The 56788-nt window shown below is 71.8% G+C and carries 49 protein-coding genes and 1 tRNA gene (2 of these 50 cut by a window edge); 25 read left to right on the plus strand and 25 right to left on the minus strand.

Features of this window, described 5'->3' with window-relative positions:
• On the minus strand, positions 1–1974 hold the 5' portion of the coding sequence (gene uvrA / locus OHA65_RS10565) for an excinuclease ABC subunit UvrA (RefSeq protein ID WP_329313185.1). Its footprint begins 1023 nt before the window's first position; 1974 of the gene's 2997 nt are visible here — the first part of the coding sequence; its start codon is at positions 1972–1974; the stop codon falls past the left edge of the window.
• A 187-nt stretch (positions 1975–2161) separates the two neighbouring features.
• Between uvrA and OHA65_RS10570 the strand changes: the two genes are divergently transcribed.
• The 3 genes from OHA65_RS10570 to OHA65_RS10580 all read left to right on the plus strand — a co-directional run bounded on the left by OHA65_RS10570 (position 2162) and on the right by OHA65_RS10580 (position 5024).
• Positions 2162–2860: a maleylpyruvate isomerase family mycothiol-dependent enzyme gene (locus tag OHA65_RS10570; RefSeq protein WP_327282870.1), complete on the plus strand. Its 699-nt coding sequence runs from the start codon at positions 2162–2164 to the stop codon at positions 2858–2860.
• Positions 2861–2869: 9 nt separating this feature from the next.
• Entirely contained in the window at positions 2870–3526 is a 657-nt protein-coding gene (locus OHA65_RS10575; protein ID WP_327282871.1) for an MBL fold metallo-hydrolase, read from the plus strand.
• Between the two features lie 163 nt (positions 3527–3689).
• Positions 3690–5024: an MFS transporter gene (locus tag OHA65_RS10580; protein WP_405761778.1), complete on the plus strand. Its 1335-nt coding sequence runs from the start codon at positions 3690–3692 to the stop codon at positions 5022–5024.
• A 15-nt stretch (positions 5025–5039) separates the two neighbouring features.
• Here the strand turns inward: OHA65_RS10580 and OHA65_RS10585 are convergent, their stop codons facing one another.
• The 4 genes from OHA65_RS10585 to uvrB all read right to left on the minus strand — a co-directional run bounded on the left by OHA65_RS10585 (position 5040) and on the right by uvrB (position 11164).
• Complete coding sequence (locus OHA65_RS10585; RefSeq protein WP_327282872.1) at positions 5040–6023, minus strand: TerC family protein; 984 nt, start codon at positions 6021–6023, stop codon at positions 5040–5042.
• Positions 6024–6262: 239 nt separating this feature from the next.
• Entirely contained in the window at positions 6263–8266 is a 2004-nt protein-coding gene (locus OHA65_RS10590; protein ID WP_405761779.1) for a TerD family protein, read from the minus strand.
• Between the two features lie 65 nt (positions 8267–8331).
• Complete coding sequence (locus OHA65_RS10595) at positions 8332–8910, minus strand: TerD family protein (RefSeq protein ID WP_327282874.1); 579 nt, start codon at positions 8908–8910, stop codon at positions 8332–8334.
• An 85-nt stretch (positions 8911–8995) separates the two neighbouring features.
• Positions 8996–11164, minus strand: coding sequence for an excinuclease ABC subunit UvrB (gene uvrB / locus OHA65_RS10600; protein WP_371646546.1), 2169 nt, complete (start codon positions 11162–11164; stop codon positions 8996–8998).
• Positions 11165–11406: 242 nt separating this feature from the next.
• On the opposite strand from uvrB, the gene OHA65_RS10605 reads away from it, so the two are divergent.
• From OHA65_RS10605 to OHA65_RS10615, 3 genes are all read left to right on the plus strand, one after another.
• A complete protein-coding gene (locus OHA65_RS10605) occupies positions 11407–12345 on the plus strand; it encodes a glycerophosphodiester phosphodiesterase family protein (RefSeq protein WP_327282876.1) in 939 nt (312 codons plus the stop codon).
• A gap of 54 nt (positions 12346–12399) precedes the next feature.
• A complete protein-coding gene (locus OHA65_RS10610) occupies positions 12400–12963 on the plus strand; it encodes a methylated-DNA--[protein]-cysteine S-methyltransferase (RefSeq protein WP_327282877.1) in 564 nt (187 codons plus the stop codon).
• A 371-nt stretch (positions 12964–13334) separates the two neighbouring features.
• Complete coding sequence (locus OHA65_RS10615; protein ID WP_371646810.1) at positions 13335–14528, plus strand: MFS transporter; 1194 nt, start codon at positions 13335–13337, stop codon at positions 14526–14528.
• On the opposite strand, the gene OHA65_RS10620 is transcribed toward OHA65_RS10615, so the two are convergent.
• Positions 14518–14880 carry a cupin domain-containing protein gene (locus OHA65_RS10620; RefSeq protein WP_327282879.1) on the minus strand — a complete coding sequence of 121 codons (363 nt, stop codon included), beginning with the start codon at positions 14878–14880 and terminating at the stop codon, positions 14518–14520. The genes OHA65_RS10615 and OHA65_RS10620 overlap by 11 nt on opposite strands.
• A 444-nt stretch (positions 14881–15324) precedes the next feature.
• Between OHA65_RS10620 and OHA65_RS10625 the strand changes: the two genes are divergently transcribed.
• Together OHA65_RS10625 and OHA65_RS10630 are read left to right on the plus strand one after the other, a co-directional pair.
• A complete protein-coding gene (locus OHA65_RS10625) occupies positions 15325–16251 on the plus strand; it encodes a pseudouridine-5'-phosphate glycosidase (protein WP_327282880.1) in 927 nt (308 codons plus the stop codon).
• Positions 16248–17147, plus strand: a complete 900-nt coding sequence (locus OHA65_RS10630) for a PfkB family carbohydrate kinase (protein ID WP_327282881.1) — start codon at positions 16248–16250, stop codon at positions 17145–17147. Before OHA65_RS10625 ends, OHA65_RS10630 begins: the two co-directional genes overlap by 4 nt.
• Positions 17148–17185: 38 nt before the next feature.
• On the opposite strand, the gene OHA65_RS10635 is transcribed toward OHA65_RS10630, so the two are convergent.
• Together OHA65_RS10635 and OHA65_RS10640 are read right to left on the minus strand one after the other, a co-directional pair.
• Positions 17186–17851 (minus strand): hypothetical protein, encoded by a 666-nt coding sequence (locus OHA65_RS10635; RefSeq protein ID WP_327282882.1) that lies wholly within the window; start codon positions 17849–17851, stop codon positions 17186–17188.
• 164 nt (positions 17852–18015) lie between these two features.
• Positions 18016–18669 (minus strand): uridine kinase, encoded by a 654-nt coding sequence (locus tag OHA65_RS10640; protein WP_327282883.1) that lies wholly within the window; start codon positions 18667–18669, stop codon positions 18016–18018.
• Between the two features lie 91 nt (positions 18670–18760).
• On the opposite strand from OHA65_RS10640, the gene OHA65_RS10645 reads away from it, so the two are divergent.
• Positions 18761–20206: a WGR domain-containing protein gene (locus OHA65_RS10645; RefSeq protein WP_327282884.1), complete on the plus strand. Its 1446-nt coding sequence runs from the start codon at positions 18761–18763 to the stop codon at positions 20204–20206.
• A gap of 55 nt (positions 20207–20261) precedes the next feature.
• Here the strand turns inward: OHA65_RS10645 and OHA65_RS10650 are convergent, their stop codons facing one another.
• Positions 20262–20672 (minus strand): cupin domain-containing protein, encoded by a 411-nt coding sequence (locus OHA65_RS10650; protein WP_405761782.1) that lies wholly within the window; start codon positions 20670–20672, stop codon positions 20262–20264.
• Between the two features lie 151 nt (positions 20673–20823).
• Between OHA65_RS10650 and OHA65_RS10655 the strand changes: the two genes are divergently transcribed.
• Positions 20824–21582 (plus strand): DUF2293 domain-containing protein, encoded by a 759-nt coding sequence (locus OHA65_RS10655; protein WP_329313194.1) that lies wholly within the window; start codon positions 20824–20826, stop codon positions 21580–21582.
• A gap of 11 nt (positions 21583–21593) precedes the next feature.
• On the opposite strand, the gene OHA65_RS10660 is transcribed toward OHA65_RS10655, so the two are convergent.
• Positions 21594–22319: a chaplin gene (locus tag OHA65_RS10660; protein WP_371646551.1), complete on the minus strand. Its 726-nt coding sequence runs from the start codon at positions 22317–22319 to the stop codon at positions 21594–21596.
• Positions 22320–22446: 127 nt separating this feature from the next.
• On the opposite strand from OHA65_RS10660, the gene OHA65_RS10665 reads away from it, so the two are divergent.
• Positions 22447–22995 carry a hypothetical protein gene (locus OHA65_RS10665; RefSeq protein ID WP_327282887.1) on the plus strand — a complete coding sequence of 183 codons (549 nt, stop codon included), beginning with the start codon at positions 22447–22449 and terminating at the stop codon, positions 22993–22995.
• Here the strand turns inward: OHA65_RS10665 and OHA65_RS10670 are convergent.
• Entirely contained in the window at positions 22976–24184 is a 1209-nt protein-coding gene (locus OHA65_RS10670) for an SWIM zinc finger family protein (RefSeq protein ID WP_327282888.1), read from the minus strand. The genes OHA65_RS10665 and OHA65_RS10670 overlap by 20 nt on opposite strands.
• Positions 24181–27033 (minus strand): DEAD/DEAH box helicase, encoded by a 2853-nt coding sequence (locus OHA65_RS10675; protein WP_405761784.1) that lies wholly within the window; start codon positions 27031–27033, stop codon positions 24181–24183. Before OHA65_RS10675 ends, OHA65_RS10670 begins: the two co-directional genes overlap by 4 nt.
• A gap of 517 nt (positions 27034–27550) precedes the next feature.
• Here OHA65_RS10675 and OHA65_RS10680 point away from each other — a divergent pair.
• Positions 27551–27811, plus strand: a complete 261-nt coding sequence (locus OHA65_RS10680; RefSeq protein ID WP_327282890.1) for a DUF6343 family protein — start codon at positions 27551–27553, stop codon at positions 27809–27811.
• A gap of 46 nt (positions 27812–27857) precedes the next feature.
• Here the strand turns inward: OHA65_RS10680 and OHA65_RS10685 are convergent, their stop codons facing one another.
• The 4 genes from OHA65_RS10685 to rpsA form a co-directional block, all read right to left on the minus strand.
• Positions 27858–28265, minus strand: a complete 408-nt coding sequence (locus OHA65_RS10685) for a tetratricopeptide repeat protein (RefSeq protein ID WP_327282891.1) — start codon at positions 28263–28265, stop codon at positions 27858–27860.
• A 66-nt stretch (positions 28266–28331) separates the two neighbouring features.
• Entirely contained in the window at positions 28332–29006 is a 675-nt protein-coding gene (gene coaE, locus OHA65_RS10690; protein WP_328762396.1) for a dephospho-CoA kinase, read from the minus strand.
• A gap of 77 nt (positions 29007–29083) precedes the next feature.
• Positions 29084–30022 (minus strand): PAC2 family protein, encoded by a 939-nt coding sequence (locus OHA65_RS10695; RefSeq protein ID WP_327285608.1) that lies wholly within the window; start codon positions 30020–30022, stop codon positions 29084–29086.
• Between the two features lie 162 nt (positions 30023–30184).
• Complete coding sequence (gene rpsA / locus OHA65_RS10700) at positions 30185–31693, minus strand: 30S ribosomal protein S1 (protein ID WP_327282893.1); 1509 nt, start codon at positions 31691–31693, stop codon at positions 30185–30187.
• A 359-nt stretch (positions 31694–32052) separates the two neighbouring features.
• Here rpsA and OHA65_RS10705 point away from each other — a divergent pair, with 359 nt between their 5' ends.
• Complete coding sequence (locus OHA65_RS10705; protein WP_327282894.1) at positions 32053–32901, plus strand: class I SAM-dependent methyltransferase; 849 nt, start codon at positions 32053–32055, stop codon at positions 32899–32901.
• A gap of 4 nt (positions 32902–32905) precedes the next feature.
• Positions 32906–35587 carry an ATP-dependent helicase C-terminal domain-containing protein gene (locus tag OHA65_RS10710; protein WP_329313200.1) on the plus strand — a complete coding sequence of 894 codons (2682 nt, stop codon included), beginning with the start codon at positions 32906–32908 and terminating at the stop codon, positions 35585–35587.
• Here OHA65_RS10710 and OHA65_RS10715 read toward each other — a convergent pair.
• The 3 genes from OHA65_RS10715 to OHA65_RS10725 all read right to left on the minus strand — a co-directional run bounded on the left by OHA65_RS10715 (position 35577) and on the right by OHA65_RS10725 (position 38069).
• Complete coding sequence (locus OHA65_RS10715; RefSeq protein WP_327282896.1) at positions 35577–36557, minus strand: DUF3068 domain-containing protein; 981 nt, start codon at positions 36555–36557, stop codon at positions 35577–35579. The two genes, OHA65_RS10710 and OHA65_RS10715, sit on opposite strands and share 11 nt — an antisense overlap.
• A 13-nt stretch (positions 36558–36570) precedes the next feature.
• On the minus strand, positions 36571–36711 hold the full coding sequence (locus OHA65_RS10720; RefSeq protein WP_327282897.1) for an SPW_0924 family protein: 141 nt from the start codon (positions 36709–36711) through the stop codon (positions 36571–36573).
• A gap of 104 nt (positions 36712–36815) precedes the next feature.
• Positions 36816–38069, minus strand: a complete 1254-nt coding sequence (locus OHA65_RS10725; RefSeq protein WP_329313202.1) for a lytic transglycosylase domain-containing protein — start codon at positions 38067–38069, stop codon at positions 36816–36818.
• Between the two features lie 165 nt (positions 38070–38234).
• Here OHA65_RS10725 and OHA65_RS10730 point away from each other — a divergent pair, with 165 nt between their 5' ends.
• Positions 38235–39125: a DUF4184 family protein gene (locus tag OHA65_RS10730; protein WP_328762401.1), complete on the plus strand. Its 891-nt coding sequence runs from the start codon at positions 38235–38237 to the stop codon at positions 39123–39125.
• A gap of 43 nt (positions 39126–39168) precedes the next feature.
• Here OHA65_RS10730 and polA read toward each other — a convergent pair whose 3' ends face one another.
• Positions 39169–41889 carry a DNA polymerase I gene (gene polA / locus OHA65_RS10735; protein WP_327282900.1) on the minus strand — a complete coding sequence of 907 codons (2721 nt, stop codon included), beginning with the start codon at positions 41887–41889 and terminating at the stop codon, positions 39169–39171.
• 132 nt (positions 41890–42021) lie between these two features.
• Between polA and OHA65_RS10740 the strand changes: the two genes are divergently transcribed.
• From OHA65_RS10740 to OHA65_RS10775, 8 genes are all read left to right on the plus strand, one after another.
• On the plus strand, positions 42022–44292 hold the full coding sequence (locus tag OHA65_RS10740; RefSeq protein ID WP_327282901.1) for an FdhF/YdeP family oxidoreductase: 2271 nt from the start codon (positions 42022–42024) through the stop codon (positions 44290–44292).
• 54 nt (positions 44293–44346) lie between these two features.
• Positions 44347–44820 (plus strand): hotdog fold thioesterase, encoded by a 474-nt coding sequence (locus OHA65_RS10745; protein ID WP_327282902.1) that lies wholly within the window; start codon positions 44347–44349, stop codon positions 44818–44820.
• 384 nt (positions 44821–45204) lie between these two features.
• Entirely contained in the window at positions 45205–45615 is a 411-nt protein-coding gene (locus tag OHA65_RS10750; RefSeq protein WP_327282903.1) for a hypothetical protein, read from the plus strand.
• 532 nt (positions 45616–46147) lie between these two features.
• Positions 46148–47383 carry a branched-chain amino acid ABC transporter substrate-binding protein gene (locus tag OHA65_RS10755; RefSeq protein WP_327282904.1) on the plus strand — a complete coding sequence of 412 codons (1236 nt, stop codon included), beginning with the start codon at positions 46148–46150 and terminating at the stop codon, positions 47381–47383.
• A gap of 125 nt (positions 47384–47508) precedes the next feature.
• The gene (locus OHA65_RS10760) at positions 47509–48441 is read left to right on the plus strand and encodes a branched-chain amino acid ABC transporter permease (RefSeq protein ID WP_327282905.1); all 933 of its coding nucleotides are present in this window, start codon (positions 47509–47511) and stop codon (positions 48439–48441) included.
• Positions 48442–48446: 5 nt separating this feature from the next.
• On the plus strand, positions 48447–50171 hold the full coding sequence (locus OHA65_RS10765; RefSeq protein ID WP_327282906.1) for a branched-chain amino acid ABC transporter permease: 1725 nt from the start codon (positions 48447–48449) through the stop codon (positions 50169–50171).
• 5 nt (positions 50172–50176) lie between these two features.
• Positions 50177–51346, plus strand: coding sequence for an ABC transporter ATP-binding protein (locus OHA65_RS10770; protein WP_327285609.1), 1170 nt, complete (start codon positions 50177–50179; stop codon positions 51344–51346).
• Entirely contained in the window at positions 51343–52059 is a 717-nt protein-coding gene (locus OHA65_RS10775) for an ABC transporter ATP-binding protein (RefSeq protein ID WP_327282907.1), read from the plus strand. The genes OHA65_RS10770 and OHA65_RS10775 overlap by 4 nt, the downstream gene beginning before the upstream one ends.
• Before the next feature lie 65 nt (positions 52060–52124).
• Here the strand turns inward: OHA65_RS10775 and OHA65_RS10780 are convergent, their stop codons facing one another.
• Positions 52125–52775 (minus strand): response regulator, encoded by a 651-nt coding sequence (locus OHA65_RS10780; RefSeq protein WP_327282908.1) that lies wholly within the window; start codon positions 52773–52775, stop codon positions 52125–52127.
• A gap of 98 nt (positions 52776–52873) precedes the next feature.
• Here OHA65_RS10780 and OHA65_RS10785 point away from each other — a divergent pair.
• A tRNA-Leu gene (locus OHA65_RS10785) sits at positions 52874–52948 on the plus strand.
• A 433-nt stretch (positions 52949–53381) separates the two neighbouring features.
• On the opposite strand, the gene OHA65_RS10790 is transcribed toward OHA65_RS10785, so the two are convergent.
• The 4 genes from OHA65_RS10790 to OHA65_RS10805 form a co-directional block, all read right to left on the minus strand.
• Positions 53382–53774 (minus strand): RidA family protein, encoded by a 393-nt coding sequence (locus OHA65_RS10790; RefSeq protein ID WP_327282909.1) that lies wholly within the window; start codon positions 53772–53774, stop codon positions 53382–53384.
• Between the two features lie 69 nt (positions 53775–53843).
• Positions 53844–55271: a pyruvate kinase gene (gene pyk, locus OHA65_RS10795; RefSeq protein WP_327282910.1), complete on the minus strand. Its 1428-nt coding sequence runs from the start codon at positions 55269–55271 to the stop codon at positions 53844–53846.
• A 150-nt stretch (positions 55272–55421) separates the two neighbouring features.
• Positions 55422–55940: a GNAT family N-acetyltransferase gene (locus tag OHA65_RS10800; protein WP_327282911.1), complete on the minus strand. Its 519-nt coding sequence runs from the start codon at positions 55938–55940 to the stop codon at positions 55422–55424.
• Entirely contained in the window at positions 55937–56641 is a 705-nt protein-coding gene (locus tag OHA65_RS10805) for an SIMPL domain-containing protein (protein WP_327282912.1), read from the minus strand. Before OHA65_RS10805 ends, OHA65_RS10800 begins: the two co-directional genes overlap by 4 nt.
• 143 nt (positions 56642–56784) lie before the next feature.
• Between OHA65_RS10805 and OHA65_RS10810 the strand changes: the two genes are divergently transcribed.
• A protein-coding gene (locus OHA65_RS10810) for a 5'-nucleotidase C-terminal domain-containing protein (protein WP_327282913.1) crosses the window boundary here: on the plus strand, positions 56785–56788 show its 5' portion. The gene runs 1814 nt beyond the window's last position; the window shows 4 of its 1818 coding nt (coding positions 1–4); the start codon lies at positions 56785–56787; its stop codon lies off the right edge, out of view.

The raw sequence follows: 56788 nt of genomic DNA on the forward strand, positions 1-56788 counted from the left end.
GATGTCGTTGACCAGGGTCGACTTGCCCGAGCCCGACACGCCCGTCACCGCGGTGAGCACGCCCAGCGGGAAGGACACGTCGATGTCCCGCAGGTTGTTCTCCTTGGCGCCATGGACGGTCAGCTTCCGGTCCCCGTTCACGGGCCGGCGGATGTCGGGCACCGCGATGGACCGCTTGCCCGACAGGTACTGCCCGGTCATCGACTCGCCGTTCTTCAGCAGCTCCTTCAGCGAGCCGCTGTGCACGACCTTGCCGCCGTGTTCACCGGCGCCCGGGCCGATGTCCACGACCCAGTCGGCCACCTTGATGGTGTCCTCGTCGTGCTCGACGACGATCAGGGTGTTGCCCATGTCCCGCAGCCGCACCAGCGTCTCGATCAGCCGGTGGTTGTCCCGCTGGTGCAGCCCGATGGACGGCTCGTCCAGCACGTACAGCACGCCGACCAGGCCGGAGCCGATCTGCGTGGCGAGGCGGATGCGCTGGGCCTCGCCGCCCGAAAGGGTGCCCGCGGCGCGGTTCAGCGACAGGTAGTCCAGGCCGACGTCGACGAGGAAGCGGAGCCGCTCGTTGACCTCCTTCAGGACGCGCTCGGCGATCTTCTTGTCACGGGCGTCGAGCCGCATCCGCCCCAGGAAGTCCGCGCACTCGCTGATCGACATCGCGGCCACCTCGGCGATGGACTTGTCCATCACCGTGACCGCGAGCACGATCGGCTTGAGCCGGGTGCCCTCACAGGTCGGACAGGGCACCTCGCGCATGTAGCCCTCGAAGCGCTCGCGGCTGGCGTCGCTCTCGGACTCCGCGTGCCGGCGCTTGACGAACGGCACGGCGCCCTCGAAGGCCGTCGTGTACGCCCGCTCCCGGCCGTACCGGTTGCGGTAGCGGACCTCGATCTGCGTCTTGTGCCCGTACAGCAGGGCCTTCTTCGCCCGCTGCGGCAGCCCGGCCCACGGGATGTCCGTACGGAAGCCCAGCTCCCCGGCGAGCGCGCCGATCAGCCGCTGGAAGTAGTCCTTGGTGTGGCCGAGGGACCACGGGGAGACCGCGCCCTCGTCGAGGGACTTGTCCTCGTCGGGGACGATCAGCTCCGGGTCCACCTCCATGCGCGTACCGATGCCGGTGCACTCGGGGCAGGCGCCGAAGGGCGAGTTGAAGGAGAAGGAGCGCGGCTCCAGCTCTTCGAAGGACAGGTCGTCGTACGGGCAGTAGAGGTGCTCGGAGTACATCCGTTCACGCTCGGGGTCGTCCTCGGCGAGGTCGACGAAGTCCAGGATCACCATGCCGCCGGAGAGGCCGAGGGCGGTCTCCACGGAGTCGGTGAGCCGGCGCTTGGCGCTCTCCTTGACGGTGAGGCGGTCGATGACCACCTCGATGGTGTGCTTCTCCTGCTTCTTCAGCGTGGGCGGCTCGGAGAGCTGGACGGTCTCCCCGTCCACCCGCGCACGGCTGTAGCCCTTGGTCTGGAGGTCGGAGAACAGGTCGACGAACTCGCCCTTGCGCTCGCGCACCAGCGGCGAGAGCACCTGGAAGCGGCTGCCCTCGGGGAGGGCGAGGACCTTGTCGACGATCGCCTGCGGCGACTGGCGCGAGATGGGACGGCGGCACTCGGGGCAGTGGGGCTTGCCGATGCGCGCGAAGAGCAGGCGGAGGTAGTCGTAGACCTCGGTGATGGTGCCGACCGTCGAGCGCGGGTTGCGCGAGGTCGACTTCTGGTCGATCGAGACGGCCGGGGAGAGGCCCTCGATGAAGTCCACGTCGGGCTTGTCCATCTGCCCGAGGAACTGGCGGGCGTACGACGAGAGCGACTCGACGTAGCGGCGCTGCCCCTCGGCGAAGATCGTGTCGAAGGCCAGGGAGGACTTGCCCGACCCGGAGAGTCCGGTGAAGACGATGAGTGAGTCGCGGGGCAGGTCGAGCGAGACGTTCTTGAGGTTGTGCTCGCGAGCGCCACGAACGATGAGACGGTCGGTCACGCCGGTCCGCACCTTTCTTGAGAGAGCGGGGGCACGAGCCCCGGACTGTCCAGGGTATGGGGGGCGCCTCTGCGATGGAGAAGAGCTTGGACTTCGAGCGTATAGCACGCGCATTCGATTTACGGCACTCCGCAGACGGGTTCACCCGTTCGTGTGGGCAGGGCCCGGCGGCACTAGGCTCGGACCCATGACTGATCATGTGCACGACCTGCAATCAGTACGTGAAGCCACGGACCGACTGCTGACCGCGGTCGCGAAACTGGACAACGCCGCCCTCGCCGAGGAGTCACACCTCCCCGGCTGGACCCGCGGCCATGTGCTGGCCCACCTGGCGCGCAACGCCGACGCCCTCGTCAACGTCTTCGCGGGCCGCCCCATGTACGAGAGCGCCGAGGCCCGCGACTCCGACATCGAGCGCGACGCCCCGCGCGCCCTGGAGGTCCAGCTCGCCGACCTGCGCGAGACGCACGCCGGCTTCCTGGCCCAGACCTCGCAGGACCAGGACTGGTCGCGCACCGTCGAGCTGCGCAACGGGGTCACCGACCTCGCCGCCAACGTGCCGTTCCGCCGTCTCGTCGAGATCGAGCTGCACCACGTCGACCTGAACATCGGCTACGAGCTCTCCGACCTCCCGGAGGAGTTCACCGCCCGCGAGATCGCCTTCCTCGCCGACCGCTGGTCCGGGAACCCCTCGGTGCCCCCGGTCACCCTCCAGGCCGAGGGCGACGGCAACGGCACCACCTGGCACACCGGCGGCACCGGGGGCGGCCCGATCACCCTGGTCGGCACCGGAGCCGAGCTGCTCGGCTGGCTGGCCGGGCGCGCGGACAAGGGCGCGCACCTCACCGTCGTCGGCGGCCTCCTCCCGGCCCTTCCCCCGCTCTAGGATCAGCACATGACGTACAGCGGAGCAGTCAAGGTCGGCGGTCCGGCCGACGTGCACGAACTCCCGGACCTGATGATTTCCAAGGTCGCGGTGGGTCCCATGGACAACAACGCGTACCTGCTGCGCTGCCGGGCCACCGACGAGCAGCTGCTGATCGACGCGGCCGCCGAGCCGGAGACCCTGCTGCACCTGATCGGTGACGACGGCATCGCGTCCGTCGTCACCACCCACCGGCACGGCGACCACTGGGGCGCGCTCCAGGCCGTGGTCGAGGCGACCGGCGCACGCACGTACGCGGGCGCCGACGACGTCGAGGGCATCCCGGTGGCGACCGACGTGCCCGTGGCGGACGGGGACGTGATCCGGGTCGGCCGGGTCACCCTGACCGCCCGCCACCTCGTCGGACACACCCCGGGGTCGATCGCGCTGGTCTACGACGACCCGCACGGGCACCCGCACGTGTTCACCGGCGACTGCCTCTTCCCGGGCGGCGTCGGCAACACCGGGGGCGACGCGAAGGCCTTCGCCAGCCTCATCGACGACGTGCAGCATAAGATCTTCGAGCAGCTGCCGGACGAGGCCTGGGTCTACCCGGGGCACGGCAACGACACCACGCTCGGCGCGGAGCGGCCGCACCTGGCCGAATGGCGCGAGCGCGGCTGGTAACGCACGCCCGGTCCTGGTCAACACCGCGACAGGAAGCACTCCTTCCGGTCGAAGATGACCGAACGCACGTCCTGGGGGTGTGGGGCGGGGTAGTTGCTGCACCATGCAACGAGACCCCTCCCCCGCCCTCCCCCGTTCCGCGGTTCCTCCCCGCCCGCCCTCGATGCTGCGGATCGCTTGGGCCTCGCTCGCCGGAACCGCCATCGAGTTCTACGACTTCTTCGTCTACGGCACGGCCGCGGCCCTCGTGCTCGGCCCGCTCTTCTTCCCGTCGTTCTCCCCGCTCGCCGGCACCCTCGCCGCCTTCGCCACCTTCGGCGTCGGCTTCTTGGCCCGCCCGCTGGGTTCCGTGGTCTTCGGCCACATCGGCGACCGCTATGGCCGGCGCCCGGTCCTGCTCGGCTCCCTGCTGCTGACCGGCCTCGCCACGGTGGCGGTCGGCTGCGTGCCCACGTACGCGACCATCGGCATGGCGGCGCCCCTGCTGTTGCTCGTGCTGCGCTTCCTCCAGGGCCTCGGCCTCGGCGGCGAGTGGGGCGGCGCGGTCCTGCTGACCGCCGAGCACGCCCCCGAGCAGCGGCGCGGACTGTGGGCGAGCTTCCCGCAGGCCGGTCCGGCGGTGGGCTTCCTGCTGGCCAACGGCCTCACCCTCACCCTGTCCGCGACTCTGACCGACGGCCAGTTCGCCGCCTGGGGCTGGCGCGTACCGTTCTGGGCGGCGGGCGTGCTGGCCCTCGCCGGCCTGTGGCTGCGCCGCTCGGTGGAGGAGACCCCGCAGTTCCGCGCGCTCGCCGAGACCGGCCGGCGCTCCGACGCCCCGCTGTCCGAGGTGGTGCGCGGGCACTGGCGGCTGCTCCTGCTGACCGGCGGGGCGCTGTCCACCGGGTACGCGGTCTTCTACGCGGTCACCACCTGGTCCCTCGCGTACGCCACGGAGCACCTCCGGGTGGACCGGACGGTGATGCTGGCCTGCATCATGGCGGCCGTCGCGCTCAAGGGGCTGATGACCCCGGTGGTGGCGGTGCTGGGCGACCGCCACGGACGGAAGCCTCTGTGTCTGGTGGGTAGCGCGATGTGCCTGGTGTGGATGTTCCCGTTCGTCGCGCTGCTGCGGACGGCGGACCCGCTGCTGATGACGCTGGGCTGCCTCGGCGGCCTGCTGGGCATGGTGACGATGTTCGCCGTGGTGGGCGCGTACCTGCCCGAGCTGTACGCCCCGCGGATCCGCTGCACGGGCGCGGCCGTGGGCTACAACCTGGGCGGCGTGCTGGGCGGGGGGCTGACCCCGATCGTGGCGACGGCACTGGCGGACGGCTCCGGTCCGCCGTGGGGCGTGGCCGTGTACCTGACCGCGGTCGCCGTGCTCGGCCTGGTCTGCTTCGTGCTGCTGCCGGAGACGAACCCGACGCTCGTCCGGGCCCGGACAGGTCTCGGTTCGAAGTCGGGCCCGGACGCGGGTACGGGAACGGGGGCGGCCGAAGCGGCCGCCCCCGCATAGCCCGCGGCACGGGCGCTAGGCGTCGACGCTCTCCGGGCGGGCGGCGGCCTCGGCGGCCGCCTGCCTCTTCGAGGCGATCAGGCTGGTGATCGTGGTGATCACCAGGACACCGCAGATGACGCCCAGGGAGACCGGGATGGAGATCTGCGGGACGTGCACCCCGGATTCGTGCAGGGCGTGGAGCACCAGCTTGATGCCGATGAAGCCGAGGATGACGGACAGGCCGTAGCTGAGGTGGACAAGCTTCTTGAGCAGGCCGCCGATGAGGAAGTACAGCTGGCGCAGACCCATCAGGGCGAAGGCGTTGGCCGTGAAGACGATGTACGGGTCCTGGGTGAGGCCGAAGATCGCGGGGATCGAGTCCAGGGCGAACAGCACGTCGGTGGTGCCGATGGCGAGCATGACGACCATCAGCGGAGTCAGGACGCGCTTGCCGTTGTTGCGGATGAAGAGCTTGGTGCCGTGGTAGCGGTCGGCGACGCCGAACTTCTTCTCGATCGACTTGAGGAGGCGGTTCTCCTCGAACTCTTCTTCCTCCTCGTCCTTGCGGGCCTCCTGGATCAGCTTCCACGCGGTGTAGATCAGGAACGCGCCGAAGATGTAGAAGACCCACGCGAAGGAGGTGATGATCGCGGCGCCGGCGGCGATGAAGACGGCGCGCAGGACGAGGGCGATCAGTACGCCCACGAGCAGGACGCGCTGCTGGAGGTGGGAGGGCACCGAGAACTTCGCCATGATCAGGACGAAGACGAAGAGGTTGTCGACGCTCAGGGACTTCTCGGTGATGAAGCCGGCGAAGAACTCCTGGGAGGCCTGGCCGTTGCCGAAGTACAGCAGGCCGAGCCCGAAGAGCGCGGCCAGGACGATCCAGACGACCGTCCAGATGCCCGCTTCCTTGACGGAAACGTCGTGCGGTTTGCGGCCGATGAAGAAATCGGCGCCGATCAGGATGCCCAGACCGAGAATGGTCAGCACCCAGAGGGTCAACGAAACGTCCACTGTCTATTCGCCTCCGGCAGATGGCTCAGCACACATGTCAGCGTCATCGCTGCCGGAGGTCTCTTCCACCCGGGCGGCCTGGAGGCCGTGGGCCAGCGCCCCGGGGCCGACTGCGCGCTCGTGGCCGCAGTGGTCCGTATTGACGGGTACGCCGTAGCAGGAAAGCAGGAATACTCCCCTCCGCAGGCTCCAGGTTACCCGTCAGACCCCGAAAAGGTAAAGAGAACGCCAAGGGACGGTCATGGACGGGCATTGCGCCGGGTCGTGGCGATCCGCTCCAAGGTCTGCTCCAGGACCCGGCTGCCCCGCGGCGGCAGGTCCGGTTCGAAGGTCCAGGCGTGGCCGACCCACGGGTCGGCGAGGTGGTCGTCCGGCACCGGCGACAGCCGCATCAGCGAGCGCCACAGCGGGTCCAGCAGCGGCCCGTACGCCGAGGCCTCGTCGCGGTCCGCCACCATCAGCAGGTGCACGCCGACCGCCGGACCCTCGTCGGCCAGGTACCGCAGCCGGGTGACGGCCCGGTCGTCGAAGCCGTGCGGGAAGTCGTGCACGATCAGCAACTGGTCGGCGGTGTCCACGTCGGCCGGCAGGTCCTCGGGGGCCCCGGCCCGCACGGCCATCTGTACGAGGTCCACCCGCCGGGTCAACTCCTCCAGGGTCCGGGTGACCCCGGCGGCCCCGGCGGCGGGCGGCCCGGCCAGCACCCCGGCCTCGACCAACGGCGCCAGGGAGGCGGCACCCGCCCCGGCAGCGTCGATGACGTGCACGGAGAACCGGTCGCCGGGATGGACCGCCAGCAGCCGGACCGCGTGGGCGACAGCCATGTCCATGGCGGCCCGGCGCAGCCGGTCGGTGTCCATCGTCATCGCGGCCTCGGAGCCGGTGCGGCCGTTGTCGATCCACAGCCCGCGCTCCAGCGGGACCCGCACCAGCATGGGGATGCGCAGGTCGGGCCGCTCGGGCAGGTGCAGATCGCCGAGGCGCAGGGCCATCGGCGCCTCTTCGGGGACCCCGTGACCGTGCCAGACGGGGTTGGCCCAGCGGGCGTACGCGGCCGGCAGCGCCGGCTCGACCACCTCGGACTCGGCGATCAGCTGGGCGAGGTCCCGATCGAGCACGGCCTTGGCCTGGGCGACGAGCTCGTCGTGGCGGGCCCGGGCCTCGTCGCGGGCGGCGTTGCCGGAGTCCCCGAGGCGGTGGCGGGGGTCGGACAGCGCCTCGTCGAGCTCGCGGTCCATCCGCGACTCGGCGAAGTCGCATGCACTGCGGTAGGCGGCCACCGTCCGGGCCAGGTCCTCGAACATGCCCCAGACCTGGTTGTAGAGCCGCTCCTCCATGGACCAGCCACTGGCGTCGCCCGCGACCGGGACGGGGGGCCGGCCGGGCTGCTCGGGCTCGGCGGCCCGCGGCGCCGGTTCCGGCGGCTCGGTGGTACTGCGGCGCCGGCGCGGGTGCACGTAGCTGAGCGTGGGCGGGCCCTCGTCCGAGTCCCCGGAGTCGGCGGGGGCGGGGCCCGGCGGACCGGGGTACGGGACTCCGGAGACCGGCACCGCGACCGGCTCCGGCTGCTCGGGGGCCGCCGGGGTCGTACCCGCCCCGGCGGACTGCGGTTGCGGGAGGCCGAGCGGCGCCCCGGGGGCGGCGTCGGCGGGCAGCGGTGCGGCGGGCAGCGCCGCGAGTGCGGCCCCGTCCGGCGCGACCGCGACCGCGTCCACGACGGCGGCGGCCAGCGCCATGGCGGCCGGTGCGCCCAGCCCGGCGTCGGCCAGCAGCGCGCCGAGCCCGTCGGCATACCCCTGGCCCACGGCGCGGACCTTCCAGGAGCCCTGGCGCCGGTAGAGCTCAAGGGCCACGACGGCGGTCTCGGATTCCAGGCCGGTCAGCGTGTACCCGGCGAGCTCTGCGCCCTCCGGGTCGGCCACGGCCACGTACGACGCGGGGGCCGCGCCGAACCGCGCCGGCCCGCCGGGCGGCAGGACGAGGAGCACCCCGAGCCGGTGCACGGCCGGGGCGACGGCGTCGAGGTCGACGGCGAAGCGGTGTTCGCCCGCCACCGCCTGCGGCACCTGGAGCCCGGGCAGGCTCCGGGCACCGGGGTGGGCCACCGACTCGGGGCCGGCCAGCCGGCCCGCGTCATCGCAGGCCGAGGCCAGGGCGAGCACGGGCGTACCCGCCGAGACCCTGATCTCCACCCGCGTCCGGGACAGGGGGTGGTTCTGCCCCCGGACCAGCTCGGCCGTCATCGTGCAGCCCTCCCCCGTGCCCTTGCGCTCGTTCGTGTCGTGTCAGGTCCTGCGGACCGGTCCGGTTACAGGTGCGGCAGGATCGCCGGCATCAGGTCCTGGAAGGTCCGGCCGTTGGCCGGGTTGCCGAGGGCCGTCATCTGCCAGCCGGCGCCGACGCGCGACACCTTCGCCATGATCTGCGCGGTGTACTGGCCGCCGCCGTCCAGCGTGTAGCGGGCCAGCTCCTGGCCGTTGGTCTCGTCGACGATGCGGCAGAACGCGTTCTGCACCTCCTGGAACGTCTGGCCGGTGAACGAGTTCACCGTGAAGACGATCTGGTCGATGTGCACCGGCACGCGCTGGAGGTCGACGAGGATCGACTCGTCGTCCCCGCCCTGGCCGGCGCCGCCGACGAGGTTGTCGCCGGTGTGCCGGACCGAGCCGTCGTCGCTCTGCAGGTGGCGGAAGAACACCACGTCCACCGGCTGCTTGTCGGCGAAGAGCACCGCCGACGCGTCCAGGTCGATCTCCCGGGTCCGCGAGCCGAACAGTCCGCGGCGCTTGGCCGCCTGCCAGCCGAGGCCCATCCGGACCGCAGTCAGCGTGCCCCCGTCCTGCTTCTGCAGACTGATGGCCTGACCCTTGGTCATGTTGACCGTCACGCGCTGTCCCCTCTCCATGGCCCGCCCCGTGTGGGTGCGCAGCTTGTACCTGCGGCTGACGCCAACCCTACTGACCGCCCCCGGGTCAGGCGAGGCCCGCTTCCTTCATCTGTCGAAGCTCCTTCTTCAGCTCGCCCACCTCGTCACGGATCCGGGCCGCGACCTCGAACTGGAGCTCGGCGGCCGCGCCGCGCATCCGCTCGGTCATCTGCTCGATGAGCGCCGCCAGTTCCTCGGCCGGACGGTCCGTCAGCACCGCGGCGTCCTTGGCGGCCTTGGCCGCCTTGGCCCCCTTGACCTGCTTGCCACCCACGGTGACCTGGCCCGCCTTGACCACGCCGAGCGAGGGCACGGGAGCCTTGGCGCCCTTGCCGTCCTTCCCCTGGCGGTATCCGGTGCCGAGCAGTTGTTCGGTGTCCAGCTCCTCCCGGGCGATGGTGGCCACGATGTCGTTGATCTTCTTGCGCAGCGGCTGCGGGTCGATGCCGTTCGCCGTGTTGTACGCGATCTGCTTCTCCCGGCGCCGGTTGGTCTCCTCGATGGCCTTCTCCATCGCCGGGGTCATCTTGTCCGCGTACATGTGGACCTGGCCGGAGACGTTGCGCGCGGCGCGGCCGATGGTCTGGATCAGGGAGGTTCCCGAACGCAGGAAGCCCTCCTTGTCAGCGTCGAGGATCGCCACCAGCGACACCTCGGGCAGGTCCAGGCCCTCGCGCAGCAGGTTGATGCCGACCAGGACGTCGTACTCGCCGGCCCGCAGTTCGCGCAGCAGCTCGATCCGGCGCAGCGTGTCGACGTCGCTGTGCAGGTAGCGGACCTGGATGCCGAGCTCCAGGAAGTAGTCCGTGAGGTCCTCGGCCATCTTCTTGGTGAGGGTGGTGACCAGGACGCGCTCGTCCTTCTCCACCCGCTGCCGGATCTCGTGCACCAGGTCGTCGATCTGCCCCTCGGTGGGCTTGACGACGACCTCGGGGTCGATGAGGCCGGTGGGGCGGATGATCTGCTCCACGAAGCCGTCGCCGCGGGAGAGCTCGTACTTGCCCGGGGTGGCGGACAGGTAGACCGTCTGGCCGATCCGCTCCTGGAATTCCTCCCACTTCAGCGGCCGGTTGTCGAGGGCGGACGGCAGCCGGAAGCCGTGGTCGACCAGGGTGCGCTTGCGCGAGGCGTCGCCCTCGTACATCGCGCCGATCTGCGGGACGGTGACGTGCGACTCGTCGATGACGAGGAGGAAGTCCTCGGGGAAGTAGTCGATGAGGGTGTTGGGCGCGGAGCCGCGCTCGCGGTCGTCCATGTGCAGCGAGTAGTTCTCGATGCCGGAGCAGGACCCGATCTGGCGCATCATCTCCAGGTCGTACGTGGTGCGCATGCGCAGCCGCTGCGCCTCCAGCATCTTGCCCTGCTTCTCCAGCTCGGCGAGGCGCACGGCCAGCTCCGCCTCGATGCCGCGGACCGCCTTCTCCATGCGCTCGGGTCCGGCGACGTAGTGGCTGGCGGGGAAGACGTACAGCTCGCGGTCCTCGCTGATGACCTCGCCGGTCAGCGGGTGCAGGGTGGACAGGGCCTCGATCTCGTCCCCGAACATCTCGATGCGGACGGCCAGTTCCTCGTAGACCGGGAAGATCTCGATGGTGTCGCCGCGCACCCGGAAGGTGCCGCGGGTGAAGGCCACGTCGTTGCGGGTGTACTGGATGTCGACGAAGCGGCGCAGCAGCTGGTCCCGGTCCATCTCCTCGCCGACCTTGAGGGGGACCATCCGGTCGACGTACTCCTGCGGGGTGCCGAGGCCGTAGATGCAGGACACGGAGGCGACGACGATCACGTCCCGCCGGGTGAGGAGCGAGTTGGTCGCGGAGTGGCGCAGCCGCTCCACCTCCTCGTTGATCGAGGAGTCCTTCTCGATGTAGGTGTCCGACTGCGGTACGTAGGCCTCGGGCTGGTAGTAGTCGTAGTACGAGACGAAGTACTCGACGGCGTTGTTCGGCAGGAGCTCGCGGAACTCGTTCGCCAGCTGGGCGGCGAGCGTCTTGTTCGGCGCCATCACCAGGGTCGGACGCTGGAGCTTCTCGATCATCCAGGCCGTGGTCGCCGACTTGCCGGTGCCGGTGGCACCCAGCAGGACGACATCCTTCTCACCTGCACGGATGCGCTTCTCCAGCTCGGCGATGGCCGCCGGCTGGTCGCCGCTGGGCTGGTAGGGGCTGACGACCTCGAAAGGCGCCACCGTGCGTTCGATCTTGGATACAGGCCGCATGACTCCACCGTACGACCCCCCACTGACACTCACGCGGCCGCTCGGGGCCGCGGCGGCCCCGGCAGGTCCGGCGGGCGGGGTGGAAGTCCTCCTTTCTGGTCCGTTTGTCGTAGTTCGGTGGCGGCCCGGTGATCTTCAACCGCATGATCGCCGTAGAGGTCCCCGTGAAGTGCATCGCCGCAACTTCTGCCATTCCGCACGCGTCTGACGCAGGAACAGGGCTCCCGAACCGAGGAGAACGCATGTACGTCCGACCCGCCGCCGCGGCCACCGCCGCATTCCTGGGCTTCACCCTGACCCTGCTGGGCGGGACGGCCTCGTCCGCCGCCACCGGCCCCACCGGCTCCACCTCCCCCACCGGCTCCACCGGCCCCGCAGGCTCCCCGGGGGTGCTCGGCCCCGTCGTGTACGCCCACCGGGGGGCTTCGGCCTACGCCCCGGAGAACACGCTCCCCGCGATCGACCTCGCGATGCGACTGGGCTTCGCCTGGGTCGAGAACGACGTCCAGCGCACCAAGGACGGCGAGCTGGTCGTGATCCACGACGACACCCTGGCCCGCACCACGGACGTCGAGCAGGCGTTCCCGGACCGCGAGCCCTGGCGGGTCAAGGACTTCACCGCCGCGGAGATCGCCACGCTCGACGCGGGCAGCTGGTTCGGCGAGCAGTTCGCCGGCACCCGGGTGCCGACCCTGCGCGAGTACCTCGACCGGGTGCAGCGCAACCGTGAGCGGCTGCTGCTGGAGATCAAGAAGCCCGAGCTCTACCCGGGGATCGAGCAGCAGACGCTCCAGGTGCTGGACGATGCCGGTTGGCTCGACGAGGACCACGTGCAGCGCCGTCTGGTCGTGCAGAGCTTCAGCGCCGATTCCGTACGCGTCGTGCACGGGATGCGCCCGGACCTCGTGACGGCGTTCCTGGGCACCCCGACCGTCGCCGATCTGCCGAAGTACGCCGAGTTCACGGACCGGATCAACCCGTGGCACACCACCATCTCGGCCGACTGGGTGGCGGCGGTGCACGGCCTGCTGGGCGCCCACGGCAAAGCGATGGAAGTGGACACCTGGATCGTCGACGACGCGGCGACGGCGCGGAAGGTACAGGGGATGGGCGTGGACGGGATCATCACCAACGCCCCGGACGTCGTACGGGACGCGGTGCTCGGGAGCTTCGTGTCCTGAGCCGCCCCGCGGCGGGCCGCCCGGGCTGTCGTACCCGCCCCGTACGGTGGAGGGGTGGACAGCACCGAGCGGCCCCGCGGGCCGCACCTCGAATGGACCGTCGTCGCCAGCGACATCGGGCCCCTGCTCCTGGCCGCGACCCCGGAGGGTCTGGTCCGGGTCGAGTTCCATGCCGGACCGGACCGCGTCGACAAGATGATCGGCTCCCTCGTCTCCCGGCTGGGCGCCGACGCCTGGCGTCCGGCACCGGGCCGGGAGGTACTGCTGGCCGAGCCGATACGCCAGCTGTCCGCGTACTTCGCGGGCTCGCTCAAGCGCTTCGAGCTGCCGCTGGACTGGCGGCTCAGCTCCGGCTTCAACCGGCAGGTGCTCCAGGAACTCGACCGCTCGGTGCCGTACGGGGCGGTCGTCGGGTACGGGGAGCTCGCGGCCCGGGTCGGCCAGCCCGGCGCGGCCCAGGCCGTGGGCAACGCCATGGGGTCGAACCCGCTGCCGCTGGTGGTGGCCTGCCACCGGGTCGTGGAGAACGACGGGGGGATCGGCGGCTTCGGCGGCGGGGTGGAGACCAAGCGGACCCTGCTCGCACTGGAGGGCGTGCTGCCGCAGCCCCTGTTCTGACGGGCGCCCCGCGGTGCGCATGCGGATCGCGGGTGGCGCGCGGGCCGGGGGCGCGGGGCCGCGGGCCGCGGGGCGGGGTCCCCGCGGGCCGGGGTCCGGGGCTGGGGGTGCGGGGCGGGGGGTGGGGGCTGGGGGTCCGGGGCTGGGGGTGCGGTCCCCGTTCCGTCGGACGGTAAGGGGTGGGAAACTGCCGCGGTGACTACTCCTACCGCCTCCGGCCGTACCGCGCCCGGACACCGCCCCGCGCCGCCGCGACGGGGGTGTACGGCGTGACCGCCGCACCCGGCACCGACCGGCCCGCCCCGCCCGCCGCCCCCACGGACCTGCCCCGGCTCCAACGCCGCACCTCCGGAGTGCTGATCGCGAGCCAGATGCTGGGCGGCCTCGGCGTGCCCATCAGCATCGCCCTGGCCCCGGTCCTCGCGACGCAGGTCAGCGGCACCGAGGCACTGTCCGGCTTCGCCTCCACCGCCGCCGTCATCGGCACCGCGGCGGTCTCCCTGCCGCTCGCCGCCCTGATGACCGCGCGCGGCCGCCGCCCGGGACTGGTCCTCGGCTACGGGATCGGCGCCGCCGGTGCGGGGCTGGTGGTCCTCGCCGCCATGATCAAGAGCTTTCCGTTGCTGATGCTCGGCATGGCCGCCTTCGGAGCAGCCTCCTCCGCCAACCTCCAGGCGCGGTTCGCGGCCGCCGACCTCGCCGCCCCGGACCGCCGGGCCCGAGCCGTCGCCGTCGTCGTCTGGGCCTCGACCCTCGGCGCGGTGCTCGGCCCCAACCTCTCCGCCCCGGCCGGCCGCAGCTTCGCCGGGACCTCCATACCCGAGACGGCGGGCCCGTTCGTCTGGGCCGGCGCCGTCTTCGTCCTCACCGGCACGCTGATCGGCGTGTTCCTGCGGCCCGACCCGCTGCTGACGGCCCGGGCGCTGGCCGAGCCCGCGGAGCAGAGCCCGGGCGCCCGCTCGCTGCGCGCCGGGTTCGCGGCGGTCAAGTCCTCCCCGCGGGCGCGCCTCGCCCTGGTCACCGTCGCCGTCTCCCACACCGCCATGGTCTCCATCATGGTGATGACCCCGGTCGACCTGGGCCACCACGGCGCCGGCCTGGAGCTCGTCGGCCTGGTGATCAGCGGTCACATCGCCGGCATGTTCGCCTTCTCGCCGGTCATGGGCTGGCTCGCGGACCGGGTCGGCAGGCTGGCGGTCATCGGCCTGGCGGCCGGCCTGCTGTCGCTCGCCGCCCTGCTCGCCGGCACCGCCGGGCCGAGCCACGCGCAGAGCGCTCTCGGCCTGTTCCTGCTCGGCCTCGGCTGGTCCGCCGGCATGGTCTCCGGCTCGGCCCTGCTCACCGACTCGGTGCCGCAGGCCGCGCGGGCCGCCGTACAGGGCTTGAGCGACCTCACGATGAACACCTGCGCGGGTGTGGGCGGCGCGGCCGCCGGCGTGGTCATGTCCCACGCGGGCTACGGCTGGCTGAACGCGATCGGCGCGGGTCTGCTGCTGCCGATGGCGGCGCTGGCCCTGTTCACGGCGCGCCGCCACCCGGCCGCCGCTCCTGCCGCTAGCAACTGATGTGGTAGGCCTTGCGCAGCGTCTCGTGGACGGTCCAGGTGGTCTTGTCGCCCTCCCTGAGCACACAGGCGGAGCCGGGACCCACCTCCAGCGTCTCGCCGCCCTCGACCTCGATGGTGGCGCGGCCGCTGACCACGACGAACAGCTCGTTCGCCTCGGTGTCGGTGACCACGCCCGGGGTGATCTGCCAGATGCCGCGCAGCTGCTTGCCGTCGGGGGACTCCCACAACACCTTGCCCGTCACGACGGGTTCGCCGGAGAGGATCTGGGCGGGATCGAGGTCCTCGACCTCCAATGCGACGTCCGGTACGGATACGGCGAACGACGCGGGGCCGTGTTCACTGGTGCTCATGCCGAGTCACCCTAATCCGGCCGTCCGGCGCGGCGGGGTGACCAGAACGTCCAGGTTCCGCCCGCCCGAGGGGTCAACCTGTCCAGCCCGTCCCGCATCCAGGGCCCGGGCCGCCGGGGCGCGGCACCCGTAGGGTTTCGGCCAGACCCGGTGGGCCGGCGGCCCGGGCGGTCGGGCCCGGCGTCCGGGTCCCGATCCCGCAGGCGTCGTCGAGCACGTGGTGCGGGACGGCGCCCGGGAGTGCGGTGAGCAGCCCGTTCAGCGCCCGGCCCCGGCGGGCGCTGCCCGCGTCGCGGCCCGCGGGCGGGAGGTCGTACCGGTCGGCGAGCCACTCGGGGAGGGCGTGCGTGTCCCGGGGGTGCGTGGGGCGACGCTACTCGGACAGGTTGGGAAGGCGGGCCGGGAGCGCGTTTGGGGGCGCACATCCGGTGCCATGGATGGGACATGCACACATCACCCGAGGTCCCCGTCCTGTCCGAAGAGGTCCGCGAGGCGCTGGAGCGGGGCCGTCCCGTCGTGGCCCTGGAGTCGACGATCATCGCGCACGGCCTGCCCCGCCCCCGCAATCTGGCCGTGGGCGCGGAACTGGAGGCGCTGGTGCGCGCCGAAGGTGCGGTTCCGGCCACGATCGCGGTCGTCGACGGCGTGGCGTACGCGGGCCTCGACAAGGCGCAGCTGGAGCGGATCGCCGGCGGCGAGGGCGTGCGCAAGCTCGGCCACCGGGATCTTGCGCCCGCGCTCGCGACGGGCGCGACCGGGGCGACGACGGTGTCCGCGACGGCGCTCCTGGCCGCGCGGGCCGGGCTGCGGGTCTTCGCCACGGGCGGGCTGGGCGGCGTGCACCGGGAGTACGCGCAGACGCAGGACGAGTCGGCGGACCTGGCGCTGCTGGCACGGACGCGGATCACGGTGGTGTGCGCGGGGGTGAAGTCGATCCTGGACGTGCCTGCGACGCTGCAGCGGCTGGAGACGCTCGGGGTGGGGGTGCTGGGTTACGGGACGGAACGTTTCCCCGGGTTCTACCTCTCCAGTTCCGGTGAGCCGGTGGACTGGACCGTCCACCGGCCGGAGGAGGTGGCGGCGGTGATGGCCGCTCAGGACGCCGTCGGCGGACCGGATGCGGCACTGCTGGTGGCGAATCCGGTGGCGGAGGCGGAGCAGTTGGATCCGGACCTGCACGACCGGGTCCTGGCCGAGGCCCTCGAAGAGTGCCACGAGAGGGGGATCACGGGGCAGGCGGTGACGCCGTTCCTGCTGGGGTTCCTGGTACGGGCGACGGGCGGGGCCTCACTGGAGGCCAACCTGGCGGCGGTGCGGGGCAACGTGACGCTCGGGGCCAGGATCGCGGGGGCCTGGGCGGCCCGCCCGTGACGGCGTACGGGGCCCTGCTGGTCGTCGGGGACGTGGTGACGGACGTGGTGGCGGTCCATCCGGAGCCACTGGCTCCGGCCACGGACACGGCTGCCCGGATCCGCACCCTGCCGGGCGGCGCCGGGGCCAACGCGGCCTGCTGGGCGGTCCACGCGGGGGCGCCGGAGGTACGCCTCCTCGCGCGGGTCGGCACCGAATCGGCCCGGTGGCACGAGCAGTCCCTGCGGGACTCGGGGGTGCGGCCGCAGCTGGTGGTCGATCCGGCCGAGCCGACCGGAACCGTGGTGGTGCTGGTCGGCAAGGACGCGGAGCGGACCTTCTTGACCGACAGCGGCGCCGCGCTGCGGCTCTCCCCGGAGGACTGGGCCCCGGCCCTGCTGGACGGGGCGGCCCATCTGCACCTGTCCGGCTACCTCTTCTTCGCCGACACCAGCCGTGAGCTGGCCCGGATCGCGCTGCGGGCGGCGCGGGCCCGTGGGGTGCCGGTGAGCGTGGACCCGGCCTCGGCGGGATTCCTGGTCGCGCTGGGTCCGGAGCGCTTCCTCGACGCCGTGGCGGGGATCGGCGTACTGCTGCCCAACGAGGAAGAGGCGCGGCTGCTGGCCGGGCTGCCGCAGTCGGCGGGGGCGGCACGGGCGGCGGCGGAGCTGAGCCGGCGGGTTCCGCTGGTCGTGGTCACCCGGGGTGCGGCGGGGGCGCTGGTGGCGGAAGGGGGCCGGGTGATCGCCGAGGTGTCGGCGGAGTCGGCCGACGCGGTGGACTCGACGGGCGCCGGGGACGCGTTCACCGGCGGGTTCCTGGCGGCCCGCCTCGCGGGCGCAGACCCGACGGAAGCCGCCGGGGCCGGGTGCCGTGCGGCCGCGCAGGCGGTCACCCGGCTGGGCGGGCGTCCGTAGGCCCCGGGCAGCGGCGGGCGGCGGGCGGCGGGCGGCGGCTACGGGATGTACTCCTCCTGGCCGAGGGTCTCGATCATGCCCCTGTGGTTCACGTTGTAGTGGAACACCAGGCCCTCGTTCGGATGGGTCTCCAGCCACGAGGTGAGCTCGTGCGCGGTGATCGGCTTGCTCACGGAACCGGAGAGGATGGGGGCCATGGCAGTGATCTCGGCGTCGTCGGCGACCGGGATGTAGGTCTCCTCGCCGACCGTCACGAAGGGCGTCGTGCCTCCGGGCACGGGGCAGCCCCAGTTCCCGTGCTTGACGATCAGGCTGAGGGCGCCGCCCTCGGGGGTGTAGCGGTAGACGGCGATCTCATCCGGCGAGACCGGCGACTTGGGGGCGCAGGTGGGCCCGGGAGCGGGCGGCTTCGGCTTGGCCGCGGTGGTGGCGGTCGGGGCCGGCTTCTTCGAGGCGGCGGGTGTGGACGGGGTCGCCGCGGGTGTGGACGGGGTCGCCGCGGCTGTCGGGGCGGAGGAGACGGAAGTGGCCGACGGGGTCGCCGCGCTCGCGCCGGGGGTGGTACCGGCGGCTCCCGCTCCCGCGGCGCCGTCGTCGCCGTTGCAGGCCGTGAGGGCCAGGGTTCCGCACAGCACCAGAGCGGCGGCGCAGGCTTGCCGCCGCAGCCGTCTCGGACCCTGAACCGCTCTGCCGCGTCCGTCCATCGCCGTCTCCCTCTGCCAAGGCGCCACCGGATGGCCGCCGTCGAAGCGTGCCGTCAACGTAGCGCCGCGTTCCGGCCCGCGGCGATGGCCGGATCCCGTTCGTCACGGAGCCGGGATGGCGCTGTTGCGGATCCCGGACGTCCGTGACGGGGCGGGCCCTCAGGTCAGCCGGTGGGGCCGGTGAGACCGGTCCAGGCGGGGTGGCGGGGGTCGTCGGCCCGGACCACCGCGTCGGACCGGGCCGCGGGGTCGGTCTCCGCCTCGTAGCGGGCGAAGGCGGGCAGGGTCCAGCGGGCGGACTCCTCGGTGCGGCGGGCCAGCGCCCCCGGGGAGAGCCGGATGTGCACGCTGAGGTCGAAGGGGAACCAGTGGCCCAGCAGCAGCGGGCCGTGCACGACCACCACGCCGCCCGGCGGGAGTTCGGCGTACGGACTGCGGGTCGCCCGGTCGGTCACCGGGTCCCAGAGGTCGGGCAGCACCCGGCCGGTGCCGCCGGGATCGGTCGGGCCGAACACCTCGCGCCACAGCGCGGCGGTGTCGTACCAGCCACCGAGGTAGGAGTCCACGTCCTCGCGGCCGAACTCGAAACGCAGGGAGGCCGGCCGCAGGAATCCCCCGGCGGGGACCACGAGGACCGGGCGGCTGCGCAGCCGCAGCGCGTCGGCGAGGAGGCCGGCGAGGACGTCGGTGCCTGCGGCGGGCGCGCCGTCGATGCCCACGCGCTGCCAAGTCCCGGTTCCGGTGGAGGTCTTGTGTTCGTCCAGATGACCGGCGAGTCGCTCGGCCATCCGCTGCCATGTGATCGCTTCCAGCTGCACGGGCCCATTGTCAGTGGTCGGCCTTAGCGTTTTTCACGAGGGATCACCGGCGGGAAGGAGCCGTTGGCCCGACCTTGGGGAGGGGTCTGTCATGGCTCGCGAGACGACGTATCTGGAACTGTCGCAGGACGGCGGCGGGGCGCACAAGTTCTACGAGGTCACCGTGGACGGCACGGCCGTCTCGGTGCGGTACGGGCGCATCGGCGCGGACGGCCAGCTGCAGAGCTCGTCGTTCCCGACCGTCGAGAAGGCCCGGGCAGCCGCCGCCAAGAAGATCGGCGAGAAGGTCCGCAAGGGGTACGTGCCGGCCGTGGTCGGTCAGCGCGCGCCCCGTTCAGTGACGCGCCGCCAGGTCGCCTCGGCGCCGTCGACGGCGCGTGCGGTGGCCCCGGTGCTGTGGCGGTTCCGTACGGGCTCCTCGGCGTTCGGGATCCATGTGGACGAGGACCGCTGCTGGGTGGGGAACCAGGCGGGGGACGTCTACACGCTGAGCCACGCGGGCGAGGTACTGGCCCGGTACTCGCTGCCGGACGGGGTGAAGTGCCTGGTGGCGGACGACTTCTGGATATACGCGGGCTGTGATGACGGCACGGTGTACGACCTGTCCTCGAAGGTGCCGTTCGGCGCCTACGACATCGCGGCGGACGTGGACATCTTCTGGCTCGACATCCACGAGGGCGTACTGAGCGTGTCCGACTGCAACGGCGGTCTGACGGTCATCGACCACGAGGACGAGTTCCAGTGGTCGCGGCGGTCGTCGGGCGCCAACGCGTGGATGGTCCGGGCGGACGAGCGGGCGGTCTACCACGGGCACAACAAGGGCGTGACGGCGTACGCGGCCGACGGCGGGGCGCAGTTGTGGCACCGGCCGACCAACGGGAACGTGCTCTTCGGTTGGCAGGAGGACGACGCGGTCTACGCGGGCACCGGACGCCACACCGTGCAGCGGCTGTCGAAGGCGACGGGCGCCGAGGAGGCCTCGTACCGTTGCGATTCCGCCGTGTACGCGTGCGCGACCTCGCCGGACGGGCGGCACGTTTTCGCCGCCGACAACGCCGCCTCGGTGTACTGCTTCGACGCCGACGGGCGGCGGGTGTGGAAGCTGGGCACGGGAGGCGGTTCGGCCCTGTCCATGCAGTACCTGGACGAGCGGCTGTACCTGGTCACCACGGACGGGTCCCTGATCTGCATGGACGCGAGCGAGACGGCGATCCTCGCGGCCCAGCGGGGCTCGGTGCCGACCGCCGTGGATGTGAAGTCGGCAGCTGCGCTGCCCGTGTTCACGCCGGCGGCTTCCGCCTCGGCGGTGGCGACGGTCTCGGTGTCGGCGGCGCCCGCGGACGGCGTGGTCGTGGAGTGCGTGCAGCGGGGCGGCCGGGTCCGGGTGCAGGTGGTGTCGGGCGGCTTCGAGCCCTCGTGGAACGTGCAGTTCCCGCGCGGGATCCGGGAGCCGGGGGCCCGGTACGTGGTGGACGGGCTACACGCGGCCTCGGGAGGTTTCTACCGGGTGCGCGGGGAGATACGCCGCCTGGTCTGAGCGGGGTAGTTCGCAGGAGTCCGGTTCGCGGAAGGCGGTTTCACAGGGGGCGGGTTCACAGGAGCAGGCCCCGGCAGGCGCACGGGGTGGCGCCGGGCGGGGCGTCCGCGGGTATGGAGAAGGCTTCGCCCTCAGCTAGCGTGCAGGTCACGTACAGCACGACCGGCACGGTGCCGAGGTTGCGGCCGAGGTGGAGGTGCTCGATGCCGGGCGGCTCGACGAAGCTGGTCCCGGGCCGGTGCACGACGGTCGAGTTGTCGTACAGGATCCGGGTCAGCGTCCCGGACTTGACGAGCGCGATCAGCGGAACGCGGTGGAAGTGCCAGCCGGTGCAGGCGCCGGGCTCTATGACGACCTCGCGGCCGGCGAGATGCTGCGCCGCGCCTTCCGCGCCTTCTGCCGCTGCTGCGACTTCCGTGATTTCCGCGGCTCTCACGAGCCGTGCCGTCGTCTGCCGTCCAGCCATGTGTGCGCCCCTCCCCCACGGGCATCACGGCCCTCCGCAGCCCCGACGCCCCACCGTAAGGGACTTCCGGACATCCAGCGAGAGTTGGTGGAACCCGGATCCCTCTTCGTGGCGAGGTGATAAGCCGACCGGACGGCGGTATCACCTCGTCATGAGCCTCGTGGTGTTCGAGTCGCAGAAGCAGATCCACTGCGCGCAGTGCCGCCAGGGGCCGCTGCGGCATCTCGTCCGCGAGGCCAGCGTGCCCCGCTGCCTGGACTGTGCCGACCTCGGACACCTGGTCTACCTACCGCGCGGCGATGCCGCGCTCACCCGGCGGGCCCGGGAGGGCAGTTCGCTCTGCGCCGTCGTCGTCCGCTTCAACAAGCGGCGGCGGCGCTACGAGCGCCAGGGGCTTCTGGTCGAGGACCCCGCGCTGGAGCGCGCTGAGCGCGCCTGCCTCGCGGACGCCGAGGCCCGGGCCCGCCGCCGGGAGCGGGACCGGCTGCGCCGCACGGTCGAGGACACCCGGTTCACCGCGGCCTTCGCCGCGGAGATCCGGCGGCTGTTCCCCGGTTGCCCGGCCGAACGGGCTGCGGCGATCGCCGGCCATGCCTCGGTGCGCGGCAGCGGCCGGGTGGGCCGTACGGCGGCCGGCCGGGCCCTGGACGAACAGGCGGTGTCGATGGCGGTCCGGGCGGCGGTGCGGCACGCCGACACCGAGTACGACGCCCTGCTGATGGCGGGCATCCCGCGGTTCGCGGCCCGGGCCCGGCTGGCGGCGCGGATCGACGCGATCCTGCGCGGCTGGCGCACGGCTCCGCCGCCCCCGCCCACTTCCCCACCGGACTCCTCGCCGTGCCCGCCCGTTTCCGTGCCGGCGCCCGCCTTCGCGCCCGCGGGCGGGTCCGGGTCGGGGTCGGGCCCCTAGCCTGCGGCCTACTACCGCAGGCGGAAGCGGCGGTAGAGCAGCACGCCGCCGAGTAGCATCCCGCCGCCGCCGGGCAGCAGGTAGCCGACTCCGTCGGAGCCGGTGTGGGCGAGCGCCGGGCCGTGCTGCGGCGGCGCGGCCGGGGTGACGGGCGGGGTGACGGGCGGGGTGACGGGCTGCTCGACGACGGGCGTCTGCGGCTGCGGCTGCGGCGGCTTGCCGCCTCTGGGCACGTCACCGTTGACGGAGGTGTTGCCGGCGGCGCTGTTGCCGATTCCGACGACGTTGACCGAGTTGCCGCTGAGGTTGACCGGGACATCGACCGGGAGGTGGATCCCGTTGCCGGACAGCAGCCCGGGCGAATCCTTTCCGTGCCCCTCGGCGTGGGCTCCCCCGCCCGAGCGGGTCCCGTTGCCGGCCGCGCTCCCGGATCCCGGTTGCGACGGATGCGAGGACACCGTCCCCGAACGCCCGTCGCCGCTGCGGCCGGAGTCGTTGGTACAGCGGTTGCCCGCGACCGAGTTGAGCAAGCCGATCACGCTCACGGTGTTACCGCACACGTTCACCGGGGTGTGCACCGGCAGTTGCACCAGGTTCCCGGACAGCAGCCCCGGCGAACGCTCGGCCGTCCCGCCCGCGTCCGCATCGGCGTAGGCGAATCCGCTGACACCCGCGGCCGCCAGTCCACCGCCCGCAACCACCGCCGCGATCAAGCCATTACGACGACTGTGTCGCATCAGTTTCCCTGCCTTCCGGAGGAGTTCGCGGGTGTTGCACCCGCACCGGAAACAACGCGGTAAACCCATTCGGGTTATAGAGCCGGTAGGCATTTCACCCCATCGTGTACTGGGTACTGCCTACTTCATGACTGATCGCCCGCTCCTGCTCCTCGACGTGGACGGCCCCCTCAACCCCTTCCGGTCCCGACTGGCGGGCCTGCGGGGATACACGAGTCACCGGATGCGTCCGGCCGACTGGATGTCCCACCAGGACCCGGACTCGCGCACCGCCCGGCGCGGGCTGCGGGTCCGCCTGCACCCCGCGCACGGTGCCCGTCTGCTGGCCCTGCCCTTCGAACTCACGTGGGCCACCGCCTGGATGCACCAGGCCAACACGATGATCGCCCCGCACATCGGACTACCCGCCGACCTTCCCGTGATCGAGTGGCCGGAACTGTTCGCCGACGACCCCGACGGTCTGTTCTGGAAGACCCGACCGCTCCTCGACTGGGCAGCGGGCCGCCCCTTCGCCTGGGTCGACGACATGATCACCCCGCAGGACCGCGCCTGGATCGCGGCCCACCACCCGGCCCCGGCCCTCCTCCTGCGCATCCACGCCCGCCACGGTCTGCGCGAGCGCGACTTCACCACGTTGACGCGGTGGGCGGCGGAAGTCAGTGGCGCAGGGCGGTGAGCGGGTCCGGGGACGGTTTCCCGGTGGGCCACCAGTCCTCGGTGTCCGGGCGGGACTCGTAGGCGTACCAGAGGCCGTCGCGGCCCAGCCTGAGCTGGCGGGTGTGCGCGGTGAGGCGGTTGTGCTCGGGGCGGAAGGCGCCCTGCGACGCGGCGAGGAGTGCCGGGCGAGCCCGGTCGAAGGGGCCCGCCGGGGGGTCCCAGGGCTCTTCGAGCGCGGCGAGCGCGGGCCGCCCGCCCTGGCGCCAGGCCGCGGCGGCCCGGGCCAGGTCGGTGGTGGTGCGGCCGGTGGCGCGGGCCAGGTCCCGGTAGAGGGTGCGGGCCGCCCCGGTGAGGCCGGCGGTGTGGTGTGCGGAGGCCAGGCGGACGGCGTCCTGCCACAGGGTGAGGCCGGCGATCGGGTCCTCGGCGGTGGTGAGCAGCGCGAGGGCGCGGGCGGCGGCGTCCGTGGCGAGCTGGTCCAGGGCCAGCGGGTCTGGGGCCGCCGGGTCGGCCGGGTAGGCGGGCGGGAGGCCCGCGGCGGCGGGCGCGGCCAACGGGGCCGGCAGCGGCGGCAGGCCGGTGGTGCGGGCCAGCACGGCGCGGGCCGGCACGCCGGGGAAGTCCGATGCGGTGTCGGGCTGTTCGCGGGCGGCGTGGGCGGCATTGCGGCGGGTCAACTCATCGAGGAGTTCCCGCTCGCCCCGGCCGCGCAGGAGCAGCAGTACGAACGGCTCCTCGTCGATGAGGCGGGCCGCCCGGTAGCAGAGGGCCGCGGCGTGCTTGCAGGGCGGACGGGCGGTGTCCGGGCAGGAGCAGCGCGGGACGAGCTCGCCCGCACCGGGCAGGAGCCTCTGCGCCAGGGACTGCGGAACCTCTCGCTCAAGCAGGCTCGCGAGGGCCGTGGGGTCGCCGGCCAGCGCCTCCAGGAGTTCGCTCCACTCGGTGTCGGAGAGGGGGCTCAGGGCCAGCTCCGTGCGGTACGGGCGGGCCCGGCTGCCCCGCACGTACGCCACGATCCGGCCCGGGGTGACGGTGACCGCCTGGACATGGCCCTCGGAGGCGTACGCACCGCCCCGGGCCAGGCGGGCCGGGTCGCGGGACACCGCTTCGAGCGCCGACACCCAGGCCCTGCCCCACCAGCTGGCGGCCTGCGCCCCGGCGGGCACGGTCTCGAAGGTGCGGCGGCGGTCGTCGCGCGCGGTGATCATGCGGGCCTCCGCAGGGAGACGAGGTCGGCCAGCTCGCGGTCGGTCAGCTCGGTCAGCGCCGATTCGCCCGAGCCGAGCACGGCGTCGGCCAGGGCCCGCTTCGCCTCCAGCATCTCGGCGATCCGGTCCTCCACGGTGCCCTCGGCGATGATCCGGTGGACCTGCACGGGCTGGGTCTGGCCGATCCGGTAGGCGCGGTCGGTGGCCTGCTCCTCCACGGCCGGGTTCCACCAGCGGTCGAAGTGGATGACGTGCCCGGCTCGCGTGAGGTTGAGCCCGGTGCCCGCCGCCTTCAGCGAGAGCAGGAAGACGGGGACTTCGCCGGACTGGAAGCGGTCCACGAGCTCCTCGCGGCGCGCCACCGGGGTTCCGCCGTGGAGCAGCTGGTGGTCGATGCCCCGGGCCGCCAGGTGCCGTTCGATGATCCGGGCCATCGTCACGTACTGGGTGAAGACCAGCACCGAGCCGTCCTCCGCGAGGATCGTGTCCAGCAGCTCGTCCAGCAGGGCCAGTTTGCCCGAGCGGTGCGGGATCCGGGGCTGCTCCTCCTTCAGGTACTGCGCGGGGTGGTTGCAGATCTGCTTGAGCGAGGCCAGCAGCTTCATGATCATGCCGCGCCGCTCGATGCCCTCGCTCGCCTCGATCACGGCCATCGCCTCGTCCACCGCGGCCTGGTACAGCGAGGCCTGCTCGCGCGTGAGGGAGACCGGATGGTCGGTCTCCGTCTTCGGGGGCAGCTCGGGGGCGATCCCCGGGTCGGACTTCTTGCGCCGCAGCAGGAACGGCCGTACGAGCGCGGCCAGCCGGGCGACCGCCGCCTCGTTGCCGCCGTCCTCCTCCTGCTGGTGCTCCACCGGGCGGGCGTGCCGGGCCCGGAACGCCGTCAGCGGGCCCAGCAGCCCCGGCGTGGTCCAGTCGAGCAGCGCCCACAGCTCGGAGAGGTTGTTCTCCACCGGGGTGCCGGTGAGCGCCACGCGGGCCGGCGCCGGGAGCGTGCGCAGCGCCTTCGCCGTCGCCGAATGCGGGTTCTTCACGTGCTGCGCCTCGTCGGCGACGACCATGCCCCAGGGCTGCTCGGCCAGCCGGGCGGCGCTCGCGCGCATCGTCCCGTACGTGGTGAGCACGAAGCCGCCGGCCAGGCCGTCGAGGCTGCGGCTGCCGCCGTGGAAGCGGCGCACGGCGACCCCGGGCGCGAACTTCTCGATCTCCCGCTGCCAGTTGCCCAGCAGGGACGCGGGGCAGACGACGAGCGTCGGCTCGGGGCGGTCCCGGTGCAGGTGCAGCGCGATCAGCGTGACCGTCTTGCCCAGGCCCATGTCGTCGGCGAGGCAGCCGCCGAGGCCGAGCGATGTCATCAGGTCCAGCCAGGCCAGGCCGCGGGCCTGGTAGTCGCGCAGGGTGGCCTTGAGCCCGGCGGGCTGCGGCAGCAGGGCCTGCTCGCCGGTCAGCCGGTCCCGCAGGGCGGCCAGCGCCCCCACCGGGACCGCCGCGACCGGCTCACCCTCCACCTCGGCCGTCCCCGTCAGTACGGTGGCCAGCGCATCCACCGGGTCCAGCAGCCCCAGCTCCCGCTTGCGCGCCTTGCGCACCAGCTCGGGGTCGACGCGCACCCACTGGTCCCGCAGCCGCACCACGGGCCGGTGGGCCTGCGCCAGCGCGTCCATCTCGCCGGGGGTGAGCCGGTCGCCGCCCAGTGCGAGCTCCCAGGAGAACGCGAACAGGTGCTGGGCGTCGAAGAAGGCCGTGCCGTCGGTGGCGGAGCCCGGCGCGGTGGACCGTACGACCGCGGTGGCGGACAGCGTACGGGCGAGCTCGCGCGGCCAGTGGACCAGGACGCCGGCGGCCGCCAGCCGGCCCGCGGCCCTACCCAGCAGGTCTTCGAGCTCGGGGTCGGAGAGGGCCAGGGCATCGGGGACGGGCTGGTCCAGCAGGCGCAGTAGCGGCGGCCAGATCCGGGCGGCCCGGCGCAGCGCCAGGACGGCGTCGATCCGGGCGCGCGGCCCGAAGCCGGCGGCGGCCGCTCCGGCCCACAGCAGCCCGGCGTCGGTGACGAGGGTGGGATCGGCGAGGCTGTGCACCTGGACGACGGCGGCGCCCGCCCGCCGCGTGTCCTCCTCCGCCTCGTCGAACAGGCGGAAGGAGGACAGGTCGAGCCGCAGCGAGATCCCCACCCCGGCATCGGCGCCGGCCGCGACCTGCGCGGCCCAGTCCTGTATCCCGGGCACCCGCTGCGGCTCCCGCGCGGCGAACGGCCGCCCGGCGGCCACCGGCGCGGCCGGGGTGCGGGGCAGGCAGTCGGCGACGGCATCGAGGAACGCCCGGACCAGGGCCTCCGGCTCGGGCAACTGGAGCGGGCGGCGCCCGGCCAGGGGGGTGGCGTACCCCTCGTTCGGGAGTGCGGCGGCCACCGCGCGCAGGTGACCGATGTCCTCGGCGTCGAGCGGGCCGGCCCGCCAGGCGTCGATCCCCTCGGGGGTGACCCCGGGAAGCAGCCGGCCGCGGGCGACCAGCACGAGCCCGTGGCGGGCGGCGGTGCCCCAGGCGCGGGTGGCCGGATGCGTGCCGGCGCCGAGCGGGGCACGGGCGAGCAGGGGCAGGGCGTCGGCCACGGAGAGGCCGAGGGAGGGGACGGTACGGGTGCGGACGCCCTGGCCGTGCGGCCGTACGACCGTGAGCGTCCCCGGGGTGCCGGCCGGGGGCTCGGGGAGGGCGTCCCCGCCGGGTGACCAGAAGGCGATGCGGGCCTCGCGGGGGACGGCGGCGGGGAGGAACACGGCGGGGTACCGCAGGAGCACGTCCAGCGGCTGCGGCGGTGTCACGGTGTCGCCTCCCCTCCCCCTCGGTGCCATCGGGCCAGACCGGTCCGCCCGTCCCCCGAAGTCTAGGCGCGGACACTGACAACGCCGCTGAGCTGCACGGATGCCGACCCCGCGGCCCGGAATGCCGGGTCGCCGGGTGCCGGGGCGCCGTGGCGCCGAAGTGCCGGAGTGCCGAAGTGCCGGAGTGCCCTGGCGCCGAGGTGCCGGGGCGCCAGGTCGCCGGAGTGCCAGGGCGCCGGGTCGCCGGAGTGCCGGATCGCCAAGGTGCAAGGATGCCAAGGCGCAAGGGCGCCGGGTCGCCAGGTCGCCGGGACGCCGGGACGTCAGGTCTCCAGGTCGCCAGGTCGCCAGGACGCCGGGACGCCAGGGCGCCAGGACGCCAGGACGCCAGGACGCCAGGACGCCAGGACGCCAGGGCGCCGGGACGCCAGGGCGCCGGAGTGCCGGGGTGCCGCCTGCACGTGCCGCCCCGTCCCCCTGACGGCCCCGCCACCGCGCCTGCGCGCCACGGCCCCGCCGGTGGGACCATGGACCTGAGGCGATGGCCATGCGTTCCGGGAACGAGCCGGTGACTGCCCGCAGTGCGCTGCGGCTGCGGTTCTGGCTGAGCCTGTGGGGGCTCGTCTGGGCCGTCGCCGGGACGGCCGCGTTCTCCCTGGTCGGCCGTCCCGGGTGGGCGGCCGCATGCGGGGCGGTCGCCGTGCTCGCGCTCGTGGACCTGGTCGTGGTCCTGCACCACATCCACCAGGGCCCGCACTACCAGCCGGGCCGGGACGTCCCCCCGTACGAACCCCCGCACGGCCGGTGAGGCAGGGCCGGTGAGTCAGGGCCGGTGAGTCAGGGTCCGGGCCGGCCTACTCCTCGAAGCGGGCCGCCGCCAGGTAGTCGGGCCGGGGGTCGAGCGCCGCCGCGAGCCGGAAGTGCTTGCGCGCCTGCTCGGGCCGGCCGGAGCGCTCGTGGGTGCGGGCCAGCGCGAAGTGCGCGAAGGCGTTGTCCGGCTCCCGCTCCAGCACCAGCTCGAACTCCAGCTCCGCCGGACGCAGTTGGGCGGCGGCGAAGAAGGCGCGGGCCCGCAGCAGCCGGGCCGCCGTGTTCTCCGGGTGGGCGGCGATGACCGAGTCGAGCAGCTTCACGGCACCCCGCGGGTCCCGCGCGGCCAGCAGCTGCTCGGCGGCCCGGTAGTCGATGACGTGGGTTTCCGGGGACGAGCCGGACGGTGGAGGCGGCGGTGCCGGTATGGGCGGCGGCGTGGTGTCGGACACGGTCTGTTCCTTCCCTCTGCAGGCGCGTTCAACGCCCCGCGCCCCGCCCGCTATTCCATGTGCACGTCAGGCCTCGGGGCCACCGGCGGCATCCGTGGCACCGGCGGCATCCGTGGCACCGGCCGTACCGGTGGCGGCGCCGGCGGCCGCCTCCCGCTCCATGAGCTCCGCCCACACCGTGCGCACCTGCGGCTCCAGGGCCTCCAGCGGCCCGTCGTTGTCGATCACGAGGGTGGCCACCGCCAGCCGCTGTTCGCGCGTGGCCTGCGCGGCCATCCGGGCCCGCGCCTCGTCCTCGGCCATCCCGCGCAGCGCGGTCAGCCGGGCCAGCTGCGTCGCGGGCGCGGCGTCCACCACGACCACCAGGTCGTACAGCGGCGCCAGGCCGTTCTCGGCGAGCAGGGGTACGTCGTGCACGACGATCGCGTCGGGCCCCGCTGCGGCCTCCAGCTCGGCCGACCGGGCCCCGACCAGCGGGTGCACGATCGCGTTGAGGGTCTGCAGCTTCGCCGGGTCGGCGAACACGATCGACCCGAGCTTCGGCCGGTCCAGCGTCCCCCCGGCGGTCAGCACGGACTCCCCGAAGGCCGCCACGACGGCCGCGAGCCCGGGCGTACCGGGTTCCACGACCTCCCGCGCGATGCGGTCGGCGTCCACGACGACCGCCCCGTACCCCGCCAGCAGCCGCGAGACCTCGCTCTTGCCGGCACCGATTCCGCCTGTCAGGCCCACCTTCAACATGCCCAGCAGACTAGACCCCGCGCCCCGGCCCCCGTACGGCCCCCTGCCCCTCGGCCCCTCGGCCCCAGGGGTGTCCCTCAGCCCTCGCCCTCGCGCTCCGCCAGGAACCGCTCGAACTCGCGGCCGATCTCGTCCGCCGAGGGGATCTCCTGCGGCTCGGCGATCATGTTGCCCCGCGTCTCGGCGCCGGCCGCCGCGTCGTACTGGTGCTCCAGCCCCTGCACCAGGGCGACCAGTTCCTCGTCGCCCTCGCGGATCTGCCGGTCGATCTCCGTCTGGGTGCGGTGCGCCTCGGTGCGCAGCGCGTGCGCGACCGCCGGCAGGACCAGCCCGGTCGCCGCCGTGATCGCCTCCAGCACCGTCAGCGCGGCGTCCGGGTACGGGGAGCGCGCCACGTAGTGCGGGACGTGCGCGGCGACACCCAGTACGTCGTGCCCGGCCTGGCCGAGGCGGAACTCCACCAGGGACTCCGCGCTGCCCGGCACCTGGGCCTCGTCGAACGGGCTGCGGTGCCCCGGCATGAGGTCGGTCCGGTTGCCGTGCGGGGTGATCCCGACGGGCCGGGTGTGCGGGACGCCCATCGGGATGCCGTGGAAGTTGACGGAGAGCCGGACGCCGAGGCGTTCGACGATCTGCCGCACGGCAACCGCGAAGCGCTCCCACTCGACGTCCGGCTCGGGGCCGGAGAGCAGGAGGAACGGCGCGCCGGTGGCGTCCTGGACGAGGCGCACCTCAAGCCGGGGTTCCTCGAACTCGGTCCAGTGGTCGCGCTGGAACGTCAGCAGCGGGCGCCGGGCGCGGTAGTCGACCAGGCGGTCCGCGTCGAACCGGGCCACGACCTGGTGGGGCAGCGTGTCGAGCAGCCGCTCCACGATCTGCTCCCCGGCCTCACCTGCGTCGATGTACCCCTCGAAGTGGTAGAGCATGACCAGCCCGGCCGAGTCCTGGGCGAGCGCCAGGTCCGCCACTGCCAGGCCCTTGGCATCCCATTCGTACAAACCTTGTGGATCGAGCACCGTCACCACTCCTCCTCGCCGTCTTCTCTGCGCTCAACGTCCAAGACGGCTGCCCCATTCCCCAGTTGGCCCCTTTCACAGGAACGCAACAAGGCCCGCCCCCCTGGGGGGGGACGGGCCTTGTCTTCAGCTCAGCTCACACCGGGGTGTGATGCGCTGCGATCAGCTCTGGCCGCCGGCCAGCTTCTCGCGGAGCGCGGCCAGGGCCTCGTCGGAGGCCAGGGCGCCCGAGGTCTCGTCCGACTCCGAGGAGTAGGAACCACCCGAGATGCCCGCGCTGGCGTTGCCACCGGCGGCCGGGGCGGCAGCGCCCTCGGCAGCAGCGGCCTCGTCGGCCTCGCGGCTCTTGATGACCTGCGCCTGGTGCTGCTCGAAGCGGACCTGCGCCTCGGCGTACTGGCGCTCCCACGTCTCGCGCTGGGTCTCGTAGCCCTCGAGCCAGTCGTTGGTCTCGGGGTCGAAGCCCTCGGGGTAGATGTAGTTGCCCTGGTCGTCGTAGGACGCGGCCATGCCGTACAGGGTCGGGTCGAACTCGACCGACGCCGGGTCGGCACCGAAGGACTCGTTGGCCTGCTTCAGCGACAGCGAGATCCGGCGACGCTCAAGGTCGATGTCGATGACCTTGACGAAGATCTCGTCGTTGACCTGGACGACCTGCTCCGGGATCTCCACGTGGCGCTCGGCCAGCTCGGAGATGTGGACCAGGCCCTCGATGCCCTCGTCCACGCGGACGAACGCACCGAACGGAACCAGCTTGGTGACCTTACCCGGGACGACCTGACCGATCTGGTGGGTCCGGGCGAACTGCTGCCACGGGTCTTCCTGCGTCGCCTTCAGCGACAGGGAGACGCGCTCGCGGTCCATGTCGACGTCGAGGACCTCGACGGTGACTTCCTGGCCGACCTCGACAACCTCGGACGGGTGGTCGATGTGCTTCCAGGACAGCTCGGAGACGTGGACGAGACCGTCGACGCCACCCAGGTCCACGAAGGCACCGAAGTTGACGATCGAGGAAACGACGCCGGAGCGGACCTGACCCTTCTGCAGGGTGGTGAGGAACGTCTGGCGGACCTCGGACTGGGTCTGCTCCAGCCAGGCACGGCGGGACAGGACCACGTTGTTGCGGTTCTTGTCCAGCTCGATGATCTTCGCCTCAAGCTCCTTGCCCACGTAGGGCTGGAGGTCGCGGACGCGGCGCATCTCGACGAGGGAGGCCGGGAGGAAGCCACGGAGGCCGATGTCGAGGATGAGACCACCCTTGACGACCTCGATGACGGTACCGGTGACGATGCCGTCTTCTTCCTTGATCTTCTCGATCGTGCCCCAGGCACGCTCGTACTGAGCGCGCTTCTTGGACAGGATCAGACGGCCTTCCTTGTCCTCCTTCTGGAGAACCAGGGCCTCGATCTCGTCGCCGACCTTGACGACCTCGTTCGGGTCGACGTCGTGCTTGATCGAGAGCTCACGGCTCGGGATCACGCCTTCGGTCTTGTAACCGATGTCGAGCAGGACCTCGTCCCGGTCGACCTTCACGATGACGCCGTCGACGATGTCGCCGTCGTTGAAGTACTTGATCGTCTCGTCGATCGCGGCGAGGAAGGCTTCCTCGTTACCGATGTCGTTGACCGCTACCTGCGGGGTGGTAGAGGTGGTCTCGGTGCTGCTCGTCATGTGGGAAAGGGCTCCGGTTACGGACAGAAAGTCGTAGGTACTGCTACGCCGGGAGCCCTTATCGGCATCTGCCGAAGAAGCCGGACAGCCAAGGAAGCCCAAACTCCGCCGTGAAGCGGACCGGGCCTCGAAAACCGAGGGGTCATCAACAGATGCAAGCGCAGCCTGCTAGGTCTGAGGAGCACAGGCTCGCAGCGCAACTTGTAGCATACGGGGGCAGCCGGACAGGGTCAATGCGCGAAGGCGCACACCCCGGGCGGATCACCGCATATCCGGCACAATTCGTTGGCGGGCGGGCACGGATGGCCCTTCCCCCGCCTGGTTCCGAACTCATTCCGCAGACTACGACGACAGGCCCCATGAACCAAGAGGACTACGCCCCCGAAGAAGGCCACGGAGCCGACGGCGACGCCGGCGACGACGCCGAGGCCACCCGGCGTGACGCCGGCGACGCGGAGAGCAGCCGGGCCAGCCGGGGCTGGTGGGACCGCAACGCCGACGAGTACCAGAGCGAACACGGAGCGTTCCTCGGCGACGACCGCTTCGTCTGGGGTCCGGAGGGCCTGGACGAGGCCGACGCCGCGCTGCTCGGCCCGGCGGACTCCCTGAAGGACAAGGACGTCCTGGAGATCGGCGCCGGGGCCGCCCAGTGCTCGCGCTGGCTGGCCGCCCGGGGCGCCCGCCCGGTGGCGCTGGACCTCTCCCACCGCCAGCTCCAGCACGCCCTGCGCATCGGCGACGACCTCCCCCTGGTGGAAGCCGACGCCGGGCGGCTCCCCTTCCGCGACGCCTCCTTCGACCTGGCCTGTTCCGCGTACGGAGCCGTCCCCTTCGTTGCCGACCCCGTCAACGTCATGCGCGAGGTCCACCGCGTCCTGCGCCCCGGCGGCCGCTGGGTCTTCTCCGTCACCCACCCCGTCCGCTGGGCCTTCCCCGACGAGCCCGGCCCGGAGGGGCTCTCCGTCTCCGCCTCCTACTTCGACCGGACCCCCTACGTCGAACAGGACGAGCAGGGCCGCGCCGTCTACGTGGAGCACCACCGCACCATCGGCGACCGGGTCCGCGACGTGGTCGCGGGCGGGTTCCGCCTGGTCGACCTGGTGGAACCGGAGTGGCCCGCCTGGAACACGCAGGAGTGGGGCGGCTGGTCCCCGCTGCGCGGCAACCTGATCCCCGGCACCGCGATCTTCGTCTGCGAGAGGGACTGACGCCTTGATCCGCCAGGCCGACCTCGACGCCCTACCCGTACGGGAGGCCCTGCCCGCACTGGTCTGCGCGCTGGACGCCCACGGCACGGCGGTGCTCTGCGCCCCGCCCGGCACCGGCAAGACCACGCTGGTGCCGCTGATCCTGGCGGGGCTCGTGGGGTCCGGCGCCCGCCGCCGCGTCCTGGTGGCCGAACCGCGGCGGATCGCCGCCCGCGCGGCCGCACGGCGGATGGCCTGGCTGCTGGGCGAGGCCGTCGGCGAGTCCGTCGGCTTCACGGTGCGCGGCGAGCGGGTGGCCGGGCCGGACACGGTGGTGGAGGTCGTCACCACCGGGGTCCTGCTCCAGCGGCTCCAGCGGGACCAGGAGCTCGCCGGGGTGGACGTCGTGGTCCTGGACGAGTGCCACGAGCGGCACCTCGACGCGGACGCGGCCGCCGCGTTCCTGCTGGACGTGCGGGAGACCCTGCGCCCGGAGCTGCGCCTGGTCGCGGCCTCCGCGACGACCGACGCGGCCGGCTGGGCCCGGCTGCTGGGGCACGCACCGGTGGTGGAGGCCGAGGGCGTCTCGTACCCGGTGGAAGTGGTGTGGGCGCCTCCGGCCCGTCCGGTGCGGCCGCCGCACGGGATGCGCGTGGACCCGGCGCAGCTGACGCACGTGGCTTCGGTGGTGCGGCGGGCGCTGGCGGAACGCGGCGGCGACGTCTTGTGCTTCCTGCCCGGAGTCGGCGAGATCGCCCGGGTCGCGGGACAGCTGGCCGGGGTGGAGGCGGAGGTCCTCCAGGTGCACGGGCGGGCCCCGGCGGCGGTCCAGGACGCGGCGCTGTCCGCTGCCCGGCACCGCAGGGTGATCCTCTCCACGGCGGTGGCGGAGTCGAGCCTGACCGTGCCGGGGGTACGGGTGGTCGTGGACTCGGGACTGGCGCGCGAGCCCCGGGTGGACCACGCCCGGGGGCTGGGTGCGCTGGCGACCGTACGGGCGTCCCGCGCGGCCGGGCGCCAGCGGGCGGGCCGGGCAGGGCGCGAGGCGCCGGGGGCGGTGTACCGGTGCTGGCCGGAGGCCGAGGACGGCCGCCTGCCCGCGTTCCCCTCCCCCGAGATCCGGATCGCCGACCTGGCGCAGTTCGCACTGCAGGCGGCCTGCTGGGGCGACCCGGACGCTTCGGGCCTGGCGCTGCTGGATGCGCCGCCGGCCGGGGCGATGGCCGCGGCGCGGGAGGTCCTGGTCGCGGTCGGCGCGGTGGACGGCGTCGGCCGGCCGACGCCGCGCGGGCTGCGCATGGCCCGGCTGGGTCTGCACCCGCGCCTGGCCCGGGCCCTGCTGGACGGCTCCGCCGTCCTGGGGGCCCGCCGGGCGGCGGAGCTGGTGGCCCTGCTGAGCGAGGAGCCGCCGCGCGAGTACGGGGACGACCTGGCCGGAGCCTGGCGCCGGGCCCGCGCGGGCGGTGACGCGTACACCGCCCGCTGGCGCGCGGAAGCCCGCCGTCTGGAGCGCGCGCTGTCCGGCGACGCGACTGCGCGGGCCGCCGCCGAGGCCTCCGCCGTGCGGAGCCCTTCCTCTGCCCCACCCCTGCCCGAGACCGGGGCTCGCGCCCCCGGCAGCCTCCCGTCGGGCGCCGAGCGCCCGGCCCTTCGGGGCTCCGGGGCGGAGCCCCGGAGAAGGGGCGAAGGGTGGGTGGGGGACTTCCCGGCCGGCGCCGTACCGTCCGACGACCGCGCCGCCGGGCTCGTCGCCGCGCTCGCGTTCCCCGAGCGGGTGGCGAAGGCCAGGGGCGAGGGGGCGTTCCTCATGGCCGGCGGAACCGCGGCCGAGCTCGGCGACGGCTCGCGGCTGCGCAGCGCGCCCTGGCTGGCCGTCGCCGTTGCCGACCGGGGCCCGCATTCCGCGTCCGCCCGGGTCCGGCTCGCCGCCGTCATCGACGAGGACACCGCCCGCGGCGCCGCCGAGCACCTCCTCGTCGCGGGAGTGGAGGTGCACTGGGAGGAAGGCGACGTCGTCGCCCGGGCGGTGGAGCGGCTCGGGGTGATCGAGCTGGTCGCCCGGCCCCTGCGCGACCCCGACCCCGCGCTGGTGCGGGCCGCCCTCCGCGACGGGCTGCGCAGCGAGGGCCTCGGGCTGCTGCGCTGGTCCGTGGACGCGCAGGCGCTGCGGGCCCGCCTCGGCTTCCTGCACCGCACCCTCGGCGGCGCCTGGCCGGACGTCGCGGACGACGACGCCCTGCTGGACCGCGCCGACGACTGGTTGGAGCCCGAGCTGTCGCGGGCCCGGCGCCGCGCCGACCTGGGGCGGATCGATGCCGGGCAGGCGCTGAACCGGCTGCTGCCCTGGGCCACCGGCGAGGCCGCCCGCCTCGACGAGCTGGCGCCGGAGCGGATCGAGGTGCCCAGCGGCTCCCGGATCCGGGTGGACTACGGCGCCGAGCACGGGCAGCCGGTCCTCGCCGTGAAGCTCCAGGAGCTGTTCGGGCTGGCGGAGACGCCGCGGGTGGCCGGGGTGCCCGTCCTCGTCCACCTGCTGTCGCCGGCGGGGCGGCCCGCAGCCGTGACCGCCGACCTGGCCTCCTTCTGGCGGGGCGGCTACCGCGCCGTGCGCGCCGAGCTCCGCGGCCGCTACCCCAAGCACCCCTGGCCGGAGGATCCGGCGACCGCCGAACCCACCCGGCACACCAACGCCCGCCTCAGGCGCTGAGCCCCTCCCCCGCGCCGCCGTCGCGGCGGCCGCGGGCCTCCAGCCACAGTGCCAGCCCGAGCAGCACGAGCCCGCCGGCCGCCAGGCCGAACGGGGCGTACGTGTGCAGCGCGAGGACCTTCGTACGGTTCGACTTGACCAGGTCGACGGTGTGATCGGCGTAGTCCTGGCGCATCTTCACGTGCCCCGCGAAGACGGTGAGCCTGCCGTCGGGCGCACCGGCAGCGATGCCGCCGCGCATCTCCTGCTCGATGACCTGCTCGGCGTTGACGGGCGCCCCGGTGACCGGGTCGACCCAGAACATCGCCTTGACCTGGTACCAGAGGCTGGTGCCGGTGCTCTGTTCGAACGTCGCGGGGTCGATGCCCTCGATCGGCATCTTCTTCGGCAGGGAGACCTTCGTCCACGGCACGGTCTGCTCGTAGTAGTAGACGTCCATCCCCCGGTAGGTGCGCGTGCCGACGTAGTGGATCGGCGAAGAGGTGCGGGTCTGGGCGTCGAAGTAGAGGTAGTCGCGCGGCTCCGTGAAGAAGGGCCACTTGAACTCGATGCCCTCGCGCTTGACCGGGTCCCCGTCGACCATCTCGCCGGTGGCGTGCACCGGATCCTGGGTGTGGGCGTCGAAGATGTAGCGCTCGGGGATCTGGGAGACCATCTTCCCGTCCGGGCCCATGATGTACGAGAGGGTGTCCCAGACGACGACGTCCTTGCCGGCGCTCGCCTCGATCTCCTTCGACGCCTCGACGTTGCCCTTCAGCGTCTGGACGATGGTGACCTTGTCGACCTTCTTCGGCTGCATGCCGGCGGTGTAGTCGAGGAGGGTCGCGTCCTTCGCCTCCAGGACCATCTCCTGGTACTGGTTCGGCGGGATCTTGGCGAGCCGGGGGTACGCGTACCAGCGCAGCAGCGGTGCGAGGGCTGCGCAGAACACCGCCAGGGCCAGCAGGAGGAGGCTCGCTCTGCGTCGCACGGCCGGGCCTCCTCTACTTTCCGGGCGCGGCGGGCGCGGTGGTGAGCAGCGGCTTGGGCGAGGTCTTGCCTTCGGGCACCCCGAACGCCGTGATGGCGAACACGAGGGCCAGCGCGGCAACCAGCCCGATGGCGGCGGCGACGAGTGCGCGCATGCCGGGCCTCCGGAATCTGATGGGGTGTCAGGGCGGAGGCACCGTAGCAACGCGGAGCCGAGATGAGAACCGTTGGACCGGCACCGCCGGACCGCCACGCCCTCCTAAGGGGTGCGGAGGGACGGGCTCGGGCTCGGCTTCGGGGACGCGGTGGAGCTGGCGCTCGCCGTCGGGCTCGGCTTCGGCGTAGGAGTCGCGGTCGGGGTCGGGGTCGCGGTCGGCTTGGGCGTCGACGTCGGGCTCGGGGTCGGCTTGGGCGTCGACGTCGGCGTCGGGCTCGGGGTGGGAGTCGGCGTCGGAATCGGGCTGGGGGTCGGGCTCGGCGTCGGGGTCGGGGTCGGGCTCGGCGTGGGCGTCGGAGTGGGCGTCGGGGTCGGCGTCGGGGTCGGGCTCGGGCTCGGGCTCGGGCTCGGGCTCGGGGTGGGAGTCTGCGTCGGGCTCGGCTTCGGGTCCGGGGTCGGGGTGCCGGTGGCGTTCGGGATCTCGTGCGCGCCCTTCAGGTAGTACGTGAACCAGGACTTCACCGTCCGGAGGTACTCCGCGGACTGGTTGTACGAGAGCACCGCACGGTCCAGATCCGCGGCCAGCCGCAGGTCCCGGGTCCCCGCGCACAGGTAGCGGCCGGCCGCGAGGGCCGCGTCGTACACGTTGTTCGGGTTGCGTCGGCCGTCCCCGTCCGCGTCCTGGCCCCAAGTCGCCCACGTGGACGGGATGAACTGCATGGGCCCGACCGCCCGGTCGTGGGTGGCGTCCCCGTCGTACTGCCCGCCGTCCGTGTCGCGGACGTTCGCGAAGCCGTTCCCGTCGAGCACCGGGCCCAGGATCGGCCGCAGCGTGGTGCCGGCGGCGTCCACGCGCCCGCCGCCCGCCTGCCCGGACTCGACCTTGCCGATCGCCGCGAGGAGTTGCCAGCGCAGTCCGCATCCGGGGTCGGTCCGCCCCACCTGCTGCTCCGCCATCCGGTACGCCGCCAGGACGGTCGCCGGTATGCCCTGCGCACCCTCCCCGCCGCCCATGGCCACGGGTTCGTCGTGCACCGCGGCGTCGACGCCCGGCCCGCCCTGTGCGGCCGTGGTGTCCTGCGGGAGCGCCACCGCCGGGGGTTCGGAGCCGGCCGGGGGCGGGAGTTCCGTGAAGTAGGCGGAATCCCCGCCGGATCCGGCCGGCTGCGACGTCCGTGCGCCGTGCGCGCCGTTCTCGCCGGCCGCGGCCGTCCGCTCCCCGGGCGGGGCTTGGGAACCCGTCACCGCGGCGACCACGGCCGCACAGGTCACGGCGGCGGCTCCGCCCCTGCGCAGCCCGCGTCCGAACCCGGCCGTGAACCATTGCGTCAACCGCGTCGTCTTCCGAACCGACATGAGTCGGGCCCCCTCCCCCTCGACGTCGGCGTGACCATACGTCAGGTCCCTTCACAGTGCACCGATCGCTGCCCGGATTTCACGACTCCCCCACGTTCCGCGCAGGTCACGCATACTGTCCCGACCCGTTCGGGGCGCATTGGCCCGAAGTAAGGAAGAGATGCAATGCCGTTCACCCTCAGCCATGCGGCGGCCGTGCTGCCGGCCGTCCGGCGGGCGGGGCGCGCCCGTGGACCGCTGGTCGCTTCGGCCCTCGTCCTGGGCTCGTTCGCGCCGGACACGTTCTACTTCGCGGACGCGGTCGTCGGGGGCGTCATGCAGTACGGCGGGTTCACCCACTCGCTGCCCGGTGTGTTCACCGCGGACGCGGTGCTGACGGCCGCACTCGCCGCGTTCTGGGTGCTGCTGCGCGAGCCGCTGGTGGCGCTCCTGCCGCGGGTCCGGCAAGGCCGGATCCACACGCTGCTGCGGGGCGAGCCGTGGCGGGGCGGTCGCCGGCCGGTGCGGCTGGCGCTGTGGTTCTACCTGTCGGCGGTCGCCGGCTCCCTGACCCACGTGGTGTGGGACAGCTTCACGCACCTGGACCGGTGGGGGACGAACCTGCTGCCCCGGCTCGGTGAGCCGCTCGCTTTCGGGTACCCCCTGTACACGTTCCTCCAGTACGGGACCTCGGCGCTCGCCGCCGTCGCCCTGCTCTGGTTCACGGTGACGGCCGTACGCCGGCTGCCGGACCGGCCCGCACCCGCGTCCGTCCCGGTCCTCGGCGGGGCCGCGCTGGCCACCTCGTACGCCCTGATCGCGGCATGCGTCGCGGCCGGGGTGACGCTGCGGGTCATCCGCTTCTTCACCTTCTACGACCGGATCAAGAGCCCGCTCGACATCGTCCCGACCGTCTGCTTCGGCGCCGGCGGCGGCCTCGCCGTGGGGCTGCTGCTGTTCGCGGCGCTGGTCCGGCTGCGCCACCGCGGCCCCGGCCGCCCGCAGCCGGGGCCGCAGCCGCAGTTCGAATCCGAGCCGGCCGACGCGCACACGCGGACGCCCGCCCCCGCCGGGTAGCGGGGACGGGCGTCACGGAGCCGGCCCGGCTCCGGCCACGGCATCAGTGCGCGGCGGACTCCCAGTCGGCGCCCACGCCCACCGACACGTCCAGCGGCGCGCGGAGCTCGACGGCGGCGCCCATCTCGCGGCGCACCAGCTCCTCGACCTGCTTCCGCTCGCCCGGGGCGATCTCCAGCACGATTTCGTCGTGGACCTGGAGCAGCATCCGTGACTTCAGGCCGGCCGCGCCGATCGCCTCGTCCACGCGCAGCATGGCGACCTTGACGATGTCGGCGGCGGTGCCCTGGATCGGGGCGTTCAGCGCCATCCGCTCGGCCGCCTCGCGGCGCATCCGGTTGTCGCTGTTGAGGTCGGGCAGGTACCGGCGACGCCCGAAGACCGTCGCCGTGTAGCCGGTGGCCCGGGCCTCGTCGACGACGCGACCCAGGTAGTCCCGGACCCCGCCGAACCGCTCGAAGAAGGTGTCCATCAAGCCCCGCGCCTCGGCGGGCTCGATGTTCAGCTGCTGCGAGAGACCGAACGCGGACAGCCCGTACGCGAGCCCGTACGACATCGCCTTGATCTTGCGCCGCATCTCCGCGTCGACCGCGGAGCGCTCCACGCCGAACACCTGGGAGGCGACGGTGGTGTGCAGGTCCTCCCCGGACAGGAAGGCCTCGATCAGGCCCTCGTCCTCGGACAGGTGCGCCATGACGCGCAGCTCGATCTGGCTGTAGTCGGCGGTCATGAGGGATTCGAAGCCCTCGCCGACGACGAAACCCCGGCGGATGGCGCGGCCCTCGTCGGTGCGCACCGGCACGTTCTGCAGGTTCGGGTCGGTGGAGGACAGCCGTCCGGTCGCGGCGACGGTCTGGCTGAAGCTGGTGTGCACCCGGCCGTCGGCGGCGATCGTCTTGACGAGGCCCTCGACGGTGACGCGCAGCTTGGCCTGTTCCCGGTGCCGCAGCATGATCACCGGCAGTTCGTGGTCGGTCTGCGTGGCCAGCCAGGCCAGCGCGTCCGCGTCCGTGGTGTAGCCGGTCTTCGTCTTCTTCGTCTTCGGCAGGTCCAGCTCGCCGAAGAAGACCTCCTGGAGCTGCTTGGGCGAGCCGAGGTTGAACTCGTGCCCGACCGCCGCGTGCGCCTCCTTCACCGCCTGCTGCACGGCTCCGGCGAACTGCTGCTCCATGGCCTCCAGGTGATCGCGGTCGGCGGCGATGCCGGCCCGCTCCATCCGGGCCAGCAGCTGCGAGGTGGGCAGCTCCATGTCATGGAGCAGCTCGGCGGCGCCGACCTCGGCGAGCTTGCCCGTGAACGCGTCGCCGAGGTCGAGGACGGCGCGGGCCTGCGCCATCAGGGCCTCCGCCTCGGCGGTCTCATCCGCGCCGAACGCCAGCTGGCCGTCGGCGGCTGCGGGCTGCAGCTCGCGGTGCAGGTACTCGTTGGACAGCACGTCCAACGCGAAGGAGCGGCGGCCCGGCTTGACCAGGTACGCGGCCAGCGCGGTGTCCATGGTGACGCCGGCCAGGGTCCAACCGTGCTCGGGGAAGACGCGCATCAGGCCCTTGGCGTTGTGCACCACCTTCGGCTTCGCCGCATCGGCGGCCCACGCCGCGAACGCCCGCTCATCGGCCTCGTCCAGCGCGGACGGCTCGAACCAGGCGGCGGCGCCACCGGCCGCGGCCAGCGCGATCTCGGCGACATTGCCCTGGCCCAGCGCCCAGCTGTCCACGGTGGAGACGCCGAGCGGCCCGCCCGCATGGCTCGCCAGCCACGGCGCCAGCTCGCCCGCACCCAGCACGCTCGCGTCGAGCTCCACCCCCGCGGCCGGAGCCGGAGCCTCCTCCTCGGCCGCGCCCGGGTCCACCGCCAGCAGCCGCTCGCGCAGCGAGGCGTTGCGGATCTCCAGCACGTCCAGCACGCCGGTCACCGCGGAGCGGTCGTACGGGGCGCGGGCCAGGTCGGCCGGCGTCTTGGGCAGCTCCACGTCCTTGACCATCTCGGTCAGGACCCGGTTGAGCTTCACGGCCTCCAAGTGGTCCCGGAAGTTCTGCCCGGCCTTGCCCTTGACCTCCTCGGCGCGCTCCACGAGTTGCGCGAACGACCCGAACTGGGTGATCCACTTCGCGGCGGTCTTCTCACCGACACCGGGGATGCCCGGCAGGTTGTCGGACGGATCGCCGCGCAGCGCCGCGAAGTCCGGGTACTGCTGCGGGGTCAGCCCGTACTTCTCCTCCACCTTCTCCGGAGTGAACCGGGTCAGCTCGGAGACGCCCTTCGTCGGGTACAGCACGGTGGTGTGCTCGGACACCAGCTGGAAGGAGTCCCGGTCACCGGTGACGATCAGCACCTCGAAGCCGAGCGCCTCCGCCTGCGTCGCCAGCGTGGCGATCACGTCGTCGGCCTCGAAGCCGTCGACCGCGAACCGCGGCACGCTCATCGCGTCGAGGAGCTCACCGATCAGCTCGACCTGCCCCTTGAACTCGTCCGGGGTCTTGGACCGGTTCGCCTTGTACTCGGGGAACTCCGTCGAACGCCACGTCTTGCGCGAGACGTCGAACGCCACCGCGAAGTGCGTGGGCGCCTCGTCGCGCAGCGTGTTCGCCAGCATCGACGCGAAGCCGTAGATGGCGTTCGTCGGCTGGCCGGTCGCGGTCGTGAAGTTCTCCGCGGGCAGCGCGAAGAACGCCCGGTACGCCAGGGAGTGCCCGTCCATGAGCATCAGGCGGGGGCGGTCCGCTGCGGTCGTCTGGTCGGTCTTCTTCGATGCGTTCTCTGCCACGCACCCGATCCTAGGCGGCCCCAGTGACAATTCCGGCGTCGGTGATGTCCACGAGGCATGACAGGATCGGACGCCTACCCGGATACGCGCAGCCGCCGCGCTGCGATGCTCGACTGCTCAAAGGGGAGCGACATGGCCACCAAGCCGCCCGCAGGTGATCCCGCACAGGACGCGCCGCAGGTCGCGCCCCCCCAGCACGCCGCCGCCGGCCTGCCCGCGATCGGGCACACCCTGCGCATAGCCCAGCAGCAGATGGGCGTCGCCCGTACCGCGCGCACCCTGCTCAAGGTCAACCAGAAGAACGGCTTCGACTGCCCGGGCTGCGCCTGGCCCGAGGGTGACGAGCGGCACACCGCCGAGTTCTGCGAGAACGGTGCCAAGGCCGTCGCCGAAGAGGCCACGCTGCGCCGGGTCACCCCGGACTTCTTCGCGGAGCACTCCCTGGCCGACCTCGCCGGGCGCTCCGGCTACTGGCTGGGCCAGCAGGGCCGCATCACCGAGCCGATGTACCTGCCGGAGGGCGCCGACCGGTACGAGGCCGTCTCCTGGGAGCGGGCCTTCGAGATCATCGCCGAGGAACTGACCGCCCTCGGCTCCCCCGACGAGGCCCTCTTCTACACCTCGGGCCGCACCAGCAACGAGGCCGCGTTCCTCTTCCAGCTGTTCGCCCGCGAGTTCGGCACCAACAACCTGCCCGACTGCTCCAACATGTGCCACGAGTCCTCGGGATCCGCCCTGACCGAGACCATCGGCATCGGCAAGGGCAGCGTCTCCCTCGAAGACCTCCACCAGGCCGACCTGATCATCGTCGCCGGACAGAACCCGGGCACCAACCACCCTCGCATGCTCTCCGCCCTGGAGAAGGCCAAGTCCGCCGGCGCAAAGATCATCTCGGTGAACCCGCTGCCCGAGGCCGGCCTGGAACGGTTCAAGAACCCCCAGAACCCCTTCGGCATGCTCAAGGGCACCGCCCTCACCGACCTCTTCCTGCAGATCCGCATCGGCGGCGACCAGGCCCTCTTCCGCCTCCTCAACAAGCTCGTCATAGAGACGGAGGGCGCCACCGACGGCGCCTTCATCCGCGAGCACACCCACGGCTACGAGGACCTCGCGGCCGCCGCCGAGAACGCCGACTGGGCCGAGACCCTCACCGCCACCGGCCTGACCCGGCCCGAGATCGAGCAGGCGCTGGCCATGATCTTGGCCTCGGAGCGCACCATCGTCTGCTGGGCCATGGGCCTCACCCAGCACAAGCACTCCGTCGCCACCATCCGCGAGGTCGTCAACCTCCTGCTGCTGCGCGGCAACATCGGCCGCCCCGGCGCCGGCGTCTGCCCCGTCCGCGGCCACTCCAACGTCCAGGGCGACCGCACCATGGGCATCTTCGAACGCCCCGCGCCCGCGTTCCTCGACGCCCTCGACAAGGAATTCGCCATCACCTCGCCGCGCGGCCACGGCTACGACGTGGTCCGCTCCATCGAGGCCCTGCGCGACGGCGACGCCAAGGTCCTCTTCGCGATGGGCGGCAACTTCGTCGGCGCCACCCCCGACACCGACGTCACCGAGGCCGCGATCCGCCGCGCCTCCCTGACCGTCCACGTCTCCACCAAGCTCAACCGCTCCCACGCGGTCACCGGCCGGCGCGCCCTGATCCTGCCCACCCTCGGCCGCACCGACAAGGACGTACAGGCGAGCGGCAAGCAGTTCGTCACCGTCGAGGACTCCATGGGCATGGTCCACGCCTCCCGCGGCAACCTCGCCCCCGCCTCCCCGCACCTGCTCTCCGAGCCCGCGATCGTCGCCCGCATGGCCCGCGCCGTCCTCGGCGCCGCCTCCGCCACCCCGTGGGAGGACTTCGAGCAGGACTACGCCGCCATCCGCGACCGGATCGCCCGCGTGATCCCCGGCTTCGAGGACTTCAACGCCCGCGCCGCCCGCCCCGAGGGCTTCCGCCTCCCGCACGCCCCCCGCGACGAACGCCGCTTCCCCACCAAGACCGGCAAGGCCAACTTCACCGCCGCGCCCGTCGAGTACCCCACCATCCCCGAGGGCCGGCTGCTGCTGCAGACCATGCGCAGCCACGACCAGTACAACACCACCATCTACGGCCTCGACGACCGCTACCGCGGGATCACCGGCGGCCGTCGCGTCGTCATGGTCCACCCCGAGGACGCCGCGCAGCTCGGGCTCGCGGACGGCTCGTACACGGACCTCGTCAGCGAGTGGAAGGACGGCGTCGAGCGGCGCGCGCCCGGCTTCCGCGTCGTGCACTACCCGACCGCCCGGGGCTGCGCGGCCGCCTACTACCCCGAGACGAACGTGCTGGTCCCGCTCGACTCCACCGCGGACACCAGCAATACCCCCGCGAGCAAGTCCGTCGTCGTGCGCTTCGAACCGGCCTGATAGAACGACTCCAGGACAAGATGGTTAACGATCGTTGACGAACGGAGCCCGCCCATGGGTGAGCAGCACGCTGTGAAGTTCCCGCAGGAGGTCCTCGACGAGTACGCGGCCCTGGGCATCGACCTGCCCGCGCTGTTCTCGGCAGGCGACCTGGGCCAGCGGATGGACATCCGCATCCTCGAAGCCTCGGCCGAGCGGGTCGTCGGCACCATGCCGGTCAAGGGCAACACCCAGCCGTACGGGCTGCTGCACGGCGGGGCCTCCGCCGTACTGGCCGAGACCCTCGGCTCGGTCGGAGCGATGATGCACGGCGGCATCACCAAGGTCGCCGTCGGCGTGGACCTGAACTGCACCCACCACCGGGGCGTCCGCTCCGGCACGGTCACCGGCGTCGCCACCCCCGTGCACCGCGGCCGCTCCACCACCACCTTCGAGATCGTGATCAGCGACGAGGAGGGCCGGCGGGTGTGCAGCGCCCGGCTGACCTGCCTGCTGCGCGACGCGGACCCCGCCGCCGCCGGGGCCTGACCCGCCCGCCACGAGCCCGCAGGCCCGGATCCCGCCCCGCAGAGGGCCCGGATCCGGGCCTGCGGCACGTACGGGCCGGCCATGGAGCGCGTACGGGCCTACCCTGCGGCGCGCACGGACCGGCCCCTGCGGCGGGGCGGGAACCGGGCTGCGACGCATGCGCACCGACCCCGTGGCCCGTCCCGGCCGGCCCGTGAGGCGTAGACGAGCCGCCACCCGGGTAGGTACAGGAACCGCCCGCGACGGCCTGCGGCGCGTACGGGCCGGCCCGTACGGGCGCCCCGCCCACCTCCTGCGGCCCCGCAACCGCCCGGAATCCGCCAGTCCGCGACTGCCGCCGCAACGACTGTTGTGTCACCGAAGGTGACGGCCTACCGTCCCCTCATGGGGACCCAGCCACGCATCGCGGCCCGGTACGGCGTCACCGCACTCTTCACTGCGCTCGCCCTGTCCGGATGCTCCACATCCGCACCACCCGCCCCGCAGACCCCGTCAACGCCCGTTTCCAGCCCTTCCTCGCCCGCACAGATCTGCACAAGTCTGGTGTCCTACTGGGCGAAAGAGACCCTCAAGGGCAGCAAGTGGGCCGGGCTGGACTGGGAGCAGAAGGGCCTGTCCAACGATCAGTACGCGATCCACGAGGAGGCGGTCGCCGCAGGCCGCACCGAAGAGCGAACTGCCGGTCTGGACAAGGCACTTGAGCTGATCGACCGGTTCGTGGCGCAGCGCTGCGCCGAGCAGAACGGGGCCACCTGGAGCTCCGAGAACTGGCGACCCCCGAGCCCGGACGGGTGACCGGAATCCCGCGCACGCTGTCCGGCTTCCGGGCACCCGGCGGTGATCGGCCCATCCGCAGGTCGCAGGCCCTTCGGAACCCGGGACCAAGGTCGATCCCCTCGAAGTGGATCAAGGGGAAAAATTACCCTCAGTAATGCCGACGCCCCACAGAATCCCCTTTTTCCCCGGCGGAATGCAACCCGCCGGATTCTTTCGGACACAGCCAGCGACCTTCTGCCCGTTTTGATCAATGACAGGAGCATGAGGCCCTCAAGCCCCTTAGAGGAACGGGGAATTCTCACGATGCGGACAATCATCGAAGTCGCCAAACGCCCGATCTGTCCGTACTCCCGCCACACATTCTTGGCCTCGGCATAACAAGACAGTCACATCCTCCTTTCCCTGCTCCCCGCACTCGCCACCTCGGCCTAGAGTCACGGCCAGTCACCGCGCCGCAGGGCGCGACCAGCACGGCCGTGAACATCCCAGTGCGGCCCGGCGACCCAACGGCACCTCATTTGAGGGGGCCGCGCCAGGGAAAGGAAGAATCGTGCGACACCGTTCTCTGCTCGTCCTCACCACCGTGATCACCACGGGAGCACTGACCCTCACCGCTTGCGGTTCGCGCGACGAGGCGAAGGGCGGGGACAAGGCCGACGGCTCCAAGACCGTCGTCGTCATCGGCGTGGACGCCCCCCTTACCGGCTCGCTCTCCGCGCTCGGCCAGGGCATCAAGAACTCCGTCGACCTCGCGGCCAAGACGGCCAACAAGAACAACGAGGTCCCGGGCATCGAGTTCAAGGTCGAAGCCCTCGACGACCAGGCGGTCCCGGCCTCCGGCCAGGCCAACGCCACCAAGCTCGTCGGCAACAAGGACGTCATCGGCGTCGTCGGCCCCCTGAACTCCGGCGTCGCCCAGTCCATGCAGGGCGTCTTCGGCTCCGCCAACCTGGCGCAGGTCTCCCCCGCCAACACCAACCCCTCGCTCAGCCAGGGCGACAACTGGGGCAAGGGCGAGTTCAAGCGCCCCTTCAAGACCTACTTCCGCACCGCCGCCACCGACGTGGTCCAGGGCAAGTTCGCCGCCCAGTACCTCTTCAAGGACGCCGGCAAGAAGAAGGTCTTCGTCGTCGACGACAAGCAGACCTACGGCGCCGGCCTCGCCGCGATCTTCTCCGACGAGTTCAAGAAGCTCGGCGGCGAGGTCGTCGGCACCGACCACGTCACCGTGAAGGAGACCGACTTCTCCTCCACCGCCGACAAGGTCAAGTCCTCCGGCGCCGACTCCGTCTACTTCGGCGGCCAGTACCCCGAGGGCGGCCTCCTCGCCGACCAGGTCAAGAAGACCGGCGCCAACATCCCGCTCATGGGCGGCGACGGCATCCAGGACCCCGCCTTCATCACCGCTTCCGGCGAGGCCAACGAGGGCGACCTCTCCACCTCCATCGGCTACCCGGTCGAGAAGCTCCCCACCGCCAAGACCTTCATCGCCGACTACCAGGCCGCCGGCTACAAGGACCCCTACGCGGCTTACGGCGGCTACTCCTACGACGCCGGCTGGTCCGTCATCCAGGCCGTCAAGGCCGTCGTCGCCGCCAACAGCGGCAAGCTGCCCACCGACGCCCGCGCCAAGGTCGTCGAGGCCCTCAGCAAGGTCTCCTTCGAAGGCGTGACCGGCAAGGTCGCCTTCGACGAGTACGGCGACACCACCAACAAGCAGCTCACGGTCTACAAGGTCGAGGGCGGCAAGTGGGTCGACGTCAAGAGCGACACCTTCAACCAGTAGTCACCCCGCACCACCCGAAGTCCCAGGCCCCGGCCTGATCCTCCCCAAATGAACCACGCCGCGCGAGGGCGCAAACAGCGCCCTCGCGCGGACTCATATCCGACACGCACATCGGAGGCCCTGCGGTGCACGAACTGCCGCAACAGCTGGCCAACGGCCTTGCCCTCGGTGCCCTCTATGGCCTCATAGCCATCGGGTACACCATGGTCTACGGCATCGTCCAGCTCATCAACTTCGCCCACGGCGAGATCTTCATGATCGGCGGCTTCGGCGCCGTCACCACCTACGCCGCCCTCCCAAGCGGCACCTCCCTGCTGGTGGCGATACCGCTCATGATCATCGGTGGCGCGATCGCCTCCGTAGCCGTCGCAACCGCGGCGGAACGCTTCGCGTACCGCCCCCTTCGCAGCGCCCCCCGACTCGCACCGCTCATCACCGCGATCGGCCTCTCCATCGTCCTTCAGCAGCTCGTCTGGGGCTTCTACCCCGACGCCAAGAAGGCCGTCAGCTTCCCCGAATTCACCGGCGAAGCCTTCAAGATCACCTCAAGCCTCTCCATCCAGCGTTCCGACGCCTTCGTCCTCATCCTCGCCCCCCTCTGCATGCTCGCCCTCGGCGCCTTCGTCCAGAAGAGCCGCAGCGGCCGCGCCATGCAGGCCACCGCGCAGGACCCGGACACCGCGAAGCTGATGGGCATCAACACCGACCGCATCATCGTCATGGCCTTCGCCATCGGTGCCGCGTTTGCCGCCGTCGCCGCCGTCGCCTACGGCCTCGACAAGGGCCAGATCAACTTCGAAATGGGCTTCATCCTCGGCCTCAAGGCGTTCACCGCAGCCGTCCTCGGCGGCATCGGCAACATCTACGGCGCCATGGTCGGCGGCGTGGTCCTCGGCCTCGCCGAGGCCCTCTCCATCGCCTACATCGAAGACATCCCGGGCATGCAGCAGCTCGGCGGCGGAGCCTGGTCCAACGTCTGGGCCTTCGTACTCCTCATCGTCGTCCTGCTCGTGCGGCCACAAGGCCTCCTCGGCCAGCGCGTCGCGGATAGGGCGTGACAACCATGACCAACGAAGCCACCCTCCCGCTCGACGTCGAAGCCTCCGGTGCCAACTCCCGCACCGCACTGCTCTACGCGATCATCGGCGGCAGCCTTCTCACCGTCGTCAGCGCCTTCCTCGCCTGGACCTGGACCACCGAGTTCCCGGGCAACCTCACCATCAACGGCAACCCCGCCCAGCTCCAGCTCCTCACCCTGGTCGGCGCCGTCCTCACCGCCCTGCACGCGCTCTCCGCCCTCGGCATCAAGGGCCTCGGCTGGCTCACCCCCGCCGGCTCGCGCAAGGCCGTGTGGATCCTCTCCCTCGGCACCTTCGCGACCACCTTCTACACGGTCGTCGCCATCGCCTGGGTCCTCGGCGGATTCGTCCACCTCGAACCCGGCGCCTACGTCGCCCTCCTCGGAAGCCTGGTCCCGGTCCTCGCCGCGTACAAGCTCCCCGACGACGCCCGCAAGGCCGCCCCGGCGAAGAAGCTGTCCTCCTGGGCCGAAATCCTGATCATCGTCGCCGTCTTCGCCGTCGGCCTCTACGTGATCACCTTCGGCATCGGCACCGACGACAAGGAACCGCAGCTCTTCACCGCGTACCTGATCCTCGTCGCGTTCGCCTCCTTCGCGGTCATGAAGTCCGGCCTCACCCAGCGCCTGAGCGACATCACCGCGAACAACCGCCAGATCACCGTCATCGCCGCCTTCGTCGCAGCGATCGCCTTCCCCCTCACCCAGCAGGGCGGCGACACCTACACGCTGATCGCGGTCAACATCCTGATCTTCGCGACCGTCGCCCTCGGCCTCAACGTCGTCGTCGGCCTCGCCGGCCTCCTCGACCTCGGCTACGTCGCCTTCCTCGGCGTCGGCGCCTACACCGCAGCCCTCGTGTCCGGAAGCGCATCCTCCGCCTTCCACGTGCACTTCCCCTTCTGGGCCGCAGTCCTCACCGGCGCCCTCGCCTCACTCGTCTTCGGCGTCATCATCGGCGCACCCACCCTGCGCCTGCGCGGCGACTACCTCGCCATCGTCACCCTCGGCTTCGGAGAAATCTTCCGCATCGCCATGGGCAACCTCGACGGCGTCTCCGGCCCCAAGATCACCAACGGGCCCAACGGCATCACCAACATCCCCGACCTCGAAATCTTCGGCTGGAACTTCGGGCAACCGCACACCGTCCTCGGCATCCAGCTCGGCGCCTACGCCAACTACTACATGCTGATGCTGCTCGCGATGGTCGTCGTGGTCGTCGTCTTCAGCCGCGCAGGCAGCAGCCGCATCGGCCGCGCCTGGGTCGCCATCCGCGAAGACGAGACCGCCGCCACCGCCATGGGCATCAACGGCTTCCGCGTCAAGCTCATCGCCTTCGCCCTCGGCGCCACCCTCGCCGGCCTCGCCGGCACCGTGCAGGCCCACGTCCAGCACACCGTGGTCCCCGAGATGTACCAGTTCGCCGGCCCCGTGCCCCCGAACTCCGCGTTCCTCCTCGCCGCCGTCATCCTCGGCGGCATGGGAACCATCCGCGGCCCCATCCTCGGCGCCGCACTCCTCTTCCTGATCCCGGCCAAGCTGTCCTTCCTCCAGGACTACCAGCTCCTCGGCTTCGGCATCGCCCTCATCATCCTGATGCGCTTCCGCCCCGAAGGCCTCATCGCCAACAAGCGCGCGCAGCTGGAGTACCACGACGACACCGCTGACCAGGCCCCCACGGACCTGGCCACCGCCAAGGCTGGTGCGTGAACACCATGACGACCACCACCGACACCACCACCGCCCCCGCCGCCACCCCGGCCGGCGAGACCGTCCTCGAAGCCCGCGGCGTCACCATGCGCTTCGGCGGCCTCACCGCCGTCCGCTCCGTCGACCTCCAGGTCAACGCAGGCGAAATCGTCGGCCTCATCGGCCCCAACGGCGCCGGCAAGACCACCTTCTTCAACTGCCTCACCGGGCTGTACATCCCCACCGAGGGAACCGTCAGCTACAAGGGCACCGTCCTGCCGCCCAAGCCCCACCTCGTCACCAAGGCCGGCATCGCCCGCACCTTCCAGAACATCCGGCTCTTCTCCAACATGACCGTCCTGGAGAACGTCCTCGTCGGACGCCACACCCGGACCAAGGAAGGCCTCTGGTCCGCGCTCCTGCGCGGCCCCGGCTTCAAGAAGGCCGAAGCCGCCAGCGAAGCCCGCGCCATGGAACTCCTGGAGTTCATCGGCCTGGAGCACAAGGCACAGCACCTCGCCAAGAACCTCCCCTACGGCGAGCAGCGCAAGCTCGAAATCGCCCGCGCCCTCGCCAGCGACCCCGGCCTCCTGCTCCTCGACGAGCCCACCGCCGGCATGAACCCGCAGGAAACCCGCGCTGCCGAAGAACTCATCTTCGCCATCCGCGACATGGGCATCGCCGTCCTCGTCATCGAGCACGACATGCGCTTCATCTTCAACCTCTGCGACCGCGTCGCCTGCCTCGTCCAGGGCGAGAAGCTCATCGAAGGCACCGCGGCCGAGGTCCAGGGCGACGAGCGCGTCATCGCCGCCTACCTCGGCGAGCCCTTCGAAGGCGACCCCGGCGCAGCCGAGGCCGCCGCCGTCGAAGCCGCCGAAGTGCACGCGGCAGCCGAGACCGAGGCTGAGGCTGAGGCTGAGACCGAAGCACCGGCCGAGACCGAGGCGAACGCCGAAGCCGAGGCCGACGCCGAAGCCGACACCGAGGCTGAGGCTGAGGCTGAGGCCGACACCGAGGCCGACGCTGAGGCCGAGGCCGACACCGAGGCTGAGGCTGAGGCCGACGCTGAGGCCGACGCACCGGCAGAAGCCGAAACTGCGGCCGACGCCGAAACCACGGCGGACGCCGCGGCCGACGCAGACAGCGCCACCGGCACCACCAGCACCACCAGCACGGACGGAGACCCCAAGTGACCGCACTGCTAGAGGTCAAGGACCTCAAGGTCGCCTACGGCAAGATCGAAGCCGTCAAGGGCATCTCCTTCGAAGTCAACCAGGGCGAAATCGTCTGCCTCGTCGGCACCAACGGCGCCGGCAAGACCACCACCCTGCGCACCCTCTCCGGCCTGCTCAAGCCCGCCGGCGGCACCATCACCTTCGACGGCAAGCCGCTCGCGCAGGTCCCCGCCCACAAGATCGTCTCCCTGGGCCTCGCCCACTCCCCCGAGGGACGCCACATCTTCCCCCGGCTGACGATCGCCGAGAACCTCCAGCTCGGCGCCTTCCTCCGCAGCGACAAGGAAGGCATCGAGAAGGACATCGAGCGCGCCTACGAGATGTTCCCCATCCTGGGCGAACGCCGCAAGCAGGCCGCCGGCACCCTCTCGGGCGGTGAGCAGCAGATGCTCGCCATGGGCCGGGCCCTCATGTCCCAGCCCAAGCTCCTCATGCTGGACGAGCCCTCCATGGGCCTCTCCCCGCTGATGATGCAGAAGATCATGGCGACCATCGCCGAGCTCAAGGCCACGGGCACCACCATCCTGCTCGTCGAGCAGAACGCCCAGGCCGCCCTCTCCCTGGCCGACCAGGCCCACGTGATGGAGATCGGCAAGATCGTGCTCTCCGGCTCCGGCCAGGAACTCCTCCACAACGAGGACGTCCGCAAGGCCTACCTCGGCGAGGACTGATCCCGTACAACGCCAGAGGCCCGCCACCGCAACCCGGTGGCGGGCCTCACGCGTACACGCACCCGCTACTTCGCGGCGTTCTTCTTCTCCTCCGCGTCCTCGATGACCGCCTCGGCAACCTGCTGCATCGACATGCGACGGTCCATCGACGTCTTCTGGATCCACCGGAACGCATTCGGCTCCGTCAGCCCGTACTGCGTCTGCAGAATGCTCTTCGCCCGGTCCACGAGCTTGCGCGTCTCCAGCCGCTGGGAGAGGTCAGCGACCTCCTTCTCCAGCGCCCGCAGCTCCGCGAACCGCGACACCGCCATCTCGATGGCCGGCACCACGTCGCTCTTGCTGAACGGCTTCACCAGGTACGCCATGGCACCGGCGTCCCGCGCCCGCTCGACGAGGTCGCGCTGCGAGAACGCCGTCAGCATGAGCACCGGCGCGATGGACTCCTCCGCGATCTTCTCGGCCGCGGAGATCCCGTCCAGGACCGGCATCTTCACATCGAGGATCACCAGGTCGGGGCGGTGCTCCCGGGCGAGCTCGACGGCGGTCTGCCCGTCGCCGGCCTCGCCGACGACGGAGTAGCCCTCCTCTTCGAGCATCTCTTTGAGGTCGAGACGGATGAGCGCCTCGTCCTCGGCGATGACGACGCGGGTCGTCAGCGGCGGAACGTGCGACTGGTCGGCGTCGGGCGTGGGCGTCGACTCGTGCTCGGCGGTCACGATGGCTCCTCGGTGCGGGGCATAACAAACTCCCCTGAGCCTACCTAGCTGCGGTAAGGTGGTCTCGCGTAGGGCTCGCTTGAGCCTTCGTTTCTTAGGCCCCAGTACTCCAACTGGTCAGAGAGGCCGCTCTCAAACAGCGGACAGTGTGGGTTCGAATCCCACCTGGGGCACTTTCGTTAGATTCCATGGTCACGCGATTTTCGCGTGACCATCACTCTTTCCGGCGAAGCGCATCAAAATGCGCCACATGAGCGAATGCTGCACGGCAGCGTCGGTCGCATGTACGACATGGCCACCCGCAGGCACGCGCTGGACCTGCTCGCCAACCCGGGCTCATCGAGCAATGCCGCGCGGCCATCACGGCCGTCCGCCCCGGCGACGAGGTCTACGTGCCGCAGCACCGAGGGAGTTCGTGCGGGGGCTGATCCACTCCGCGGGTGTCGGATCACCAACTGGACCGTGCGGAACGGCAAGCGGTACGAGTATCCGCGGTACTTAAGCCGTGTACGGACACGCTGACCGCCCTCGGGGTCCAGTGGACGGTCCTGGCCCGCGGCAGCGACCCCTTCAACGTGTCCACATCGGGCCGACGTACTAGCCACCTCAGCCGAGGACGGCGTCGACCTCGACTTCGACGAGCCAGTCGGGGTCGATGAAGCGGGAGACCTCGACGAAGGTGCAGGCCGGGCGGATGTCCGCGAAGCGCTCTCCGTGGGCGCGGGCGGCTTCCTCCCAGCTCGTGATGTCCGTGAGCATGATGCGGGTCCGTATGACGTCTTCCAACGAGGCTCCCGCCGCCTTCAGTGCGGCTTCCGCGATGTCCAGGCAGCGCGCGGTCTGGGCGTGGACGTCGCCGCGTCCCACGGTGGTTCCGTCGTCCCCGATGGGGGCGGTGCCGGCGACGGCGACGTGGGGGCCCTTGCGGACGGCCCGGGAGAATCCGATGCGGGGTTCGAGGGGTGAGCCGGAGCCGATGGTCTGGCGCGTGTGGTCCATGGCGGCATGATCCCAGAGCGGCCGCGTCGGGCGGGAGGGGCCCGACGCGGTGGCGTGCGCGTGCGCGGGTCAGCGTACGGGGTCGCCGATGTGGTGGACGCGGACCAGGTTGGTGGATCCGGTGACTCCGGGGGGCGAGCCGGCGGTGATGACGACGACGTCGCCGGGTACGCAGCGGCCGATGCGCAGGAGTTCTTCTTCGACTTGGGCGACCATGGCGTCGGTGGAGTCGACGTGGGGGCCGAGGAAGGTTTCGACGCCCCAGGTGAGGTTGAGTTGGGAGCGGGTGGCGGGGTCGGGGGTGAAGGCGAGGAGGGGGATGGGTGAGCGGTAGCGGGAGAGGCGGCGGACGGTGTCTCCGCTCTGGGTGAAGGCGACGAGGAATTTGGCGCCGAGGAAGTCGCCCATCTCGGCGGCTGCGCGGGCGACGGCTCCGCCTTGGGTGCGGGGCTTGCTGCGTTCGGTGAGGGGTGGGAGGCCCTTGGCGAGGATGTCTTCTTCGGCCGCTTCGACGATGCGGGACATCGTCTTGACGGTTTCGATGGGGTATTTGCCGACGCTGGTTTCGCCGCTGAGCATGACGGCGTCGGTGCCGTCGATGACTGCGTTGGCGACGTCAGAGGCTTCGGCGCGGGTGGGTCGGGAGTTGTCGATCATCGAGTCGAGCATCTGGGTGGCGACGATGACCGGCTTGGCGTTGCGCTTGGCGAGTTTGACGGCGCGCTTTTGGACGATGGGGACTTGTTCGAGGGGCATTTCGACGCCGAGGTCGCCGCGGGCGACCATGATGCCGTCGAAGGCGGCGACGATGTCGTCGATGTTTTCGACGGCTTGAGGCTTTTCGATCTTGGCGATGACGGGGAGGCGGCGGTCTTCTTCGTCCATGATGCGGTGGACGTCTTCGATGTCGCGGCCGCTGCGGACGAAGGACAGGGCGATGACGTCGGCGCCGGTGCGTAGGGCCCAGCGGAGGTCTTCGATGTCTTTTTCGGAGAGGGCGGGGACGGAGACGGCTACGCCGGGGAGGTTCAGGCCTTTGTGGTCGGAGACCATGCCGCCTTCGATGACGGTGGTGCGGACGCGGGGGCCGTCGACTGCGGTGACTTCGAGGGTGACGCGGCCGTCGTCGACGAGGATGCGTTCGCCGGTGGTGACGTCGGCGGCGAGGCCTTTGTAGGTGGTGCCGCAGGTGTGGCGGTCGCCTTGGACGTTTTCGACGGTGATGGTGAATTCGTCGCCGCGTTCAAGGAGTACGGGGCCTTCGACGAATCGGCCGAGGCGAATCTTCGGGCCTTGAAGGTCTGCGAGGATGCCGACGCTGCGGCCGGTTTCGTCGGCGGCTTTGCGTACGCGCTGGTAGCGGTCTTCGTGTTCGGCGTAGGTGCCGTGGCTGAGGTTGAGGCGGGCGATGTCCATTCCGGCTTCGACCAGGGCCTTGATCTGGTCGTATGAGTCGGTGGCGGGGCCCAGGGTACATACGATTTTTGCTCGGCGCATGGGGCGAGGGTATGCCCCTACCAGGCAGTAGGAAATTGGTTCCGGGTGTCCACTCAACAACCGTTGGGCAAAAGGTTGTTGACAATTGTTGAATGTGCATGGGGGTGCTCCGATGAGCACCCCCGGAGCACGTTCCGTGCGTGGTTTGGGTCAGGTCGCGGGGGTGAGGGGGCGCTCGTAGCGGATGCCGGGGCGGCCGTCGATGGTGGGGGTCGCGACCTGGGTGAATCCGTTGCGTGTCAGCACGGTCATGGAGGCGGGGTTGTCGAGGGTGGTGACTGCGGTGAGGCGGGTGAGGCCGTACGCGGTCGTGGCCAGGCGGCAGATTTCTGCGACGACGGCGGTGGCGAGGCCGCGGCCGGCGGCGCGTTCGCCGATGCGGTAGCCGAGTTCGGCGCTGCCGTCTTCGATGTCGAGGAGGTTGACGCGGCCCGCCACTGCTCCCTCGTGGGTGATGACGAGGTGGAACCGGGAGAGGCCGGTGTCCTGTTCGGCGAGCAGGGCGTGGTGGCGGGTGGTGAATTCGGTGAAGTAGGCGTCGCCGCGGTCGGGGATGGCGCGTGCGAAGTAGGCCCGGTTCTCCTGTTCGAAGGCGAGGAGGGCGGGGGCGTGGTCGGCGCGGAGGGGCTCCAGGTTCCAGGTGCCCGGCTGGTCGGCGGGGGCGTTCACAGCTGGGGAGGGGTCATGGTGAAGCGGGCATTGACCTGGGCGTGGACGATTTGGCGTTGGGGTTCGAGGTCGAGGGGCGGGGCTGCGGTTTCGTCGGTGGTGCTGAAGGCCATGGTGCGCATGCCGGTGCCGGGGGCTGCGGTTTGGTAGGGGAGGGTGTTTTCGGCGCCGAGGTCGGCGAGTTCGACGAGGGCGGCGAGGTTGGCACCGAGGGCGGTGGCGTATTCGCGGGCGCGTTGGACGGCTTCGAGTACGGCTTGGCGGCGGGCTTCCCCGTGGGCGGGTGAGGTGGGGCGCAGTGCCCACCAGGGGCCGTCGATGCTGGTGAGTTCGAGGTCGGCGAGGCGGGTGGTGAGTTCGCCGAGGGCGGTGAAGTCGGCGAGTTCGGCGGTGATGTGGACGCGGCCGTGGTAGGCGCGGATGCGTTCGGCGCGGCCGTGGCGGGTGAGTTCGGGGTTGATGGAGAAGGCGCCGGTTTCAAGTTTTTCGATTTCGTCGCCGTAGCTCTTGATGAGGTCGAGGACGGTGTTGTTGCGGCGGGTGAGGTCTTCGAGTGCGGTGCGTCGGTCGGTGCCGCGGGCGGTGACGGTGATGCCGATGCGGGCGATTTCGGGGTCGACTTCGAGGTGGGCTTCGCCGCGGACGGCTACGCGGGGCACTTCGGGGGTTCCGTAGGGCTGGTGTGCGGGGTCTTGGGTCATGGTTTCACTGTCGCACTGTCGTGTGGGTGGGCCGGTGGTCATCGGATCGAAACCTGGTGGGGGTGTTGTCGGTTGCGGCCCATCGGCCAGAATCTACGCGCGTTGTTAACGTGCGTTGTTCACGCCTCACAAGGGGAGATGGCATGG

The organism is Streptomyces sp. NBC_00045, from assembly GCF_045041095.1.
Taxonomy (GTDB): Bacteria; Actinomycetota; Actinomycetes; order Streptomycetales; family Streptomycetaceae; genus Streptomyces.

Bases quoted from the DNA above. Each gene is read 5' to 3' on its own strand.
- OHA65_RS10570 (WP_327282870.1), top strand. From the start codon at position 2,162: ATGACTGATCATGTGCACGACCTGCAATCAGTACGTGAAGCCACGGAC.
- OHA65_RS10575 (WP_327282871.1), top strand. From the start codon at position 2,870: ATGACGTACAGCGGAGCAGTCAAGGTCGGCGGTCCGGCCGACGTGCAC.
- OHA65_RS10580 (WP_405761778.1), top strand. From the start codon at position 3,690: ATGCTGCGGATCGCTTGGGCCTCGCTCGCCGGAACCGCCATCGAGTTC.
- OHA65_RS10590 (WP_405761779.1), bottom strand. From the start codon at position 8,266: ATGACGGCCGAGCTGGTCCGGGGGCAGAACCACCCCCTGTCCCGGACG.
- uvrB (WP_371646546.1), bottom strand. From the start codon at position 11,164: ATGCGGCCTGTATCCAAGATCGAACGCACGGTGGCGCCTTTCGAGGTC.
- OHA65_RS10605 (WP_327282876.1), top strand. From the start codon at position 11,407: ATGTACGTCCGACCCGCCGCCGCGGCCACCGCCGCATTCCTGGGCTTC.
- OHA65_RS10615 (WP_371646810.1), top strand. From the start codon at position 13,335: ATGCTGGGCGGCCTCGGCGTGCCCATCAGCATCGCCCTGGCCCCGGTC.
- OHA65_RS10620 (WP_327282879.1), bottom strand. From the start codon at position 14,880: ATGAGCACCAGTGAACACGGCCCCGCGTCGTTCGCCGTATCCGTACCG.
- OHA65_RS10625 (WP_327282880.1), top strand. From the start codon at position 15,325: ATGCACACATCACCCGAGGTCCCCGTCCTGTCCGAAGAGGTCCGCGAG.
- OHA65_RS10635 (WP_327282882.1), bottom strand. From the start codon at position 17,851: ATGGACGGACGCGGCAGAGCGGTTCAGGGTCCGAGACGGCTGCGGCGG.
- OHA65_RS10645 (WP_327282884.1), top strand. From the start codon at position 18,761: ATGGCTCGCGAGACGACGTATCTGGAACTGTCGCAGGACGGCGGCGGG.
- OHA65_RS10650 (WP_405761782.1), bottom strand. From the start codon at position 20,672: ATGGCTGGACGGCAGACGACGGCACGGCTCGTGAGAGCCGCGGAAATC.
- OHA65_RS10655 (WP_329313194.1), top strand. From the start codon at position 20,824: ATGAGCCTCGTGGTGTTCGAGTCGCAGAAGCAGATCCACTGCGCGCAG.
- OHA65_RS10660 (WP_371646551.1), bottom strand. From the start codon at position 22,319: ATGCGACACAGTCGTCGTAATGGCTTGATCGCGGCGGTGGTTGCGGGC.
- OHA65_RS10665 (WP_327282887.1), top strand. From the start codon at position 22,447: ATGACTGATCGCCCGCTCCTGCTCCTCGACGTGGACGGCCCCCTCAAC.
- OHA65_RS10670 (WP_327282888.1), bottom strand. From the start codon at position 24,184: ATGATCACCGCGCGCGACGACCGCCGCCGCACCTTCGAGACCGTGCCC.
- OHA65_RS10675 (WP_405761784.1), bottom strand. From the start codon at position 27,033: ATGGCACCGAGGGGGAGGGGAGGCGACACCGTGACACCGCCGCAGCCG.
- OHA65_RS10680 (WP_327282890.1), top strand. From the start codon at position 27,551: ATGCGTTCCGGGAACGAGCCGGTGACTGCCCGCAGTGCGCTGCGGCTG.
- coaE (WP_328762396.1), bottom strand. From the start codon at position 29,006: ATGTTGAAGGTGGGCCTGACAGGCGGAATCGGTGCCGGCAAGAGCGAG.
- rpsA (WP_327282893.1), bottom strand. From the start codon at position 31,693: ATGACGAGCAGCACCGAGACCACCTCTACCACCCCGCAGGTAGCGGTC.
- OHA65_RS10705 (WP_327282894.1), top strand. From the start codon at position 32,053: ATGAACCAAGAGGACTACGCCCCCGAAGAAGGCCACGGAGCCGACGGC.
- OHA65_RS10720 (WP_327282897.1), bottom strand. From the start codon at position 36,711: ATGCGCGCACTCGTCGCCGCCGCCATCGGGCTGGTTGCCGCGCTGGCC.
- OHA65_RS10725 (WP_329313202.1), bottom strand. From the start codon at position 38,069: ATGTCGGTTCGGAAGACGACGCGGTTGACGCAATGGTTCACGGCCGGG.
- OHA65_RS10730 (WP_328762401.1), top strand. From the start codon at position 38,235: ATGCCGTTCACCCTCAGCCATGCGGCGGCCGTGCTGCCGGCCGTCCGG.
- OHA65_RS10740 (WP_327282901.1), top strand. From the start codon at position 42,022: ATGGCCACCAAGCCGCCCGCAGGTGATCCCGCACAGGACGCGCCGCAG.
- OHA65_RS10745 (WP_327282902.1), top strand. From the start codon at position 44,347: ATGGGTGAGCAGCACGCTGTGAAGTTCCCGCAGGAGGTCCTCGACGAG.
- OHA65_RS10750 (WP_327282903.1), top strand. From the start codon at position 45,205: ATGGGGACCCAGCCACGCATCGCGGCCCGGTACGGCGTCACCGCACTC.
- OHA65_RS10765 (WP_327282906.1), top strand. From the start codon at position 48,447: ATGACCAACGAAGCCACCCTCCCGCTCGACGTCGAAGCCTCCGGTGCC.
- OHA65_RS10770 (WP_327285609.1), top strand. From the start codon at position 50,177: ATGACGACCACCACCGACACCACCACCGCCCCCGCCGCCACCCCGGCC.
- OHA65_RS10790 (WP_327282909.1), bottom strand. From the start codon at position 53,774: ATGGACCACACGCGCCAGACCATCGGCTCCGGCTCACCCCTCGAACCC.
- pyk (WP_327282910.1), bottom strand. From the start codon at position 55,271: ATGCGCCGAGCAAAAATCGTATGTACCCTGGGCCCCGCCACCGACTCA.
- OHA65_RS10805 (WP_327282912.1), bottom strand. From the start codon at position 56,641: ATGACCCAAGACCCCGCACACCAGCCCTACGGAACCCCCGAAGTGCCC.